This window comes from Spirulina sp. CCNP1310 (assembly GCF_034932185.1).
Taxonomy (GTDB): domain Bacteria; phylum Cyanobacteriota; class Cyanobacteriia; order Cyanobacteriales; family Spirulinaceae; genus Spirulina.
This window is the reverse complement of record NZ_JAYGHW010000089.1, coordinates 115,343-173,013: the sequence shown is the minus strand read 5'-3', so window position 1 is coordinate 173,013 and position 57,671 is coordinate 115,343. Positions and strand designations below refer to the sequence as shown.

General features: G+C 52.4%; 51 protein-coding genes (1 of these 51 cut by a window edge). 29 read left to right on the top strand and 22 right to left on the bottom strand.

What is annotated here, in order from left to right; all coding sequences use genetic code 11:
- From VB712_RS14760 to VB712_RS14735, 6 genes are all read right to left on the bottom strand, one after another.
- Positions 1–2,053, bottom strand: partial view of a helicase-related protein gene (locus VB712_RS14760; protein WP_323256021.1) — the 5' portion only. Its footprint begins 1,277 nt before the window's first position; 2,053 of the gene's 3,330 nt are visible here — the first part of the coding sequence; it begins with the start codon at positions 2,051–2,053; its stop codon lies beyond the left edge, outside the window.
- A gap of 65 nt (positions 2,054–2,118) precedes the next feature.
- Positions 2,119–3,123: a 30S ribosomal protein S1 gene (locus tag VB712_RS14755; RefSeq protein WP_323256019.1), complete on the bottom strand. Its 1,005-nt coding sequence runs from the start codon at positions 3,121–3,123 to the stop codon at positions 2,119–2,121.
- 393 nt (positions 3,124–3,516) lie between these two features.
- On the bottom strand, positions 3,517–4,044 hold the full coding sequence (gene nrdR / locus VB712_RS14750; protein ID WP_323256017.1) for a transcriptional regulator NrdR: 528 nt from the start codon (positions 4,042–4,044) through the stop codon (positions 3,517–3,519).
- Positions 4,045–4,241: 197 nt separating this feature from the next.
- Positions 4,242–4,337, bottom strand: coding sequence for a photosystem II reaction center protein T (locus VB712_RS14745; RefSeq protein ID WP_323256015.1), 96 nt, complete (start codon positions 4,335–4,337; stop codon positions 4,242–4,244).
- A gap of 128 nt (positions 4,338–4,465) precedes the next feature.
- Entirely contained in the window at positions 4,466–5,995 is a 1,530-nt protein-coding gene (gene psbB, locus VB712_RS14740) for a photosystem II chlorophyll-binding protein CP47 (protein ID WP_323256013.1), read from the bottom strand.
- Between the two features lie 190 nt (positions 5,996–6,185).
- On the bottom strand, positions 6,186–6,521 hold the full coding sequence (locus VB712_RS14735; protein ID WP_323256011.1) for a hypothetical protein: 336 nt from the start codon (positions 6,519–6,521) through the stop codon (positions 6,186–6,188).
- 257 nt (positions 6,522–6,778) lie between these two features.
- Between VB712_RS14735 and VB712_RS14730 the strand changes: the two genes are divergently transcribed.
- From VB712_RS14730 to VB712_RS14715, 4 genes are read left to right on the top strand one after another with little or no spacing between them, the layout of a single operon-like run.
- Entirely contained in the window at positions 6,779–8,425 is a 1,647-nt protein-coding gene (locus VB712_RS14730) for a DMT family transporter (RefSeq protein ID WP_323256009.1), read from the top strand.
- Positions 8,422–8,610, top strand: coding sequence for a PCP reductase family protein (locus tag VB712_RS14725; RefSeq protein WP_323256007.1), 189 nt, complete (start codon positions 8,422–8,424; stop codon positions 8,608–8,610). The genes VB712_RS14730 and VB712_RS14725 overlap by 4 nt, the downstream gene beginning before the upstream one ends.
- Positions 8,611–8,635: 25 nt before the next feature.
- Entirely contained in the window at positions 8,636–9,178 is a 543-nt protein-coding gene (locus VB712_RS14720) for a zinc ribbon domain-containing protein (protein WP_323256005.1), read from the top strand.
- 46 nt (positions 9,179–9,224) lie between these two features.
- Positions 9,225–9,986: a proteasome-type protease gene (locus VB712_RS14715; RefSeq protein WP_323256003.1), complete on the top strand. Its 762-nt coding sequence runs from the start codon at positions 9,225–9,227 to the stop codon at positions 9,984–9,986.
- A gap of 73 nt (positions 9,987–10,059) precedes the next feature.
- On the opposite strand, the gene VB712_RS14710 is transcribed toward VB712_RS14715, so the two are convergent.
- The 6 genes from VB712_RS14710 to VB712_RS14685 form a co-directional block, all read right to left on the bottom strand.
- Positions 10,060–10,197, bottom strand: coding sequence for a hypothetical protein (locus tag VB712_RS14710; RefSeq protein ID WP_323256001.1), 138 nt, complete (start codon positions 10,195–10,197; stop codon positions 10,060–10,062).
- A gap of 31 nt (positions 10,198–10,228) precedes the next feature.
- On the bottom strand, positions 10,229–11,476 hold the full coding sequence (locus tag VB712_RS14705; RefSeq protein ID WP_323255999.1) for a dihydroorotase: 1,248 nt from the start codon (positions 11,474–11,476) through the stop codon (positions 10,229–10,231).
- Positions 11,477–11,522: 46 nt separating this feature from the next.
- Entirely contained in the window at positions 11,523–12,149 is a 627-nt protein-coding gene (locus VB712_RS14700) for a type I restriction endonuclease (protein WP_323255997.1), read from the bottom strand.
- A gap of 6 nt (positions 12,150–12,155) precedes the next feature.
- Positions 12,156–12,977 (bottom strand): SDR family oxidoreductase, encoded by an 822-nt coding sequence (locus VB712_RS14695; protein ID WP_323255995.1) that lies wholly within the window; start codon positions 12,975–12,977, stop codon positions 12,156–12,158.
- 31 nt (positions 12,978–13,008) lie between these two features.
- On the bottom strand, positions 13,009–16,059 hold the full coding sequence (locus VB712_RS14690) for an adenylate/guanylate cyclase domain-containing protein (protein ID WP_323255993.1): 3,051 nt from the start codon (positions 16,057–16,059) through the stop codon (positions 13,009–13,011).
- 139 nt (positions 16,060–16,198) lie between these two features.
- Positions 16,199–16,795 carry a Uma2 family endonuclease gene (locus tag VB712_RS14685; protein ID WP_323255991.1) on the bottom strand — a complete coding sequence of 199 codons (597 nt, stop codon included), beginning with the start codon at positions 16,793–16,795 and terminating at the stop codon, positions 16,199–16,201.
- Positions 16,796–16,979: 184 nt separating this feature from the next.
- Between VB712_RS14685 and clpS the strand changes: the two genes are divergently transcribed.
- Both clpS and VB712_RS14675 read left to right on the top strand, forming a co-directional pair.
- Positions 16,980–17,300: an ATP-dependent Clp protease adapter ClpS gene (gene clpS, locus VB712_RS14680; RefSeq protein ID WP_323255989.1), complete on the top strand. Its 321-nt coding sequence runs from the start codon at positions 16,980–16,982 to the stop codon at positions 17,298–17,300.
- Positions 17,300–17,593 carry a DUF2103 domain-containing protein gene (locus tag VB712_RS14675; protein WP_323255987.1) on the top strand — a complete coding sequence of 98 codons (294 nt, stop codon included), beginning with the start codon at positions 17,300–17,302 and terminating at the stop codon, positions 17,591–17,593. The genes clpS and VB712_RS14675 overlap by 1 nt, the downstream gene beginning before the upstream one ends.
- A gap of 198 nt (positions 17,594–17,791) precedes the next feature.
- On the opposite strand, the gene VB712_RS14670 is transcribed toward VB712_RS14675, so the two are convergent.
- The 4 genes from VB712_RS14670 to zds form a co-directional block, all read right to left on the bottom strand.
- Positions 17,792–19,492, bottom strand: a complete 1,701-nt coding sequence (locus VB712_RS14670; protein ID WP_323255985.1) for an FAD-dependent oxidoreductase — start codon at positions 19,490–19,492, stop codon at positions 17,792–17,794.
- 7 nt (positions 19,493–19,499) lie between these two features.
- Positions 19,500–20,066: a manganese efflux pump MntP family protein gene (locus tag VB712_RS14665; RefSeq protein ID WP_323255983.1), complete on the bottom strand. Its 567-nt coding sequence runs from the start codon at positions 20,064–20,066 to the stop codon at positions 19,500–19,502.
- Positions 20,067–20,189: 123 nt separating this feature from the next.
- A complete protein-coding gene (locus VB712_RS14660) occupies positions 20,190–20,624 on the bottom strand; it encodes an SRPBCC family protein (protein WP_323255981.1) in 435 nt (144 codons plus the stop codon).
- A 22-nt stretch (positions 20,625–20,646) separates the two neighbouring features.
- Positions 20,647–22,092, bottom strand: a complete 1,446-nt coding sequence (gene zds, locus VB712_RS14655; protein WP_323255979.1) for a 9,9'-di-cis-zeta-carotene desaturase — start codon at positions 22,090–22,092, stop codon at positions 20,647–20,649.
- Between the two features lie 175 nt (positions 22,093–22,267).
- On the opposite strand from zds, the gene VB712_RS14650 reads away from it, so the two are divergent.
- The 9 genes from VB712_RS14650 (at position 22,268) to VB712_RS14610 (ending at position 34,134) form a co-directional block, all read left to right on the top strand.
- Complete coding sequence (locus tag VB712_RS14650) at positions 22,268–22,729, top strand: DUF393 domain-containing protein (RefSeq protein ID WP_323255977.1); 462 nt, start codon at positions 22,268–22,270, stop codon at positions 22,727–22,729.
- Between the two features lie 63 nt (positions 22,730–22,792).
- A complete protein-coding gene (locus VB712_RS14645) occupies positions 22,793–25,372 on the top strand; it encodes a CHAT domain-containing protein (RefSeq protein WP_323255975.1) in 2,580 nt (859 codons plus the stop codon).
- 324 nt (positions 25,373–25,696) lie between these two features.
- The gene (locus VB712_RS14640; protein ID WP_323255974.1) at positions 25,697–26,320 is read left to right on the top strand and encodes an RNA polymerase sigma factor; all 624 of its coding nucleotides are present in this window, start codon (positions 25,697–25,699) and stop codon (positions 26,318–26,320) included.
- A 287-nt stretch (positions 26,321–26,607) separates the two neighbouring features.
- Positions 26,608–27,123 carry a hypothetical protein gene (locus tag VB712_RS14635; RefSeq protein ID WP_323255972.1) on the top strand — a complete coding sequence of 172 codons (516 nt, stop codon included), beginning with the start codon at positions 26,608–26,610 and terminating at the stop codon, positions 27,121–27,123.
- A gap of 187 nt (positions 27,124–27,310) precedes the next feature.
- Positions 27,311–27,778 (top strand): hypothetical protein, encoded by a 468-nt coding sequence (locus VB712_RS14630; RefSeq protein ID WP_323255970.1) that lies wholly within the window; start codon positions 27,311–27,313, stop codon positions 27,776–27,778.
- Between the two features lie 114 nt (positions 27,779–27,892).
- Complete coding sequence (locus VB712_RS14625; RefSeq protein WP_323255968.1) at positions 27,893–28,711, top strand: hypothetical protein; 819 nt, start codon at positions 27,893–27,895, stop codon at positions 28,709–28,711.
- Positions 28,712–28,719: 8 nt separating this feature from the next.
- Positions 28,720–31,371 (top strand): carboxypeptidase-like regulatory domain-containing protein, encoded by a 2,652-nt coding sequence (locus tag VB712_RS14620; RefSeq protein WP_323255966.1) that lies wholly within the window; start codon positions 28,720–28,722, stop codon positions 31,369–31,371.
- Between the two features lie 314 nt (positions 31,372–31,685).
- Positions 31,686–33,440: a DUF4157 domain-containing protein gene (locus VB712_RS14615; RefSeq protein ID WP_323255964.1), complete on the top strand. Its 1,755-nt coding sequence runs from the start codon at positions 31,686–31,688 to the stop codon at positions 33,438–33,440.
- Positions 33,441–33,594: 154 nt separating this feature from the next.
- On the top strand, positions 33,595–34,134 hold the full coding sequence (locus VB712_RS14610; protein ID WP_323255962.1) for a hypothetical protein: 540 nt from the start codon (positions 33,595–33,597) through the stop codon (positions 34,132–34,134).
- Between the two features lie 16 nt (positions 34,135–34,150).
- Here the strand turns inward: VB712_RS14610 and VB712_RS14605 are convergent, their stop codons facing one another.
- The 5 genes from VB712_RS14605 to VB712_RS14585 all read right to left on the bottom strand — a co-directional run bounded on the left by VB712_RS14605 (position 34,151) and on the right by VB712_RS14585 (position 39,396).
- The gene (locus tag VB712_RS14605) at positions 34,151–36,052 is read right to left on the bottom strand and encodes an ATP-binding protein (RefSeq protein WP_323255960.1); all 1,902 of its coding nucleotides are present in this window, start codon (positions 36,050–36,052) and stop codon (positions 34,151–34,153) included.
- Between the two features lie 175 nt (positions 36,053–36,227).
- Positions 36,228–37,253: an AAA family ATPase gene (locus VB712_RS14600; protein WP_323255958.1), complete on the bottom strand. Its 1,026-nt coding sequence runs from the start codon at positions 37,251–37,253 to the stop codon at positions 36,228–36,230.
- A complete protein-coding gene (gene pnuC, locus VB712_RS14595; RefSeq protein WP_323255956.1) occupies positions 37,238–37,963 on the bottom strand; it encodes a nicotinamide riboside transporter PnuC in 726 nt (241 codons plus the stop codon). The genes VB712_RS14600 and pnuC overlap by 16 nt, the downstream gene beginning before the upstream one ends.
- A 168-nt stretch (positions 37,964–38,131) precedes the next feature.
- A complete protein-coding gene (locus VB712_RS14590) occupies positions 38,132–38,560 on the bottom strand; it encodes a type II toxin-antitoxin system VapC family toxin (protein ID WP_323255954.1) in 429 nt (142 codons plus the stop codon).
- A gap of 2 nt (positions 38,561–38,562) precedes the next feature.
- A complete protein-coding gene (locus tag VB712_RS14585; RefSeq protein WP_323255952.1) occupies positions 38,563–39,396 on the bottom strand; it encodes a hypothetical protein in 834 nt (277 codons plus the stop codon).
- A gap of 205 nt (positions 39,397–39,601) precedes the next feature.
- On the opposite strand from VB712_RS14585, the gene VB712_RS14580 reads away from it, so the two are divergent.
- A complete protein-coding gene (locus VB712_RS14580; RefSeq protein ID WP_323255950.1) occupies positions 39,602–42,268 on the top strand; it encodes a DEAD/DEAH box helicase in 2,667 nt (888 codons plus the stop codon).
- 68 nt (positions 42,269–42,336) lie between these two features.
- On the opposite strand, the gene VB712_RS14575 is transcribed toward VB712_RS14580, so the two are convergent.
- Entirely contained in the window at positions 42,337–46,428 is a 4,092-nt protein-coding gene (locus VB712_RS14575; RefSeq protein ID WP_323255948.1) for a response regulator, read from the bottom strand.
- A gap of 182 nt (positions 46,429–46,610) precedes the next feature.
- Here VB712_RS14575 and VB712_RS14570 point away from each other — a divergent pair, with 182 nt between their 5' ends.
- From VB712_RS14570 to VB712_RS14510, 13 genes are all read left to right on the top strand, one after another.
- Positions 46,611–48,164 carry an NAD(P)H-hydrate dehydratase gene (locus tag VB712_RS14570; protein WP_323255946.1) on the top strand — a complete coding sequence of 518 codons (1,554 nt, stop codon included), beginning with the start codon at positions 46,611–46,613 and terminating at the stop codon, positions 48,162–48,164.
- A 159-nt stretch (positions 48,165–48,323) separates the two neighbouring features.
- Positions 48,324–48,584 carry a photosystem I reaction center subunit PsaK gene (psaK, locus tag VB712_RS14565; RefSeq protein ID WP_323255944.1) on the top strand — a complete coding sequence of 87 codons (261 nt, stop codon included), beginning with the start codon at positions 48,324–48,326 and terminating at the stop codon, positions 48,582–48,584.
- 219 nt (positions 48,585–48,803) lie between these two features.
- Complete coding sequence (locus VB712_RS14560) at positions 48,804–49,784, top strand: SDR family oxidoreductase (protein ID WP_323255942.1); 981 nt, start codon at positions 48,804–48,806, stop codon at positions 49,782–49,784.
- A 160-nt stretch (positions 49,785–49,944) separates the two neighbouring features.
- The gene (locus VB712_RS14555) at positions 49,945–50,862 is read left to right on the top strand and encodes an NAD(+) kinase (RefSeq protein ID WP_323255940.1); all 918 of its coding nucleotides are present in this window, start codon (positions 49,945–49,947) and stop codon (positions 50,860–50,862) included.
- Positions 50,863–50,943: 81 nt separating this feature from the next.
- Positions 50,944–51,630 carry a response regulator transcription factor NblR gene (gene nblR / locus VB712_RS14550; RefSeq protein WP_416236355.1) on the top strand — a complete coding sequence of 229 codons (687 nt, stop codon included), beginning with the start codon at positions 50,944–50,946 and terminating at the stop codon, positions 51,628–51,630.
- 42 nt (positions 51,631–51,672) lie between these two features.
- Entirely contained in the window at positions 51,673–52,221 is a 549-nt protein-coding gene (locus VB712_RS14545; protein ID WP_323255936.1) for a DUF192 domain-containing protein, read from the top strand.
- 457 nt (positions 52,222–52,678) lie between these two features.
- Positions 52,679–52,903, top strand: coding sequence for a DUF2949 domain-containing protein (locus VB712_RS14540; RefSeq protein WP_323255934.1), 225 nt, complete (start codon positions 52,679–52,681; stop codon positions 52,901–52,903).
- A gap of 261 nt (positions 52,904–53,164) precedes the next feature.
- Positions 53,165–54,037, top strand: a complete 873-nt coding sequence (locus VB712_RS14535; protein WP_323255932.1) for a 3'(2'),5'-bisphosphate nucleotidase CysQ family protein — start codon at positions 53,165–53,167, stop codon at positions 54,035–54,037.
- A gap of 183 nt (positions 54,038–54,220) precedes the next feature.
- Positions 54,221–54,589: a ferredoxin-thioredoxin reductase catalytic domain-containing protein gene (locus VB712_RS14530; RefSeq protein ID WP_323255930.1), complete on the top strand. Its 369-nt coding sequence runs from the start codon at positions 54,221–54,223 to the stop codon at positions 54,587–54,589.
- A 221-nt stretch (positions 54,590–54,810) separates the two neighbouring features.
- Positions 54,811–55,197 carry a DUF309 domain-containing protein gene (locus VB712_RS14525; protein ID WP_323255928.1) on the top strand — a complete coding sequence of 129 codons (387 nt, stop codon included), beginning with the start codon at positions 54,811–54,813 and terminating at the stop codon, positions 55,195–55,197.
- 51 nt (positions 55,198–55,248) lie between these two features.
- Entirely contained in the window at positions 55,249–55,737 is a 489-nt protein-coding gene (locus tag VB712_RS14520; protein WP_416236360.1) for an LptA/OstA family protein, read from the top strand.
- 6 nt (positions 55,738–55,743) lie between these two features.
- Positions 55,744–56,472: an LPS export ABC transporter ATP-binding protein gene (lptB, locus tag VB712_RS14515; protein WP_323255924.1), complete on the top strand. Its 729-nt coding sequence runs from the start codon at positions 55,744–55,746 to the stop codon at positions 56,470–56,472.
- Between the two features lie 29 nt (positions 56,473–56,501).
- Positions 56,502–57,653 (top strand): LptF/LptG family permease, encoded by a 1,152-nt coding sequence (locus tag VB712_RS14510; RefSeq protein WP_323255922.1) that lies wholly within the window; start codon positions 56,502–56,504, stop codon positions 57,651–57,653.
- Positions 57,654–57,671: the final 18 nt, after the last annotated feature.

The window sequence follows — 57,671 nt, the reverse complement described above, 5'->3', positions numbered from 1 at the left end:
TATGGGTGATTTCGTAGCGTTTTGCCTCCCGATGGCGGATCGTTCCCCCCAAATATTCAAAGGCAGTTAAGAAAAAGTGGCTGATCACATAGGGTTGCATTTTGCAAACGCCGGCCCGGGCCATGTCTGCCCGGATTGTTGCCACTGCGTCAAGGTTGAGGCGATCGTGAGCGAGGGCTTCCCGGTGGAGGAGATCCTCTAAATACTGGGGATTGAGGCGATCGCCTAACACTTGGTTAAGCCGGGCCTTAACATCGGGGCGCTCTCCATAGCGGATCGCCTCCATCATTAATTCCCGCAATTCCCGACCCGTTACGGCCTTGCCCAACACATCAAACACTTTCCCCCCCAACGCTGCCTGCACCACCGCCAACTTCTCCAACAACCGCCCATACACATCCCCCTCCCGCGTCCCCTGGGCCACCAAATTCCACAGATGGCACACCTCCCGCTGGCCAATGCGGTGAATCCGGCCAAACCGCTGCTCTAAACGGTTGGGATTCCAGGGCAGATCGTAGTTAACCATCAGGTGCGCCCGTTGGAGATTAATCCCCTCTCCCGCCGCATCGGTGGCAATCAACACCTGGACTTGATCCTCCTGCTTAAAACCTTGCTCTGCTTTTCGTCGCTGAGGGCGACCCATCCCGCCATGAATGAGTACCACCGCCTCCGGGCGACCGAGGAGCGTCGTGATCCGCCCGGTGAGGTAGTCGAGGGTGTCCCGATGTTCCGTGAAGATCACCAGTTTGGGCGTGATTGTTTCCGTCCAAAGGGTTTGGATCAGTTGTGAGAGTTGATCCCATTTGCGATCGCGCCCCCCCTGCCGTACCCCAAGGGCTAACCGCTCCAAGGCCTCAAGCTGCTGGATCTCCTTTTGCAGTTCGGCGATCGTTCGGGCCGCTGTCGCCTGCTCCACCACCGCCGCCTCCGTCGCTTCCCGTTCCTCATCCCCCATCTCATCCCCATCCTCCTCCCAATCCTCCAGATCGATGGGGGGGAGTTGCCAGGCTAGGTTTTGGCCTTGGCGGGCTGCGGTGAGGCGAGCTTGGAGGCGATCGCGCCGCCGCCGCAGGGATTGATAAATGGCTTCGGGGGAGGAGGCTAAACGCCGCTGGAGGATCGTCAGGGCAAAGCCGACGGTACTTTTTCGGCCGTTGTGGTTGAGGGCTTCGGCGCGGTCAAATTCCCGCTGCACATAGTTTGTCACCTGGCGATAGAGTTCCGCCTCTGGGGGGGATAACTGGTATTGCACCGTATGGGCGCGGCGTTCGGGGAAAAGGGGCGTACCGTCAAACTTTAATAGGTCTTCTTTGACCAAACGCCGCATCAGATCGGCGGGATCGCAGGTATAGGAGGGATCGCGATATCCCCCGGCAAAGCGATCGCCATCCAACAGGGCGAGAAAAAGCTGAAAATCCTCCTCTTTGCCGTTGTGGGGTGTGGCGGTCATCAGCAGAAAATGGCGGCTCACGGTGGCCAGGAGCTTCCCCAGTTTGTAGCGTTTCGTTTCCCGCCGTTCCCCCCCGAACACCGTCGCCGCTAATTTATGGGCCTCATCGACAACGACCAAATCCCAATCCATTTGCTGCAATTGGTTTTGTAGTTCCTCGCTGCGGCTAAATTGATCGAGGCGGGCAATGGCCAGGGGGGTTTCCCTCAAGGGGCGCTCAGGGAGGGCGATCGCAAAGGGCAGATCGAACTTATCCGCCAACTCCTCCTGCCATTGCGCCGCCAAACTCCCCGGACAAACAATCAAACAGCGCTGCAAATCCCCCCGGATCAGCAACTCCCGCATCAACAACCCCGCCATAATCGTCTTCCCCGCCCCCGGATCATCCGCCAACAAAAACCGCAACGGCTGACGGGGGAGCATTTCCCGATAAACAGCGGTGATTTGATGGGGCAACGGCTCCACCCGGGCCGTATGCACCGCGATGAGGGGATCAAACAAATAGGCATAGCGGATGCGATGGGCCTCCACCACTAAACGCAGTAACGCCCCATCGCCATCAAACCCCCAAGCCTGACCCGCGCTCACCATCTCCACTGCCATCCTTGACCCAATGGCGACAAAAATCCCCTTAAACCCAAGGGCCTAAGGGGATTGAACCTCAACGGTTACTCTTCTACGCCGCTCGCAACGGGTTCGAGTTCTTCCTCAACCGCAGAAATTTCCTCTTCGAGATCCACTTCCACCAGTTCCTCCGGTTCGCCCTGCTGTTGTTGCAGGAGCTTCTGCCGATATTTTTCGGCCATTTCTTCGGCTTTTTCAAACACCAGATCACGGTTTTTGAGCATATCCCCGGCTTCCGGCTCCAGTTGCTTCGTGGAGAGGGAAATCCGACCGCGCTCGGCATCGAGGTCAATGATCATCACCTTCAACTCATCATTGACGGCAAAGACGCTGTGGGGCGTATCGATGTGGTCGTGGGAAATTTCCGAAATGTGGAGCAGACCACTCACGCCGCCAATATCGATAAAGGCCCCGTAGGGTTTGATGCCCCGCACCATGCCGGTAACAACTTCGCCCACCTGCAAACCATTCATCTTCCGCTCCACGAGGGCGCGACGATGGCTGAGGACGAGACGGTTACGGTCTTCATCCACTTCTAAGAATTTCAGGGGCAGATCTTGACCCACCAAATCTTCTTTGGCCTGGCGCGTGCTGATGTGGGAACCAGGGATAAAGCCCCGTAGCCCTTCGATCCGCACCAAGGCCCCGCCTCGGTTCGTGGCGAAAACGTTGGAGCGCACGGTGGCATCTTCCGCTTGCAGTTGGCGCACCCGTTCCCAGGCCCGGAGGTATTCAATGCGGCGAATGGAGAGGGTCAACTGACCATCTTCGTTTTCGTCAGTCAGAATGAAAAACTCCCGTGTCTCATCTGGTTGTAAGACCTCACTGGGATCATCGACACGGTTGATCGACATCTCCTGGATGGGGATGTAGGCGGCGGTTTTTGCACCAATGTCGATTAACGCCCCTCTCGGCTCCATGCTAAACACCGTACCGGGGACGATATCCCCCGGACTAAAGTGATAGTCGTATTGATCCAGGAGCGCAGCAAAATCCTCGTGGGTAAAACCAATGTCTTTGTTACTAACGGTGTTTTTCTGACTGACCATGTGTGTAATGTATTCCTAGCTTTTAACTCCGTAACGCTTCACTGTGTGGGAATCATGGGTAAATTCCTGTGGTAATAGCGAGACTTCTCAGACACAAATAAACAAACTCAACAGGGGCTGTTCTCTCCGGGATGGATTGAAAAGACCCGCCATTGGGTTTTCCGGGGGCGCAATCAAGCAGGTTGAGCCAGGGGCAGAAATGCTACTCGACGGCCACATACTCCGAGTGTATCATTTTTAAACAATGCACAAGATTAATATCTTAGCTTATTGAGGTCGCTTAAGTTTGTCGTGCGGACTTCAGTCTGTTCCCCTCACCTCCTCAATCCCCCTCTCCCAAAAATGGGAGAGGGGGAGGTTAGGTAAGGTAAGGTTTTCCGGCTTCCCTAGCCCCTAAAAGGGAGGCAGGGCGGAGAGACTTGTGACGCGGTTGCTGGGCCAGGGGCGATCGCCCTCTGGGGGTTGGGGCGATTGGATTTGCAGGTGATTGAGGGTATCTATAAAGTCATGAATTCCGGTAAATTGCCGATACACCGAGGCAAAGCGTACATAGGCCACCTCATTTTCCTGGCGCAGGGCTTGGAGGACAAGATCGCCAATTTCGGCGCTGGTGGTTTCCCGGCGGCTGCGCTGCTGAAGTTGACTTTCAATTTCCCCCACCAATAGTTCTAGGCGTTGGTGGGCAATGCCGGTTTTTTCGCAGGCGCGGATAATGCCCCGTAGCAGTTTAGAGCGTTCAAAAAGTTCGCGATGGCCATCCCGTTTAATCACGGTAATGGGGACGAATTCAATGCGCTCGTAGGTGGTGAAGCGGTGTTTACAGTGCAAACATTCCCGCCGTCGCCGGATGCTTTTATCGCCTTCAGTGGAGCGGGATTCGAGGACGCGGCTTTCGGTCTGGTGACAGGCTGGGCATTGCATAGCAGTTATGTCCCTGGGCTGACGTGGAAATAGCCACGACGAGCCTGGGTTTCCCGGCTGGGAACCCAAGCACGATCGCGGCTCACAATCAAGCAATCAAATCTCAAGAAACTTAGATAACCCCGTGGGCTATCAAAACGGAATGTGAAAGGGGAGGTTAAGGGGGTTTGCCCCGTCCCGAATCGGCAAGGAGCCGGTTATTTTTCAATTCTGGGGGGTTCGCGGAAGGCGATCGCAAAGAACAATACACCAATCCCGCAGGCCAGAACAAGGATATAAGCGACACTTTCCATTTTTAAATTCTTAAAAAATACAGCTAGTTGCTAGTTTAACAGGAAAAGGAAAGGTTTTGGCGATAAAAAATTCCCTCCCCCAAATCGGGGGAGGGAAAGGTTTGGGTTAAAAACTGAAGGCGAGAAGTTTAGGCTTCTTTCTTAACGCGGGTGGTTTTATCGCCAACTTTGGCAAATAAACCCCATTCCACTTGTTCTTCGAGGTCGGCCCCAACCCCCGCGAACACGTCGCGGTAAAGGGTACGGGAACCATGCCAAATGTGGCCAAAGAAGAACAAGAGCGCAAACACCGCATGACCGAAGGTGAACCAACCTCGGGTAGAGGTACGGAACACACCATCGGAACCGAGGGTTGCCCGGTCAAAGGTGAAAGGTTGACCCAATTGGGCTTTCCGGGCAAACTGTTTCACTTCTTGGGGATCGGTGAAGGTTTGACCGCTCAAGGCCCCACCATAGAAGCTTACTTGTACGCCAGCTTGCTCGAAGCTGTACTGAGATTCTGCCCGACGGAAGGGAATATCAGCGCGAACCACACCATCGGCATCGGTTAAGACGACGGGGAAGGTTTCAAAGAAGTTAGGCAGACGGCGGACAAACAGTTGACGACCTTCTTTGTCTTTAAACACGGGATGACCGAGCCATTCTTGGGCGATGCCATCGCCATTCACCATGGGGCCAACGCGGAATAAACCGCCTTTGGCGGGGCTGTTGCCCACATAGTCATAGAAGGCTAATTTGTCGGGGATGGTTTCCCAGGCTTCGGTGTAGCTTGCGCCAGCGGCGAGGCTGGTTTCAATGCGACGCTCGATTTCCTGTTGGAAGTAGCCTTGATCCCACTGATAACGGGTGGGGCCAAACAGTTCGATGGGGGTGGTGGCACTGCCATACCACATCGTCCCGGCGACAACGAAGGCCGCGAAGAACACAGCAGCGATACTGCTGGAGAGGACGGTTTCAATGTTCCCCATCCGCAGGGCTTTGTAGAGCCGTTCGGGGGGACGCACAGTCAGATGGAACAGACCGGCGATAATCCCCACTACCCCAGCGGCGATGTGGTGGGCCACCACACCCCCAGCGTTAAAGGGGTTAAATCCGGCGGGGCCCCATTCTGGCGCTACCGCCTGGACATGGCCCGTAATGCCGTAGGGGTCAGAGACCCACATCCCTGGCCCAAAGAGGCCGGTGAGGTGGAAGGCTCCAAACCCGAAGCAGAGTAAGCCAGAGAGGAAAAGGTGGATGCCGAACATTTTCGGCAAATCAAGGGCAGGTTCCCCAGTGCGGGAATCGACGAACAGTTCCAGATCCCAATAAACCCAGTGCCAGCAGGCAGCGAGGAAGAGTAATCCGGAAAGGAGGATGTGGGCGATCGCCACCCCTTCTACAGACCAAAAACCAGGGTCTACATAGGGTTCGCCGGTGACGTTCCAGCCCCCCCAAGAGGAGGTTACGCCTAAGCGAGCTAAGAAGGGCATCACAAACATCCCCTGCCGCCACATTGGGTTCAGCACGGGATCACTGGGATCAAAAATAGCGAGTTCGTAAAGGGTCATGGAACCCGCCCAACCCGCTACGAGGGCGGTGTGCATTAAATGCACAGAAATCAGCCGGCCCGGATCGTTTAAGACGACTGTATGTACTCTGTACCAAGGTAGTCCCATCGACTACGCTCCTCCTAAATTGAAATGTCTATCAGAATTTTGTTCTTAAGTGGGGATTTAAGCAATGGCTGCCCTGGGTGAACCGTTGACTGCGGCTCAAATTTAGGGGGATATCCAGCCTAAACCCTCACTATACTGAAACTTATTTTAAAGAAGTGTAAACGATTGTGAGAAAGAATCGCAAACAAATTTAGGGGCGGGGAGGGGGGCGATCGCCTGGGTAGGGCGATCGCACCACATTTTCCCCCTGGGTGAGGCGCATCAAGGCCTGTTCAGCATCCATCAGCCGCCGCAGCATCACCTGACCGATATTGCTCGCCCCGGTTTGGTTGGGATCAGGTCGCACCTCCAACATCAAAACCGTTTCCTCCACTTGGTACAGCCACAGGGTTTCCCCCTGCTCCACCAACCCCACATTTAACTTCTGAATATAGGGTTTACGCCGCCACACCCCTTCATTCCACAACCCGCCAAACTCCCACACCCGCCCCACTTGCCAACCATCGGAAAGAAAAAAGTAGTGCATGATCATCCTCACATTGAGTTAAAAAGACATTGGCACGAAACCCCTCGGTGCTCCCGTTGATCCGGGAATTGAGCCGGTGCTGAAAACCTAGGCTCACGGCAGCAGCGGATTTTTCTTTGGCCAGACTGTAAAATTTTTCTGCAAAGAATCCCACCTCCCGCCGATCCCCCGTAACTTTAAAGACATAGAATAACGATTAATTCCTTCCTCGGCCCTTGGGGAGGGTGTAGGTGATTGTGAACACAGAGGAAAAGATAATGGGGCAACTGGACAGACCATCGGATCTTAGTTCGGCCACACCGGATACTGCACAGGAAAGCCTCTCGTCCCTGACGCAAGAGCTTGAAGCCCTCAAGCATAGTCTTGTGGCTCAACTCAAGCAGGAAATCAGTCAACTCCAAGACCGTAAAACCACCTTAATGGCGGAAACGGTGGAACTGGAGCGCAACAATCAAGCCCAACGCCAACAACAACAGGAACTGGCCCAACAGCTTGCGCCGATTATTGCCGAGCAACTGCTCCAATATATTCGCAACCAAGCGCCGCAACTGGGGAACAATGGCATGGTCAATGGGGGTGGCTCCCTCAATGACTACAACGCCAATGCCTACCGGTTGATCAGTTCCCTGGATACAACGCTGCGCACGACGTTCCGCACCCTCCAACAGGATCTCAGTAGTTATCAAAGCACCCTCTCCCAACAGTTGGGCCAGATGTATAGCCTGGAGCAACAGGGAGAGGCAATTCTCGATGCTTTGGTGAGTCGGTTGCGGACAGAACTGTCGAGCAATGCCGTGGTGCGGGATGCCATCGAGCTTCAGGCGGTGCAGCCCCCCCGCACCATCGGCCAAGAGCAGCCCCTGGATCGTCAGCCCACCCCCCCAAGCCCACCACCGGCTGCGCCCCCGAAACCCCAAAAAGTTGACGTTTCTAAAATGCAACTGGGGTTCATCCTCGTGATGTGCTCTTCTTTGGCGCTGTCGTTGCAGAACGTGGTGATTTCGATCATCCTCAATCAATCCTCTCTGTTTGGCACTTTTGAAATTGGCGGCTACATTTCCCCCAGTTTTGGTAATTCCTTGGTGATTTTGTTCATGCGGATGGTGGTGGTGGTGCCGTTGATGGCGGTGTTGGCCCAAATGCTCTACCCCGATAGTTGGCCCGCCATTGGCCGGTTTTTGCGATCGCAAGACTGGGTGGCCTTTGCCAATATGATTGGCTGTGGCTTCTTCCTGTTTGCCTCCTCTGCCCTGATCTACATGGCCCTAGGCTCCCTTTCCCCTGGGGTGGCGATCACCTTGTTTTTTATCTTCCCGATTGTCACCGTTCTCTGTTCTTGGCTGTTCTTTGGGGAAAAGCCTTCCGTGATTCGGGCCACCGCCACCACCATCGTCTTTTTAGGCGTGGTGATGATTTCTAACCCCTTCTCCGCCGATGCCAGCACCCTTGCTCCGGCGGGGATTGCAGCGGCCATTGGCGCAGGTGTCACCTTTGCTTTCCATGTTTTGCTGATCCAAGCTTGCACCAAAAAACTGCACCCTGTTCCCTTTAGTGTGGTCAATTTCGGCGTAATTCTGATTTTCTCTGCCCTCAGCCTCTTCTTCCCCTATGCCCAAAGCACGATTATGGTCGAGCCAGCCATGTGGCCCAACTTAATTGTTTCCGGCTTAGTGTTGGGGGCGTTAACGCTGTTGAGCTACTTGGCCAACAATATTGGGATTAGCTACATTGGGGCGGCAAAGGCTTCGATTTTTGGAGCCTCTGGCCCAGCGTTGACCTCTCTGTTAGCCTGGATCATGATTGGTCGCAATATGATGGCGTTGCAGTTAGTGGGGATGGTGATTGTTTCCCTCGGTGTCTTGGGGCAAAATTTAGAGCGTTTAATTGGGAAAAAGGCAAAATGATCACAGAGGGTGATTGGGGTGGCCCGATCCGCTGGACTCCGGAGGCGCGGGCCAAGTTGAATAATATTCCGTTTTTTGTGCGATCGCAGGCGCGGCAACGCATTGAGGAATTGACGCGGGAGACTGAATCCGGGATTGTCACCGTTGAAATTGTTGAGCAAGCCCGCCTGGAGTTCGGCCAATAACAACACCCATCTACCCCCAAAACCCATGGCTTATCACGGACAACTCTCCCCCCACCAGCAGATCAAACTGGTGAACACCCATACTCACACCCATATCACGGTGCAAAGTTCCCAAGGGGGGCAACAACAGGCCCAACGCTCTAGCTACACCACTGGCCCTTGGCACACGCCTCCTACCCTGTGGCGTACCGAGGCGGGCCACATCCTTCGCATTGAAGCCCAATCCTCGATTGTTTTACAAATTCAAAGCGGGGGGAGCGTTGCCCTGCTGCGGGAACTGCCCCCCCTAGGAGATGCCACAGTCATTGGCCTTGACCGTATCCCCGATGCCGAAACCCTCGAACCCATGACCCCGATGGCTCCCATGGCTCCCATGGAGCCGATGCCTCCCATGGAAATGCGCATGGGCAATATGGCGATGAAAATGGGGGATATGTCCCTCCAACCCATGGGCATCAATCCCCCTCCCCCGCAACCCAGTAGCACCCATTTTTGCCCCCAATGCGGTTCCCCCGTGCAACCGAGCGATCGCTTCTGTCGCACCTGCGGCCACAATCTCAACCCTTAACTTCCCACGGGCTTTAAAATCAACTCAGCCCTATCTTGAACCGACAATGACCTACTGTTTAGGTGTAATTAACCGCGCTGGCCTCGTGATTGCGGCGGATTCCCGCACCAATGCCGGTGTTGATTATATTTCCGCCTATCGGAAACTTTTTGATTTTTCGATTCCCGGTGAGCGTGCTCTATTGCTCTGTACTTCGGGAAATCTCGCTGTCACCCAAAGTATTTTGACGCTGATTGAGCGAGAAATTCAAGACCAGGCCAAGGTAAATCTCCACAGTCAAAAAACCCTCTACGATACCGCCTGTTATGTGGGGGATAAAATTCGCCAAGTGCAGGAGCGCGATCGCCCCTGGCTAGAGCGGGATGGCATTGATTTTCAATGTAACTTTTTGGTGGGGGGACAACTGCAAGGGGAAGATCCGAAGTTGTTTCTCGTGTATGCCCAGGGGAATTGCATTCAAGCCACGCCGGAAACGCCCTTTTTACAAATTGGGGAAACCAAGTATGGTAAGCCAATTTTAGACCGCACGATTACGTTTAACACGGATCTTAATGCGGTGGCCAAATGTGCGCTCCTCTCCATTGATTCAACGATGAAGTCGAATCTTTCCGTGGGGCCGCCGATTAATTTGATCATGTACGAACGGGATAGTTTCCAAGTTTGCCACCGTCTGCAATTACGCCTCGGTGCGCCCTACTTGGCGAAAATTCGCAATCTTTGGGAAGATTCCGTCCGCCATGCCTTTGACCGGATGCCCGATATTGATTGGCAACCGGAGGATGATGCGGAGGATATTTTGATTGATTAGTGGGGATGAGTTTGCCGAATCCTGATCCGCCAAGAACTAAAGTTCTTGGCTCATAGCGAAAGTGGGCTAGAGCTTACTCCGGAACCGTTTTAACGGGTTTTCGCTCTGAGGCGGGGATTTCAATCCCCGACGGACTGGGGGGAACCGCTGCACAGCCCAGGGGTAATTCCATGGAGCCGTAGGGGCGTTGGCGTAAGCCTGCCGGAGGCACAAAAATCTTTCGCCCCTCTCCACATTAACGCCTAGCTCTTTCCCCAAAAAGGGATGACCCGCCCCGTGATGGTTTGACCCAACCAAGGGGTGTTTCTACTGGGCGATCGCAAGCTTTCTCCCGTGACTTCCCAGGATGCGGCGGGATCAAAGAGGGTTAATTCTGCCGTTGCCCCTGGTTGACAGCGGGGGGGATCTTGACCCAAACAGCGGGCGGGGCCGGTGCTGAGGGCCTGCCACAGTTCCAACGCTGTCCAAATTCCCGGAGCGACTAAGCCTTCCCAGAGGAGGGGCAATGCTAAGGGCAATCCCAAGGTTCCGGGGGGGGATTCGGCAAAGCTGACGGTTTTCTCCTCGTAGGTGAGGGGGGTGTGGTCAATGGCGATCGCCCCCAATACCCCCGCTTTTACGCCATCGCGCAGGGCGAGGCAATCGCCATGATTGCCGAGGGGGGCTTGTAAATGGAGGTTGGGGTCATAGCTGGCGATCGCCCCGGTATCCAAGAGCAAATGTAACCAGGTGGTGCTGGCGGTAATCGGCAACCCTTGGGCTTGGGCATTGGCAATTAGTTCCACACTGCGGGCGGTGGCAATGCGCAACAAATGCACCGGAGTGCGAAAATGGGCCACCAATTCCAAGACAGCCGCCACGGCAGCGGATTCTGAATAGCTGGGATCGCCCGGTAGCCCCAACTCCACCGCATCATCCCCATCCCGGATCACCCCCTTCCCCTGTAAATCCCCAAACACCGGCATGATCGCAACGGACTTACCTAGGGGTTGCCCATATTCCAAAATCCGCCGCAACATTCCCAACTTCGGCATTGCCCCCCCATCGCTAAACCCCACCACATGGGGGGCCAATTCTGCTAATTCCGTCATCTGCTCGCCCTTTAACCCCAAGGTCATCGCCCCCCACCATTGGCAACGCACCGGCAAGTTTTGGCAACGGTGTTGTTGCGCGATGAGGGCGGGGGCATGGTCGAGGGGGGGCAAGGTATCAGGAAAGAGGGTAAGGCGAGTGAACCCCCCCGCTTGGGCAGCGGCGGTTAGATCCGCCAAAGTTTCCCGGTCTTCATGGCCCGGCTCACTGCTGTAGCTGTGGAGATCCACCAACCCCGGCCCGAGAATTTTGCCTGTCCCGGCTTGGATCTGGGCGGTGGGGTGGTCGAGGTGGGGGGCGATCGCCTCAATGTGGCCCGCGACGAGCAGCACATCGGCGATCGCATCTGTTCCCGTTTCCGGGTCAAGCACCCGCACCTGTTTGAGCAATTGGGTCATAGTTGATTGTGAATGGGGCCTCACCTATTTTAGGGGCTGATCTTCCCTAGAGGAGAGCCTTGAGCCGCAAGAGAATCATGGCAATGGCATAAAGGCGATTGTGATGGGATAACAAGCTAAAGGGATCGGAAAAATCATAGGTTTGACCGGCTAACTTGCAAAAAATGAAATCACTACCATTGGTGACAAGGCCAAAGGCGGGAAACTGCGGTGCAGCACCCAAATAGGCCAAACATTGCGGCAAGGCAACATCCGCAGCAAATTTAGACCGCTTGGCCTCTAATGTCAAAATCCAGAGGCGATCGCGCACAATCAAAACATCCATGCGCCCCCGATACACCTCATCACGCTCTACCACTTCAATCGTCACCCCCACTTCAGAGCGGACAAAATAGGGGGGTTCATGGAATCCTAAACAATCCAACAAGGGGCCAAGGATCGAAAGCAAAACTGTCCCTTCCGTAAGTAACCCGGCTTTGTAGTAGTTCAAGAAGCGTTCCCGAAGATGATCAAGGACTTTGCGGGTGGAATCATCCAGGGTTATGGGGTCAACCCCTGTCGCATCTTGCCATTCTGGGAAAAAACTCCCATCGCTGGCCCGTTGGATTTGAAAACGGGTTTCTAATTCTTGCAATGTTGTGATCGTCGTCTCGATAGCAAAACTTGCAGTCATGGCTGTTCAGGGTGCTGGCCAAAATTGGGGATGCTTGAAAGTGTAGCCCGCTGCTTTTAATTTTTGGTTGCGACAGCGGACATTAGTTTTACGATCACTCCCTTGGCTGCTATCCCATTGGACGGGGGCGAGGTGGTGGCGATCGCACACCTGCGCAATCAAATCCCGTAGGGGCAAAATTTCATCCTGAATGACATTATAAATCCCCCCCAATTGGTGAACTTGGGCAAAGGCGATCGCCCCGACAATATCCGTTAAATGAATCCAATTGCTCCATTCCAACCCCGACCCCGGTCGGGTTTGCCCCGCCGCCCGGCTAAAAATCCGCTCCAGTTCCCGCCCTGGGCCATAGATGCCCCCCAACCGCAGTACACAAACCTTCGGCACGGGGAGCTTGAGGAAAATTTCCTCGGTTGCTGCCAAGATCTCCGTATTCGCCGTTCCCGGCTGTACCGGCGTGGCCTCATCCACCCATTGCCCCCCCTGATCCCCATAGACGGAATAGCTGCTGGTGTAGATCACCTGTTGGAGTTGGGGAAATGCGGGGATGACTTGGGCGAGGGTTTGGGCGGTAGCGAGATAGCTGCTGCGGTAGTCCTTGCCTTGGGCGGCAACGCTGACGAGGAGGGTGGTTTGCCCGGTGAGGAGCAGGCTTAAACCAGCGGGATCATTGCCCTGAATCTGGAGGGGGCGATCGCTCACCCTTGCTAATTCGGGAAGGCGTTCGGCGCGGGTGGTGGTGGTGGTCATCGAGTAGCCAGAAGCGTGCAAGGATTGAGCAAGGGCTGTCCCGACGTAGCCACAACCTAAAATTGCCAGGGTGTTCATTGTTTAAATAGGGTGATTGTATCTCTTCTGTTCATAACATCGGCTCGCTGGGGAGGGGTGGCGGTTGCCAGGGTTGACCCTGATCCCCCGTGAGCCAATAGGTCAGCATTTCCCCCTTCCCTTTGACTGTCACTGTGCCACGGGGGATAAACGTAAAGCGATCGCGCAATCGTTGATAGACCGTTTCCGTCACTTGAATTTTCCCCGGTTCCCCCAACGCCTCCATGCGAGAGGCTACATTCACCGCATCCCCCCAGAGGTCATAGATAAACTTCTTAATGCCAATCACCCCCGCCACCACCGAGCCGCTATGGATACCAATGCGAATCTGGAGGGGTTTGCCGCTGGAGCGCACTAATTGATCAATGGCCCGCTGCATTTCCAAAGCCATGGCGGCGATCGCTGCTGTATGTTCCGGATAGGGACTGGGTAAGCCCCCCACCACCATATAGGCATCCCCAATGGTTTTAATTTTTTCTAAACGAAACCGTTCCGTTAACTGATCAAACGTGGAAAAGATTTCATTGAGAAACTCTACTAATTCAATCGCCCCCATTTCGGCGGAAAGGGGCGTAAATCCAACAATATCTGCAAACAAAATTGTTGCATCCTCAAACTGTTCCGCTAAGGATCTGGGCCTGTGCTTTAACTGTTCAGCAATGGCCTTGGGCAAGACGTTCAATAATAATTGCTCCGCTCGTTGCCGTTCAATCTGTAACCTGGCTTCCGTGCGTTTGCGCTCGGTAATATCGCGAATAATCATCAACACTTCATCTTGACCACTGACCACCGTGCGAATTTCCTGCTGATAAAATTGCCCATCACTGAAAAATTCCACCTCATCAATTTGCATTTTCCCTGTGGATAGGACTTGGGCGATCGCCCTCATTAAAATCGTTGTACTTTCCGACGGCAATACCTCTGCAATATTACGGCCAATGCGATTTTCATCGGTAGCCAAACGAGCGGGGAAATCTGGAGAGGCAAGATAGTCTAAATACACCCCTTCACGGTTTAAACGAATCATCAAGTCAGGAATAGCCGTGAGAATGGCGCGATTTTTAGCCTCACTTTCCCGGAGAGCAGCCTGGGCTTTTTCCCGTTCCCGTAATGCGGCTTTCTGTTCGGTAATATTGCGAATCATAAACAACACTTCATCCTCTCCGTAGGGAACGACGCGCACCTCTTCTTCTTGCAATTGACCTGTTAAAAAAACCTGTTGCTCATAAATTTGTACCTGACCACTGGCTAACGCCTTCGTGATGTGGGCCAGATGGCGCTGGGCGACATCGGCGGGTAAAAAGTTGGTGATGTGCTGACCAATGGGATCAAATTCATCCGGCAACAAGTTCACAACCCCATAACTTTTGATAAATCCTAAATAAACCCCTTGGCGATTAACCCGAAACATCATATCGGGAATGGCGGTCAAAATGGCGCGATTTTGCATCTCACTTTGTTGTAGAGATGCTTCTGAATTTTTATAATCACTAATATCGCGGGCAACCCAGACCACCGTACTTTCAGAAATACGAGAAATACTCCCTAAACACCACACTGGCTCAGGACGGTTTTGAATTTCCAGTTGATATTCAAAACTAATGGGTTTTCCAGTCTTGAGCACGGTTTGAATGTAGGCTAAAAACTGATCCGCTTGCTCACGGGGGAGAATATCATGGATTCTCCGCCCTAACACTTCTGTTTTATCTCGCACCAACAGATCGACATTATTGGACAGAATTTGTTTATATTCTCCCTCTCGATCAAACACCATCACCAATTCCGTCATTGCTTCAAACAGTCCCCGCAACTCTGCTTCACGGATGGCAAGGGTGGCGGTGCGTTCGGCAACTCGTTCTTCTAAAGCGCGGTTGCTGCGCTCCAAAACGGCAAAGGAGGATTGCAACTGTTTGGCCATGGTTTGGAAGGCGATCGCCAATTCCCCCAATTCATCCCCCCGTTCAATGGGGGGAGCTTGAGTCCAGTTCCCTTGGGCCAACTGTTTGGCGGATTGGCTGAGGCGAAGAATGGGAGCCGTGACCCAATGGGCCGTGAGGATCCCTACCCCCGTGGCAACACCGAGGGCAATGACACAGAGCAGAATGGTAATTTGGGTGTTGCGATGAATTTGCGCCGTAAATTCCTCCTCCGGCACAATAATCACCACTAACCAATCCAATCCGTAGTCATCCCGCAGGGGTTGGACTTTTACAAAAAACTTTTCCCCCGCAATGGCAAATTGCAACTGCTCCGGGCGGTCAATGTTGCGTAGGCTGCCAAACTCACGGATCAAGTGACGCGCTGACCCTTGAATTTCAGGGATCGTGCTGGCCATGGCTAACCGCTGCTGATCGGAATCGGTTAAAAAGGGGGATTCTTCCGTGGAGGAGGCAATCATTTTGCCCGATCGCTCCATGATCAAGACTTTCCGCTGTTGGCCAATGGTGAGTTCATTTAAAAATTGATTGATCTGATTGAGGGCTAAATCCACCCCCAGGATGCCTAAGAGTTCCCCCTGTTGATCGTAGACGGGTTGACTGGCGGTAATGCCGGGGGTTTGGCTGGAGACAAACAGGTAAATATCACTCCAGGTGGGGCGGCGATCGGTTTGGGCGGCGATATACCAAGGGCGTTGGGTGGCATCGTAGGTGGTGGTTTCGAGGAGTTCGAGGCGATCGCCCCGTTCATCGGTGCTGTAGCGGTAGTAATCCCCTTTGGTAAAGTTGGCGGTGATCCGCAGAAAGGGAAGACCGCGATCGCTGCGGCCCGCCAGGACAATGCCCCCCTGGGGAGTCCCAAAATAACTGGCGGTGACGGAATCAAAAATTTGTACCTGATGCCAAAATTGTCGCTCTAGATCAACGGTTTGGCGATAATCCAAGAGGCCCAGCCGGATTGATTCAGCATTGGTGCGATTGATTTGATGGGGAATTTCCATCGTCGTGGAGACTTCCTGAACAATGCGATCGCCCAATTCCCCCATCAATTGGCTGGCGAGGTTTTCCACCGCCTGCTGACCATTGCGATAGGACAAATACCCAATGATGCCCACGGCAGCGAACAATTGTACTATGAAAGGCACAACTAACACAACCCTGAGGGGCAGTTGTTTCAAGGGACTAGAGCTAATACGGAGCAGCATCTGAATCATGCCAGGAAGGCGGGTAGTTCTTTCCCATGTTTACATTTAGTTTCCCCGATAGTCCGCAAATCCACAGAATTTAATCGAGTGAGAGTTTTATCGATGATGCCGTGGGGAATTCCACTTCTTCGTAGAGCACATCGATGGGGAGGGTGAAGTCAAGGCTGGTGAGATGGATGTCATCCCCGATCCCATAGGGGTGAAGTTCCCAAGTTTGAGCCGCATTCAACCGAAACAGATCAACGCTGATCTGTTGGGAACTGATCAATAGATATTCCCGCAAACTGGGTAAGCGGCGGTATTGCTGGAACTTCGCACCGCGATCGTAGGCTTCGGTGGTGGGGGAAAGCACCTCAACGACGAGACAGGGAGCTTGGAGAAATTGCACCGCTTGGCGATCGCCACCATCACAACTCACCACTACATCGGGGTAAAAAAAAGGCCCCTGCTCACTAATCCTCACCTTCGCATCCGACCCAAACACCCGACAGGGGCCACCGCGTAACTGCCCCCGCAGGGTAGCAATCAGATTAATGGCGATCGCATTGTGGGTTAGCGTCCCGCCACTCATGGCATAGGCGTAGCCATCAAGGTATTCATGGCGGATCTCCTGGTGAGCTTCCCAGTCTAAATAAGCCTGGGGACTCATGGCGTGATGGTCAAAGGATGCAATCATGGTTTAGCCTCCGAGAATCCAGACAGCCCGCCCCCATCCGCACTAAAATGGGGAAGCGTAGAGCGCGATCGCCTGTGATTCCCCATTGCTCCCCTGTGGGGGGATAGTTTCGGGTTAGACCGATGGCGCAAGAATGCTGGTTAGTCTTTGTTCCCTGTTGCTGCAATCTAAATTCAATATGATTATGGTCGCTTCTGTTGCCCTTGGGGCTACAGCTTCTAGTCCCCTTCAAGCCCCGGTGCGGGCCCAGGAAACGGTTCGCAAGCCCTATCCTAACTTTAAGGTCATCGTCCTTAACGATGATTTTAATACCTTTGAACACGTTGCGAATTGTTTATTAAAGTATATCCCCAGCATGACGGGCGATCGCGCTTGGCAGTTGACGGAACAGATCCATTTTGAGGGCCAGGCGATCGTTTGGGTCGGCCCCCAGGAACCGGCTGAACTTTATCATCAACAATTGAGCCGGGAAGGGTTAACGATGGCCCCCCTGGAGGCGGCCTAATGGCCAAACCCGACCCCGGTCGTCTCGTTTGGAACCATTCCACCCATCTACCGGGACTGATCCCGGTGTTAGAGCGGTTGATCACCCATGAGGGGATTCAAACCGTCACCCCTGGGGTGATTGGCCGGGTCAAGGGCCACACCCCAAAGCTGACGGTGCGAATTTCTGTACCGATTCGGGGGGGATTTAAGGCGATCGCCCGCTCTGGCAAGACGGTGCAGGAGGTGTTTATTGTTACGCCTTTGAATCAGGGGGAATTGGAGGGGTTGTTGGCGGTTTGTCTGCGGAAGTGAGGGAATGGGGAATGGGGAACGGGGAACGGGGAATGGGCAATAGGGAACGGGCAATAGGGAAACGTGGGGGCGTAATGGGTTTGGGGGCGCAAGCATTGCGCCCCTACAGACCCCCTGTAGGGGCGCAACGCTTGCGTCCGATCATTTTCGCCTGATCGCTTGCGCTGATTATTGATCCCCGATCGCCTATGCCACCCATTAACCGATTTTTTCCACCACAATCCAGCGGCCCGCAGGGTTAAACCGGCCCCAAAGGGTTAGGGTTTTGCCGCCCAAATCGGGCAACTTGGCCGCCACCTCCGGCCGGGTCGTGATCACCTGCCAAGATTCCCCTTGATATTCGATGCGGTAGCGGTGCGGTTCTTCAGAAGTCAGCAATCCTGTGATTTTCACCCCGCGCTCAATTTCGCTGGAAAAATCCCCCGTTAAGGGGCAACAACCATCGGCGGGATAGGCTTCGGGATGATCGAGATAGTATTGCTGCCAATGGAGCCATTGGGGATGATGGGGGGGGAGGTTGAATAAAGGCACGACGGCGGCGGGGGCGATCGCATCCGTTAACAGAGCATTTTGGAGCGATCGCACCTCCAATTCTGCCGGTTCACAACCCTGCTCAAGACACAACGCCGCCGCCATCCCTGCCGCCTGGCCAATGCCCATCACCACCGGCTGCAACCTTGTGGCCCCATTGGCAATGTGGGAAACGCTGATATTTTTCTCACAAACCATCAACCCCAAAGTCTCGCGGGGAACCAACGCCCCATAGGGAATCGTGAAGGGGGTTCCCGTCCAGCGGCCCCCCCATTGAATGGATTTGGGTTTGAGGGGAAAGTCTACGCCGGGATAATGGTGATCATTGGCATAGTTGCCAAGGGCAATGGCCCCCACTTCACCCCCCTGAATGGGCAACGGTGCAACGGTTCCCTGGGGGAGAATATCTAACTCGGTGATCGTGGCTTGACCCTGAAGGCGACGGCTTTCGCGGTAATAGGCTTGGAGGGCGAGGGGGCCGGTGGGGAAGGTATGGGCAGCTAAACCGTAGCGATCGCCCAATTGCCGCTGAATATACCGAGCAAAACTGAGGCTATAGTCCTGAGCCTCCCGCTCAAATTCTCCCCGTTCTCCCTGAATGATGCGATCCAAACCCACGGCGTAATCATTGCCCGCAATGGGCCAATTGAGCATAAACTGATCCCCCGGCAGGCGGCCATAGTTGAGGAAATGTTCCCCGCCATAATCTGCCCAAGCCCCCGTAAAATCCCCATCAGGAGCATCAATCTTGGGGGCTTTTACCCCAACGCCATAATCCTGCAACAGTGCAACCCAAGTCGGCGACTGGACGGGATAACGTTGGGTGAGATCATTAAATTTCGGGGGCGCACTGGGTTCGTTAAATTCCCCCTGCAATTCCCAGCCCCAACGGTGAGGCACATCCCCCAAGGCGAGTAAATCCCCCAATTCTGTGCCATCGAGAATCAGTTTTGCTTGGATGCAATAATCGGGAAATTTTACAGCGGTGAGGCGATCGCCCTTCTTGACCACCCCTACCGGCTCCTGGCCCGCAATCCAATGCAACGATGGCAACGCCTTGACCCAATCGGCAAAGATCTGCGCTCCGGTTCGGGGCTGATAACTAAACAAACTCACCCAACTGTGATCTAGGCCTGTGGGTTCTCGTTCAGCTAAGGCCCGCAAATAAGCCCCCCATAGCCCCGTTTGCCAAGGGGTCAACTCATTGCCATCGGGAACCGCCACCCCTGCCGCTGTCAGCATTCCCCCCAACCAAGGGCCAGCACTGACTAAAACCGTTTTTACCCCCCGCCGGGCCGCTTGAATGGCGGCGCAGGTTCCCCCCACGCCGCCGCCAACGATGAGCAAATCGGTTTGAAGCGTTTCCATGGTTAACCTAGATTAAAAAATGTTCCCACAACGTCCGTAGTCCGAGCGCAATCAAAACGAAACCGCCGATGATTTCGGCTTTGAAATCCAGATGGCGGCCAATCAGATTGCCTAGCAGCACACCACAGGCAGACAGTGCGAAGGTTACAGCCCCGATCACGATCGCCGAGAAAAGGAGTGAATCATCAAGGGAAATTAGCCCTAAGCCAGCGGCGAGGGCATCGATACTGGTGGCGATCGCCAACCCCAACAGCGTATAAATTTCCGTTGGGTTAAAGGATGTTTCGTTTTCTTCGTCCTCGGTCTTGAAGGATTCATAAATCATTTTGCCCCCGATCGCACTCAGCAGGATAAAGGCAATCCAATGCTGTACACCGCCGATCCAGGGTCGCACCGTAAACCCCATAAACCCACCGAGGAAAAACATCAAGGTTTGGAAAATGCCAAAGGCGAGGGCAATGATCAGCACCTTATGGATTTTGATGCGTTGAATGAGGAGGCCGCTGGTGACGGAAACAGAAAAGGCATCGGCGGCTAGACCGATGGAAAGGAGGGAGAGACTGAGGATATCCATAAACAAAAAAAGGGGGGATTTAAGCCAGTTGGCCGCATTATAGCGGGGGGGGTTGGCAGGTTTGGGTGTTGGGGATTACAGAGGGGAGGGGCGAAAATGGCAGGGGCGAAAACTGTTTCGCCCCTACAGGAGGCTGAGGATATGGGTGCGGAAGCGTTCGAGGTCGGCTTGAATGGTATCCTCGACGGCTTTGCCTAAAAAGAGGCTATCGAGGAATTTTAAAATGCTGGGGATGGCATAGGAGACGGAGAGGCGGACAACGCTGTGATCATGGCGATCATAAAAACGGATCGCCCCTTTATTGGGTAAGCCATCGACGGATTCCCAGCGAATGATTTGATGCTCCACCACATTTAACATCCTGGCTCGCCAAGAGAATTCTAGGCCCCCTGTGTTCAATGTCCAGCGGGACAGATCCGGCTGGTCAGGGCGGACTTCTACGGATTTAATCCATTTCATCCAGAGGGGCATTTTTTCAAAACTCGACCATTCATTCCAGATCAAATCCATGGGGGCGTTGATCTCGACTTGGACACTATGCTCTAACCAATCGGACATATATCTAGGGGGGATGAGGGGGTTAGACGGCGATCGCCGCCGGTTGTTCAGCCAGAGCCGCCAGCACCGCCGCTGCGGCCTGTCGTCCGGAAAGGGTTGCCCCTTCCATGCTATCAATGTAGTCTTGCTGAGTATAACTACCCGCCAGGAAGAAGTTAGGGATGGGGGTTTTTTGAGCGGGGCGGTAGGGATCCATGCCGGGGGCTTCTCGGTAGAGGGATTGGGCCAGTTTGACGACGCTATACCAGGTCATATTTAGCTCTCGTGCGGAAGGGAAGAGTTCCTGAACTTGGCTTAAAACATGGTGGGCGATCGCCTCGTTGCTTTGTTTAATAAAGGGATCTCCGGGGGTGAGGACTAATTGCAGCAGGGAGCCTTCACCGGGACGGTAGTAATCCTTAGGACTGGTGAGGGCGAGATCGGCAAAGCAGGAGAAATCGGCATCGGCGGTATAAAGCAGATTATCTAACCCCGCCGCCTCGGCCTGTTTGCGTTTGGCGGGATCATTGAGTTCTGTCACCCAACCATCAAAGCGCAGTTGCACCGTCGCCACAGGGACAGCGGTGAGCTTATAGATATTATCGAACTGGGGCCATTTGCGCCATTCTGCCGGTAGAAGCCGTTGAATGCCGGGGATATCGCAGGCGGCCACATAGGCATCGGCGGTGAGGGTGCGATCGCCCTCCCCATCGGCCAAAATTAACCCCGTAACGCAATCATGCTCGTGCTGCACTTCCCGAACCCGGCAATTGGTGGTGATCGTCACGCCGCGATCGCTCAAATACTTCACAATCGGGTTATGGAGATATTCTTGAGGGGAACCCGCCAACATCCGCAACACGGAGGCTTCAGTTTTCACCGCAAAGAATTGAAAAATGGTGAGCATACAGCGGGCGGAAATATTTTCCGTATCGATGAAGCCCAAAGCGTAGGCAATCGGGTTCCACATTTTTTTCAAGCTGCCATCATTCCCCCCATGGCTGCGGAACCAATCCGCAAAACTAATCCCATCCAAATCGCGGATCGTCTGCATCGCCCCCTCAAAATCCACCAAACCCCGTACAATCGGGCTAGTCCCCAAGGCCAGGGAGTTGGTGAGTTTATCGACAAGATTCAACTGAGAAGTGGTGAAAAAAGCCTTCAATCCGTTGAAGGGTGCGCCGGTAATGAAGCGAAAATCCAGTTCTCCAATGCGGCCGCCGGTATTAACGAACGTATGGGTATGGTCTTTAACCAGCAGATGGTCAAAGGCTCCCACTTTGCGCATCAGGGCGAAAAGGTTGTAGTAGCAGCCAAAGAAGACATGGAGGCCCATTTCGAGATGGTTGCCGTCTTTATCCACCCAACTGCCGACTTTGCCGCCGACGAAGTTGCGGGCTTCGTAGATGTCCACTTGATGGCCCGCGTCTACTAATTCAATGGCGGTGGAAAGTCCGGCTAGGCCCGCCCCAATGATCGCTACTCGCATTTTTGGTCAATGTTTGATGATTCACTTGAAGAATTGTAAACGATTGGGGGGGAATGGGGAACGGGGAACAGGGAACGGGGAACAGAGGGAGGGGCGAGGGGAGGGCGAGGGGAGGGCGAAAAATTTTTCGCCCCTACAATGGAGGTGTTTACATTTCTTTACTAATTTTTGACCAATGGCTGATCAGACTTGGGAAATTAAGCTGCTCTATGATGGCGATTGTGGGATTTGTCGCCATGAGGTGGAGTTTTTGCAGAAACGGGATGGCGATCGCCATCGTCTTGCTTTCGTCAATATCATGGAGCCGGACTATGATCCCGCCGAACATGGGGGGGTGAGCTTTGAAGCGGCGATGGAACGAATTCATGCGGTGCGCTCCGATGGGACGGTGCTAAAAAATGTGGAGGTGTTTCGCCAGATTTATGCCCTGATTGGGTTGGGGTGGATCTATGCGGCTACGGGTTGGCCGGTGATTGGGCCGGTGGTGGATTGGCTCTATGGGGTTTGGGCGGCGTTACGGTTGCCGATTACGGGGCGGCCCAGTTTGGCGGCCATTGCGGCGGCGCGGGGGGGTTCCCGTTGTGCTGTGGGGGGATGCGAGGGGGGAAGAGGGAACGGGGAATTGGTGGGAGAGTGATCCTAGGGGAGGGCGAAAGATTTTTCGCCCCTACAATGGATTTTGATCTGGGTTGAGGGTGGGATGATGAAAATTTCGCGGGTGGGCTGGTGGATTGTGGGGTTTTGTCTGGTTTTCCTGTTGGGTTGGGGACGGGGAGCCTGGGGGCAATGGGGGGGCGATATGTCTGCCAACGCCGATCGCTGCTCTACGGTTTTAGCCGATTGTGTCACCCTCAGTAACCAAGCCCATCAGTCCCAAAGTTTGGGGGATTTGCCCCAGGCCCGCGCTCTGATTAATCGCAGTCTTGCGGGGTTGAATCAGCACCCCACGACAGAACATCAACAGCAGATCCTCGCCCAAAGTTTGGATATTTTCGGGGCGATCGCCCTCCATCAGGGGGAATTCCAAATTGCTTTGGAGGCTTGGCAACAGGCGGCGGCGATCTATGACCAATTTCCCCCCCTAGCTGACCGTCTTCAGCAAAACCGGATTCATCAAAGCCTCGCTCAACAAAAACTCGGCCTATCTCTGCAAAGTTGCGCCACGCTCCTAGAGGGGTTGGGGTTGAATGTAGGCTGTGAGCCGGAGCAGTGGAAAGAACAGGATTGGCGGGGGATGGGTGAAGCGGGGAATTTTGCGGTGGCGATCGCCCTTGGGGATTTGTGGCGGCAAGGGGGCTATTTTGCGGCGGCGCGGCAACTTTTGGAGGGGTTGGGCATACAGCAGGATCGCCAGCGGGAGGGGTTGCGGTTGTTGACGTTGGGGGATGTGGCGCGATCGCAGGGGGATCAAGAACGGGCTGAAGCTCAGGCGGAAATCCAATTTCATTATCAGGCCTGTCCAGGGAAAGCTTCAGGGTTAGCAGTGAGTTCCTATGATCAAGCGTTGGTTTATTACCAAGAGGTTATGGCATTAAAGCTTGAGGATTTGGGGTTAACATTGCCAGCTTTAATCCAGCAAATTAGTCTCCATCAGCGTTTAGGGCAAAGGGAAGCGGCGACAGCCCTCTTGGGGCAAATTCCACCCCCTACGCTTGCTGATTCTCGTTTAATTCAACCCCATTTACAAAGCAGTTTGTTGCAATATGCTCAGATGTTGCATTGTTTGGGGGAGGAAGCGATGGCGAGGGCTTGGGGGGAGGCGATCGCCACCACTGCCGAGGCTCAAGGCAATAGTGAAATAGCAGCCTATGGTTATGGTTATCAGGGGGAATGGTACGAGGCGGCGGGGCAGTTGACTGAGGCGGAAGCGACGACGGCCAAGGCGATCGCCTTCAGTAGCGGCCAAGCCCATTTGGCCTATCCTTGGCGTTGGCAGATGGGGCGAATTTTAGCCAAGGGGGGCGATCGCCCCCAAAGTTTGCGCGAGTATCAACAGGCTTATCAATTGCTGCAAAGTCTGCGGAATAATCTCGTCGCTTTTAATACAACGATGCAATACGATTTTCGCGATCGCGTTGAACCTTTTTACCGAGAATATGCCGATCTATTGCTCCAACCCGATAGCCCAACAGGGGAAATTTCTCAATCCCATCTCCGCACCGCCCGTGATGTGATTGAATCCTTGCAATTGGCAGAGTTAGATAACTTTTTTCAAGATGACTGTACCCAATTTGCTGATACATCGGTAGAAATAGCGGATCCCTATGCGTCATTTTTATTTACGATTTTGTTAGAAAATCGCCTAGAGGTGATTGCGGCATTTCCCAATGCCGATTTACAAGAGCATCGCGTCTTGGAAGATGTTGTTGGAACAGTAGTTAATTTGATGACGAATTTAAGAACGAAAGGGGGCATTAGTGGGGATCGCATTTTGAGCAACGGTAGCCAGCTTTATCATTGGTTAATTGCTCCTTTTGAAGCAAGCTTTAAGGTCTATCAAATTAAAACATTGGTGTTTGCCTTTGATACGATGTTACAAGGGATGCCAGTGGCGGTTTTGTATGATCAAGAACATCAAGAATATATGATTGAAAAGGGTTTTGGTTTAGTAACAGTTCCCAGTTCTAAGCTGTTTAGCCCGCGCAAAATTGAACAGGTACGGCTACGGGTTTTGGGGGGTGCAAGGGATAACTTTGAAGAGTTTAAAGGGACTGAGCAATTTTCAAATTTACCCTATACGATTTCTGAACTGGAAAGAATTGAAAAGATTGTGCCGACGGCACTGCTGCTCAATGAAGAATTTACGCGGGAACAGTTGCGGGTACAGGTAAGGTCGGGGCAGTTTCCCATTGTGCATATTGCCACCCATGGCAAATTTAGTTCTCAACAGGAGAATACGTTTTTGGTGATTGGAGATGGCAAGTTAAATGTGGTGGATTTTGCGGCGGGTTTGGATTTACGAGATTTGCCGAAAAGTCAGGCGTTGGAGCTTTTGGTGTTGAGTGCTTGTGAGACGGCGGAGGGGGATAAGCGGGCGGCGTTGGGGATGGCGGGGGTGGCGTTGCGATCGGGGGCGCGGAGTACGATCGCCACGCTCTGGCGGGTGGGCGATGGCTCTACTGCTGAGTTGATGGTGAAGTTTTACGAGATTTTACGGGCAACGCCGGAGGTGGGGAAGGCGGAGGCATTGCGGCAGGCGCAGGTGATGTTACTCAAGGATGAGCAGTTTAAAGATCCGAAGGTTTGGGCTCCGTTTGTGTTAATTGGCAATTGGCTGTAGGGGTCAAACCCCTAGGGGAGGAGATTTTGAGAAAAATCTTAAGTTTTCCGGAAAATCTCGCTATGGTTTTGAGGGTGAACAATATAATCAGAGGGTCAGCTTAATGTCATGTTGATAAACCCAGTTATGATCGAAATTCAGTTGCGGGCCTGCGTTCGGAAGCAGTGGTTATACAGGGGCAAGGTTGGTTTGTCGCTCTATGACGACTCAGGATTAATACTCAGGAGATCGAAATTGTTAAGGCTTGTGGCAGAGTCTTTACAATTCTAAATATTCTTGACAGCAAGGTAATTCCATTAATTACCTTTACATTCCTTCAAAAAAATGACTGTATTCACTTTTGAGGTTGGTTTTATTATGGCTACGCCGTTGGATGATGGCGATGGTGGCGATCGCGCTTCTGGTTCAGGGGATGATCCTGATGATGCCGGTTTTTGGTCACTGTGGTTGCGCTATGAGGATGAGCTTTACCGTTGTTGTTTGCGGTGGATGGAGGATGTGATGGATGCGGAGGATGCGCTATCAGCGGCGATGCTGAAGGCGAAGGTGAAGCTGAGGGAGCAGGGGGCTGTCCGCAATGAGCGGGCTTGGTTGCGGCAGTTGGCGAAGAATTTATGTATGGATCTCCACCGGCAGCGGGGGCGGCGGGCAGTGGGTTGTGAGAATTTGGAGGAGGTTGCACCGGATTGGAGACAGGAGGGGCTGGTGGATTGGCTCTTACAGGAGGAGTTTTTGGCGTTTTGTGGGGAGGCGATCGCCTCCTTACCGCCGAAGTTGCGGGAGGTGATGGTGTTATGGGTGGAGGAGGATTGTTCCTATGGGGAGATTGGGGAGCGCTTGGGTTTGTCGGGGGCAAATGTGCGTAAGCGGGTTTCCCAAGCGCGGGTGATTTTGCGTCGTCGGTTGGCGGAGTATGAGCGGGGGGTGGAGCGTCGAGATATGGGTTAGTTTTTGGGTGTTTTATAGTACAAGCTAGCAACTTTTTTGTTGTTTAAATGGTTTAACCCTTTGCTGTTAGTGGAGGGTGTTTTCTATGGGTTTTTGTTGATGACAAAAATCTAAAATAAAGCTTAAAGTTTAATTTTTATCTTGACAAAAGTAAATTCTGTGATATCGAATGCAAGCCATTAGGAATGTTGCTGGGTTGTGGTTGACTCATCGCCAGATTTTTTTTCACAAATGGCTGCCTTAAAACGTCTCCTAAGCAGAAAAGAAAAACCCCTGGAGGTTTTATCATGGTTCCTAAAGTTCTGAATCGTCGTTTTGCGATCGTTACTGGTCTTGCTATTTTGGGTGCAGTTGCCTTTATGCCGAAAGCTTCCGCCCAAACTACAAATCAAAATGTTCTGTTTGATATTACAACTTATGCAGCCTGTACGTTTGCTAGCCCGTTGCCCGGTACGTTGGTTTGGAATAGTGGCACTCCTGCTGTTGTAACTTCAACTGGGGGAACACCCGCCACGGTTAACCTAACTTGTACTGATCCTAATGCTGTTTTGTCAGTTGGCTTACCATCTAATACTGTGGGTACACTTACTCCGGCTGTCACAGGTCTTTTAAGTTCGGTTGCATGGACTGCCGGTACTCCTGGCACCGCAACTAATACAGATGGTGTTGTAACTGGCGCTAACACGATTGGCGTTGCTGTTACTAATGCGCCTTTAACAGTTAATATGAACTATACTGCTAACGGTTCAATTCCTTCTGGTACTTACGAATTTACAGTTACGGTAACTGCCACTGCAAACTAATCGCTGTATTAAGAAGCTGGATTATATTGATCTAGCTTCTCTTACCATTACTTGCTCACTACTGGGCAACTTCATGATGACTACTCATGTCTCCAATCATCGCCTTACAGTCATCAGTAGTCGGCTCTATCTCCATCAACAACATAACTGTCGAAATATGTAATAGATGAAGCTTTGCAACTATGCTATGAACATACCATTCCAACAGATCTTCATCACCCCCCTGAGTAGCATTGTCCTCGCCGGTTTATGCCTCAGTGGGGGCAATGCCTTGGCCAGTTGCACCTTTGCAAACCCCAGTCCTGGTCAATTAGTTTGGGATAGTGGCACACCTGCTGTTGTAACTTCAACTGGGGGAACGGCTGCTACAGTTGATCTGACTTGTACTGATTCTAATGCTGTTTTGTCAGTTGGCTTACCATCTAATACTTTGGGTGGACTTACCCCAGCAGGTACAGGTCTTTTTAGTTCAGTTGCATGGGCTGCTAATGGTGGTGGCACTGCAACTAATACGGATGGTACTACAGTTAATGACTCAATTGGTATTGCTGTTACTAATGAGGAATTAACAATTAACATGACATACACGGCTAATGGTGCAATTGCTCCTGGTACTTACCAATTTAAAGTTATCGTAACCGCTACATATAACTAAGTTGCTGTATTGAGAGGCTGGATTATATTCTCCCTCATTATTCGGCTTCGCTGATAACCGCGTCCTCCCCGTCGGTAACTACAGCTATACTGTCACTCTCATCGCCACATCACCATGATCAACCCCTTGCGCCCCCTCACCACCGGCCTCATCCTGGCCAGCCTCCTCCTGTTCGGCAACACCGCTAAAGCCAATGTGGGCATTTCCCCGATGGTGATCGAAACCGAACTGAATCGCGGCCAGGCCCAAGGCACGATCACGATTAGAAACACAGGTGAAAACGACTTTCGCGCCCGCGTCTATACCAGCCCCTTCACCTACGACCCCGAAACCGGGATTCAATTCCTCGAATCCAGCGCCAACGACCTCACCCCCTACCTGCAATTTTCCCCCCGTGAACTCCAAGTTCCCGGCTCTAATGAACGACGCATCCGCTTCATTGCCCGCATTCCCCCCAGCGCCCCCGATGGCGAATACCGCGCCATGATCTTCACCGAAAATCTTGAGGCTACATTCCAAGAAACAGAACAAAGCCAGGGCGACGTGACGATTGGCACAACGATCATCCCCCGCATCGGCGTAGCCGTTTACGTCCGCAAAGGCAACATCTCCCACCAACTCAGCACCCCCGAAGCCCGTTTTAACCCCGAAACCCAAACCTTGCAGCTATTGGTGGAAAATACCGGCCTGGCCAGCGTCATCGCCCAAGGCAATTGGACGTTACGCAAAGACGGCCAAACCCTCTATACCGGCCTTGGTATTCCCACAACCATCATTGCCAACGGGTCACGGTATCTCACCGTCAACTACAACACCCCAGAAAACCCCCTCACCCTCACCCCCGGCAACTACGAATTATCAGGGCATCTCGGTTCCGGCGTGAACTACAACAGCAGCCGCACCCCCTTCCGCGTCACCTTCACCATCCCCTGATCCCAATCGTGAAACCCCATCACCATCCCAAACCCTGGTTCAGCATCAGCATCCTCACCCTGTTCTTGCTGAACCCCTTTGGCATGGCGATCGCCCAAACCCCCCCAACCTCCCCAACCCCCGACGAACTCCCCATCATTGGCTTAAACCTGGGGAATCGCAACGTCAACCCCGGCGTATTTGTGCGCGGCCAAATCGATGAACTCACCGCCATCGACTTCGACAACTGGCTGATCCCCTACGAAGCCGCCCTCCAAGCCCTCCGCTTCACCACCACCGTCATTGATGAAAATACGATCGAACTGCGATCGCCCTACAAAATCCTGCGCCTCAACCCCAACGAATTACGCCAAGATCCGGAATTGGGCTTAGTTCTTTCCGTGCAGGAGATTCGCACCCTTTTTGAGATCGGCGTAGAATTTGACCCCCTCGAATATGCGATCGTCTTTGATGTCCCCGATATTGGCCGCATCCAGCCCGGCCGCCGCCAAAACCTCCCCATCATCCTCGACGGCCTCCCCCGGATCAACGCCCCCGCCTTCACCTTCAGCGTCGCTGAACAACAAATCACCCTCAATAAAACCAAAAACACCGATTGGCAAAATCGCGGCCAACTCTCCGCCGTCGGAACCATCTTTGGGAGTAGTTGGTTTGCCCGGATTACCCAAGGGGATATCTTGGAGAGCGATCGCTGGCAACTCTCCGAATTCCAAATCCTCAAACAAACCGACCAAGCCGATTACTTTATCGGCTCCCAACCCACCTTTTGGCGCGATCAAACCCCCGGCGATTTTTGGGGCTTCACCACGATCCAACGCCAAGGTTACGCCCCCTTTCCACAACGCAGCTTTACCGGCGGCGCAAACCCCGATCTCCGTCGCCAACCGGAACAAGTCACCGCCACCATCACCGGCCGCGCCCAACCCGGAACCCTCGTACAACTCGTCACCGACCTCAGAGGCCGCGAAGTTTTAGGGGAAGAACTCGTCGATGGCTCCGGCATCTATCGCTTCAACAGCGTCCCCATCGGCCGCGGCCTCCAACGGGACTACTACCTCCTCCTCTTCCCCAACGGCTCCCTCGCCGCCGAACCCACCATCGAAGCCGCCCGCTTCACCCTCCTCCCCGAACAACTCCCCAGCGGCACATCGGCACTCATCGCCTCCGGCGGCTGGCGACGGCAAACCAAACCCTATAAATTCTTTGGCGAACTTCAAGACTTTGGCGGCGGCATTTCCTACCGCTATGGCATCAGTAACGACCTCACCCTGGGCGTAGGCGGCATCTATGACGGCGGCCTCCAGGGCCTCGTTGAAGCCTTCTATCAACCCAAACGCACCCCCCTGCGTTTAGCTGTCTCCGGTTTGATTAGTAACGACGTAGACGTAGAAGCCGAAATGGTTTGGGATCAACGGGATTTGTATATCACTGTCAATACCGATCTAGACCGCACCCGCTACAGCCTCAATTGGCGCATCTTCCCCAGCTTGAGCTTCTCCAGCCGAGGCACTTTCGATGATTTCGCCCGCTTTGGCCTGCAATATTCCCAATCCCAACGGCAATCTTCAACGATTATCGGTGTCAATTGGCAAACCAATGAGCAATGGGATTGGCGGATTTATCAACGGTGGTTAGATTTCACCCTCACCCATCAAGGGGACGATCGCCCCGACCTGTTTAGCACCACCACCGAACTCAGCTACCGCCTCAACGCCGCTGAATACTTACTGCTCCAACTCGATACGGAAACCGCCCGTACTAAAAACCATCTCGTTACCGCTGGCTGGCAATACCGCTCCGATGCCCGGAACAGTATCGGCCAATCCCTCTGGCAGGCGGAATTGGGCTATGGTGTGGGTTCCCAAGGCCATGGCCCCTATGTTTTGCTGGGAACCACCGCTATCCCCGGCACACTCCTGGAAGCCCGCTATGATACCGTGGCGCTCCGGGCCAATCAAGACCGCTTTAGCCTGCAACTGCGCTCTAGTTTGGGGCTACAGGGGGGAATTGGGGGGGGCGATCGCCGCCCCGAACGCCTCCGCACCCAAGGGGGCCTCTGGCTCCAACCCTTTTATGATTTCAATGGCGATGGGCAACGCGATCCTGATGAACGCATTTATCGCGAAAGTAACGACTTCTTGATCGTCAATAACGAAGTGGTGCGGGGCAGTCAAATTGAACAGGAGGGCGATCGCCTCCTCCTTCCCCTTGCCCCCGGTCGTCATCGCATCGATCTCGAAGAAGCGGGATTCCCCCCCGACTTTCAACCCTTGTTTAACAGCTTTGCCGTCGAAGTCGTCGAAGGCAGTTATACCCCCGTCTTGATTCCGCTCCAAGCCGCCTATACCCTCATGGGCGTTGTCACCAATGCCGCTGGCGAACCCGTGGCCGGTGCAAGGGTGGAAGCGGTGGATGAGAATGGGAGCGTGATCAGCTTTTCCATTACCAACAGCGCCGGAGTTTATTACCTCGAACAGTTACGCCTTGGCCGCTACCAAATCAAAATCAACGGCCAAACCGCCAGCGGCCCCAATGAAGTGATCTTTGACCCCGATTCTGAAACCCTCGAAGAACTCGATCTGCAATCGCGCAACCGTCAGAGCGAAACCTATACCGGCATTCTGAAGCGCCAAAAAATCCCCTGGATCGCCAGGGATTAGGGCGATCTAGGATCAGCAGCAGCAGATTAGATCCTGCGATATTGCTCCGGGGCGATCTTCGACCTTTAGCTAATCGCCAAGTCCGTCACTTTATGCCATGCTAAAATCAGAAAAACCTCATTTTAAGGGCTAAGATTATGGGCCGCCAAAATACAGCAGTTGCCAAAAGTTCCAGCCCACCGGCTCAAACTCGCACGGAAATTGCGCCCCATGCGCGGCCCTTCCCCAAAGCCCAAACCCTATCTATCTCGGATGTTCCCCAGTCCACCGCCCTGAGCCAAAATCCTGAGCTATCCCCAACCGCTACGCCGATCATGCCCAAGCTCACCATCGGGGCAGCAGGCGATCAATATGAAAAAGAAGCCGATGCCGTCGCCTCCCAAGTCGTGCAGCAATTGAACTCATCCGCCTCAGTGCAGCGGGTTTTTGGGGATGGTAGTGAGGAGGAAGCCGAAACTGTGCAGATGAAGCCCATCGTGCAACGCCAAGGAGCCAGCGCCGGGGGGGCAGCATCACCGGAGTTAGAGCGATCAATTCAACGGGAACGGGGGAAGGGGCAAACCCTCAGCGAAAGTCTACGGAATCCCTTAGAAAATGCCTTTGGTGCGGATTTTAGCGGGGTGCGCATCCATACAGACAACACTGCCGATCAACTGAATCAATCCATCCAAGCCAAAGCCTTCACCACCGGCCAGGATGTATTTTTTCGCCAGGGAGCCTATGCGCCGGAAAGCAAGAGCGGCCAAGCACTCCTCGCCCATGAACTCACCCACACGATCCAACAGGGGAGTAGCCCCACGGTGCAGCGAACGATAGACGCGCTGACGCAAATCAATATCATTCAGAGAAACGGAGACGACTTTAATTCGGGAATGGAACGTCGCAGCGTTGCAGATGCATCGTTACCGCATATGAGTCCTGTGCTTAAAGAATCAATTTCTCCAAAAGTTTTTACCGATATTATTAATTGGTTGAAGGGTAAAGCTAATCGCCAAAACAAAGCAGCACTTTTCCAAGAATATTTTTTGAAGCAGCCCTTAGATGTTCAAGAAAAAACAATTCTCAAAATCATTCAACCGGCTCTCCCTGATTTAACCGTCAAACAAAAAAAACTTGCTCGATCACCTCAGGAACCCTATTATTACGTCTGTCAATTTACAAGTGATGTCAAAAAATCGTTCAGGGAGTTTTCTATAAAAGGAAATGCAATTGATTGGGATAAATTTGCAGGGGTAGTTCGTGCCTCCGGAGGTCAATCACCATTGTTACAAAGTGACAAAGGGGATAGTTCTAGCCTTGAGACCTTCAAGAATATTGCTTTAGAAGTGAGTGGAACTTCTGCACTAGATTCTGATTTGCAAACGGGCGATCGCGCCGCAGGTGGGGCAACCTTAGCCAGTAATGTCGCCCTGGCAACATCCCAAATTACCACACTCATTAGCAAAGAAGCGGGTAAAGCCGTGATGGCTCCGTTAGGGATTGTCTCTGGCATTGGAGATGCGGCAACTGGTGCAGTCAATGCCTACGAAGCTCACCAGCGGGCGCAACAATCGCGAGACCTGCAAAATAGTCAAGATCAAAACATTGCCTTGGGCGCACAGGTCAATAAACGGAATCAACAGGCACTCCGCACGGATAACATCGGATTAGCAGTCCAAGGGGTAGCAGCAGTGGCACTCACCGCTGTTGGTTTAGCAACGATGACCTTCCCTATTGTTACAGTGGTTGGTTTGGGGATATTAGCAGGACGGAAAATCTACCAATACTTTAAAACAAAATTGAACAAAAAGAAATTTGTGGATCAATTACTGGGTTTAGAAGAAATGAAAGACGGCAAACCGAAGGATCAGAAACGGGAAGAAATGATGCAAAAGAACGGTTACACCAATATAGATTCTATGTACAGTGATTTTGTGAAGATGTTGTCATCTGACTTGTATTTACGCGGGGTGCTAGGTGGAGATCCCGAGGCAGTACAGTTAATTAATGCCTTAGGTTTGAAGATTGATCGAACAAAACAACCACCCACACCGATGGAAAAAGTGATCGCGAGTAAATATGGGGTTTAATCCAGATCTAGCGTTTTCAGTATATTGTTGAGATTCCATCCTTTAACAAAGTATCGCGTAGGGTGGGCAATGCCCACCAGAAGCGGGTTTCGGATTTGTAGAACATCCTAACTGTACTGACTGCTGCTATAAATTTCATTGATTAACCAAAGTTATGAACAAAATGCAAGCTGATCAAAAGCGTTTTCTCGAAAATGTTCAATCGGTGTTTGAAGAGTTAGACCATCAAACGCTATTATCTCATCCCAGTGATAATCCAGAATTGGATTTACTGGCGATTCGGTTTGAGAATATTGGTGAGGAAAAATTGTTTTTGGATTTGAATTTGAATTTCATCCCTTTAGATGAAATGTCTATTTTTGAGCTATTGCAGTTTTTCATGATTGTTAGTGAGGATATTCCCCCAGAAGCGGCAACGGAATTATCACTCTTGATCGATATGTTGAATGAAAAAATTCCCATCGGGGCATTTATTTATCAACGCGATCGCGCTCTCTGTTATTTCAAATACAATTACATTATCCCAGCTAATTTTGATGAAATGCCCGGTTTATATCTCCGGATGGTGAATCAATGTTGCAATTTATTGGTGGGGATTCTCAACAATTTTGTGGATGGCTTGATTGCTGTTTCACGACAGGAAAAAACGGCGATCGCAGCGGCGCGATCGGGCGCAATGGCGCAATTTTTCTAACGGGTAGAGTTATGGTTCACCAGTCTTCAAGGTCAACTCCGGTTAAGACTGTGCCATTTTTCAAGTATTCCCCTTGGGCGGCAATGGAGAGGTGTGTCATTTGGATCGGTTCCCCGGCTTCGGCGGCGATGAAGGCGGCATTCATGGCGATGCTTTTGATATTGCCGCCCGGAATTTCGAGTTTGGCGAGTTGGTCATAGTTGAGGTTGTGGGTGGGGGTTTGGGGGGGAAAGGCCCGTCGCCAAATTTCGGCCCGTTGGGGGGCTTTGGGAAAGGGGAAGTTGATCAAAAAGCGGATGCGACGGAGGAAGGCTTGATCAAGGGAGTCTTTGAGGTTGGTGGTGAGGATGGCGAGGCCTTGGAAGGATTCGATGCGTTGGAGGAGATAGGCGACTTCAACGTTGGCATGGCGATCATGACTGTCTTTGACTTCGCTGCGTTTGCCAAAGAGGGCATCGGCTTCATCAAAGAGCAATATAACCCCGCCGCCTTCCGCTGCATCGAAGAGTTTCCGTAAATTCTTTTCGGTTTCGCCGATGTATTTGCTGACGATCGCACTCAGATCAATGCGATAGAGGTCAAGGTTGAGGGTGGCAGCGATCGCCTCTGCGGCCATGGTTTTTCCCGTACCACTCGCCCCGGCAAACAGGGCAGTGATCCCTAAGCCCCGCTGTTGAGAGCCACCAAATCCCCATTTTTGATAAACCTGCATCCGTTGCCGAACTTGGGCGGTAATCATCTGAAGGATCTGGCGCTCCCGCTCAGGGAGAACCAAGTCATCCCAGCCGGCCCGCGCTTTGATCCGTTGGGCGAGTTCATCTAAACGGGGGCGGCTTTGACGGCGACAAACTTCCCAAAGCTGCTCAAAGTTGGCGGGTTCTTTCGTTGCCCAGGCGATCGCCGCCGTGCGGATTTGGCCGGAGGTGAGGTTAAAATTTGACACCAATTGATCCAGTTGATGGGGGGCGATTGGCGATCGCTCCTCCCTTGCTTCCGCCATTAACGTATTGAGCCACAGGTTTTCCTGTTCTGAGTGGGTGGGGGCATTCACCTCGAAGGTGATGAGGGTGCGATGGCGTTGGGGATGACGGCTGATTGTGCTGAACAGGACAGGAACTTGGAGGCTATCCATGAGCCTGAGGATTCCCGGCGCGGGACGCTCCTCTTCGTCTAATTCCACCATAATCATGGCGCGATTTAACTGCCATTCTCGTTCTAGGAGACATTGCAGCAGGGTTAAATCTTCCCCCTGTTTGGGAAGGAGTTCAGCACCAACAATTAATAGGGTGGATTGAAAGTGGTGGGCAATCTGTTGGGCGATCGCCCGTTTGGTTTCGTCATTCGTGCCGCAAAGTTGAATAATCGGCAGTTGACCCTGAGCCTGTTCCCAAAGTTGGATGATTTGATGGGCGATCGCTTCATGGGATGGCACAAGCTCACCCTGTAGGACGAAAACAGACTCCACCACCGCAGCCAGCCGCCGGTCTAAATACTGCGCCCCCATTAAATAGTGCAAAATCCGCTCATCTAACCGCAATGGGGCATGAACCAAGGAATGACTTTCCCCCATTTCGATCAATCGCCAGCGTCGCAGTGGGGATTCCGGCGTGAAGGCCTGCCAATCCGCTGTGGGAAAAATCGCCAAGGCCAAACTAAATGTTGGATAATTGCGCTGCAAATTCCCCTGGGCCTGACCACACAAGCCATCCCAATCCTGGATCAACTCCAACCCCGCACAAAGCAAAATAATATCCCGTTCAAATGCCGAAAGATCAAAAATGTGACACAATCGGTTGAGGAATGGATGGGATTGATCAGGGGGAAATTCCAGATCAGGGGCGATCGCTGCTTGTGAAGATTCCCCACGAATGGCGCAATTTAAGTACCGAAAAACTCGTTCGATCTCTTGGTCAAGCACTGGTTAATTGAATTGAAGTGTTTAGTCTAGTCAGATCATAGCATTGATGGGTCTTGAAAATTCAAGGTGATCAGCTAAATTTATGATTTATTCAACATTGAAACCCTTGATCTAGGGGCGAAAAATTTTTCGCCCCTACGCCAATTCGGTATCCAATTAAGCCATTGAGTGAGGATCAGTGATGAATTTTAAAGGTAGACGGTTGGACATCCAGCACATTGCCAAACTTGCGGTACTGTCGGAGAACTTCGTTCACTTGCAAAACTCGCTCCTCCAGCGTTCCCCTCACGCTAAAAAATGGCAATCGTCTTTCAGCGAGATCACCTCGGATCTGATCCTGAAACCATTGCCGTTTCTGATCACCACTGCGATCCCAAGTATCCGCGTAGGGGATATCTGGATCACAGAGGAAAAACAAGTCGTATCGTTTTTCCGCTTTCAGCGCCAATGCCGTTAAAACCGGGCCAGCCTTGCCGTGATAATCCTTTGCAAAGATATAGGTTGTGATCGCATTTGTATCACAAAAGAGGTACTGACGGGCCTGCTGGGTGAGCGTATCTTCCCTGCGGTTATGCTCTGGGGCGATCGCCTCAAACTGATCCAACGTAATCCGCCGATTAACCTGGTGCTTCAGCCAATATTCTGCACCGTATTCCGGCATCCACAGCGTATTGTGCCGTTGGGCCAGAGTGCGAGCGAGGGTTGTTTTGCCCGTTGAAGGTGCGCCGAGGAAGCAAACTTTAGTGATCAGATCAGCATAGACCAGAGGATCGAGGTATTGCCGCCCGGCAAAGTAATCCTTGCGGAGAGCCGTGCCGCTAATGGGGACAGCGGTACGGGCTTCATCAACCCTGCGATCTATAGCCCCTAGCGCCTTGCTCACATGATCGCCATAAAATTCGCTGGAATAAAAATGGGTAATCTCTAAACCGTTCAGCTTTTTAAGAATGTAGTTTTCCTGCTCACGACAGATCTCCGGCGTATCACCATAGCCTGTTGGGCCGTCCCATGCCTCGATGATCTGGATCATTGGGTAGAGTTTCTGTATCCAGCCAGCGCGAACCTGAATCGGTACATCAATCACATCCGTGGCATAAACCATCACCACCAATTCATCCACCTCAGCCAAGGCAGTTTCCACCACCATTTGATGCCCCCGATGGAACGGCGCAAATTTACCCAATGTTAAACCCCGTCGCATTTTTTTGCCTCAATATTTACAGAAGGATTTGCTCCCTTAGATCGCTGTACGCCGAGATGCCAACGCCAATAGCCAAACAAAGCATTAAGCAAAAACAACAACCACATTAAAACCATTAAATCCCCCGCCGCGCCCCCAGCTTGGAAGCGCAGCAACCACATCACAATTGTCACGATGTTAAGGAGAATGTAGAAGAGCCACTGCTCCTTGTACCGCCCCATCATCAAGAATGTGGCGACGATGGACAATACATTGGTAGTGGCATCGATGAAAGGCGTATTCTGGTGAGGATTGAGGGCGAGGAGAAACCCCAGTCCCACGGTGCAAAGGATGCAAAGGGAGGCGATCGCCCCCCGCTGCCGCCCATTCAGTTGCCGCATCGCCACGGTCTGATCCTGCTGAGTGTGGCGAGACCACAGGACATAACCGATCAGGCTGGTGGGAATGAAAAAAAGCAGGTTGAGATAGACCTCTCCAAAGAGTCCGTTATTGTAGGCAAGAACTGAGTAGGCAAGGCTGTTATAGAGGCCGATCAGGTATCCGGCGCGGCGACCAATGGCAATCAGGCCAACGCAGAGAACGCCAGACAGGAGGACTGTGGCATCGAAAATACTCGTTGCCAGATAGGCGCTGATGACTCCCCCAGCCATCAACAATAAAACCAGCCAGAGGCGATCAATTTTACCAATTTTGCATGTTTGGGTGTTCATGGATCAGCTTGATGGCGAAAAGGGCGATCGCACTTCTCAGCGGGGTGGTCTACCTTCGATAGTATCCCAAGGGGGGCGATCGCGCTTCTGCGTTGATGATGATCTGATTGGGGACAGAGAAAAAAAGATAGCTTGTGAGGGATCGGCTCCAACATTAGACTATCTACTCTACACTGTCCAATCTTCAATGATTAAGTTCGGAACTTTGCTAAAGTCTCCACTGTTGCGAGTTAATAAAACCAAGTTATTTGCAATAGCGATCGCCGCAATCCTTAAATCCATTGTAGCCACACGAACTTTTTGGCTTCGCACCTCATCAAATATGGTGATCGCTTTAGCATCGAATGGTAAAATAGGAGCTTGTGAAAAACTCTTTTGAATTTCTAGTAACAACATATATCCACGCGCCAACTCAGTATTGTTTTTGGCGCGATTAATGAAATCGTGAGCACCTCTGACTTGCTCATGAAAACTAATAATGGATAAAGCAAAATCAGAAATTGGATGTTTAGACATCCTGGACTTTAATTGACTAAACTCCGAACCAGCACCACGCTGTAAAAAACTGATGTGGTCTGTATCTAACAAATATTTCACAATTACTCAATATCAGCATCAATAAGTTGATCAGACTGCCGGAAACTGCGTCCATATTCCAAAGCTTTAACAAACGCAGACTCATCGGAAATTGACCCAATCAGATTTGTCAGCCAGTTATCAGAATATAGCCATTCAGAATCATTCTTTAGATTGGAAGCTTGCCCATCTTTAAAAGATTCAGAAACTACATTGACGCTAGATTCAATCACGTTGAGTTTCTGTGTTAATTTATCACAAAGATAATCAAAACTATCAGCAATAATGTAGCTATTTTCATGGCCAACTATACAACTTGTAGCTTCTTGCATGGCTCTGATAAATTTTACTGTTGTATCTATCGAAATATTCAGGACTGTATATATTTCTGTGACCCCGTCGAGCACTGGATCATCTAGAAGGGAAATGTCATCAGCTAGGATGGCATAGTTCAAATATTGCAGGAAAAAACTCAAGTCACGCATACAAGCAGCGTATTGACGAGTTGTATGATTTTTACTAAAACAATTGGCAAGAGAAGATTGCTTTGCCATTGTCTCTTTAATTATTGCTGTCACATTAGAACTGATGGCTACTACGACAGTTATTCTTTGTGCTTTAGCTTGAAAATATTCTTTTAATTTTTCTAGATCCGCATTGTCAACATAAACTCCTTTAGCATCAGAAGAATTGATGATTTCTAAAATATTGTTCCGATTTGAGTTTTTAATCATGGCCGTATTAATATTGCTCCGTAACCCATGAATTGCCCTAAAAGGCACGTTATTGATAAAGCATAACACAGCCAACAAGATCGCTAATCGCTGATCAACGCCCCCGTCTTTGGGCCAAATCACCGAGGTTCTGGCTCTGGAACCATTGCTGCTGCTGATCTCCGACTCACCCTTTGATCCTTGATGGGGTTTAGCATCTGTTGGGGAGTGAAGGGGGAGCGATCGCCCCCCGTTCGTCGATTATGATAGCATTGGCGTTAAACTGTAGGCTCACGGCAATCCGCCCTAGGGCAGGCTTGTATCCCATTACTTTGATAATCATCTTTTAGTGAATAGCTCGAAACCCCATCGCCTTGACCCCAGCCACCTCTTTCCCTTTGACCTCGATGCCTTCCAAATCGCTGCCATTGAGGCCCTCGATACCGGGGAATCTGTCGTGGTTTGTGTGCCGACGGGATCAGGGAAAACTCTGGTGGGGGAATATGCGATCCATCGGGCCATGGCCCAGCAAAAACGGGTTTTCTATACCACACCCCTCAAAGCCCTCTCCAACCAGAAGTATCGGGATTTTTGTGAACAGTTCGGCCCCGATCAGGTGGGGATTTTAACGGGGGATATCTCGATTAATCGGGATGCTAGCGTTTTGGTGATGACGACGGAAATTTTCCGCAATATGCTCTACGGCACGCCCATTGGTCAGGTGGGAACATCCCTTGCGGATGTGGAAACGGTGGTGCTGGATGAATGCCACTATATGAACGATAGCCAGCGGGGGACGGTGTGGGAAGAATCGATTATCTATTGTCCCCATGCGGTGCAGATTGTGGCGCTCTCTGCGACGGTGGCTAATGCTGCGGAGTTGACGGATTGGATTAGTCAAGTCCATGGCCCCACTCGTTTGATCCATTCTGAATTTCGCCCCGTTCCCCTTGAGTTCCATTTCAGTACCGTGAAAGGTCTGTTTCCCCTGCTCAATCCGGAAAAAACCGGCTTGAACCCCCGCCTGAAACCCAAGGGGAAGGCGCAACGGTTGCGGCGGGAGGATTGCCCGACGATTCGTCAAACCGTGGCCCAGATGCGCGATCGCGAGATGCTCCCGGCGATTTTCTTCATCTTCAGCCGTCGGGGGTGCGATCGCGCCATTGAGCAAATCCTCGACTATACGTTGCTCACACCGGAGGAATCGGCAACTCTCCGGGCGAAAGTGGGGGCCTTTGTGGCGGAAAACCCCAGTGCTGCCCGGAGCAACCAAGTTGCGCCCCTGATGCGGGGGATTGCTTCCCACCATGCGGGGGTGTTACCGGCTTGGAAGTCCCTCGTTGAGGAGTTATTCCAAGAGGGGTTAGTGAAGGTGGTGTTTGCGACGGAAACCCTTGCTGCTGGGATTAATATGCCCGCCCGGACGACGGTAATTTCTGCCATTTCTAAGCGCACCGATGACGGTCATCGGATGTTGCGGGCTTCGGAATTTTTGCAGATGGCGGGGCGGGCCGGTCGGCGGGGGATGGATGAGCAGGGTTATGTGGTGACGGTACAATCGCGGTTTGAGGGGCCGCAGGATGCGGCGGCCCTGGCAATTAAACCCGCTGATCCGTTAATTAGCCGCTTCACCCCTACCTATGGCATGGTGTTGAACCTGTTGCAAACCCATCGGGTGGATGAGGTGAAAAGCTTGTTAGAACGGAGCTTTGCTCAGTATGCTTCGGGGTTGAAATTGGCTCCGGAAAAGCAGGCGATCGCCGAACTCACCACCGATCTCGCTAAACTGGATGTGGAACTGGCCCCCATTGCCGTTGAATGCCTAGAAGATTACGAAAAACTCAACCAACGGGCTAAGGCAGAACGCCATCTGCTCAAAATCCTGAAAGACCAGGCCCAAGAAGTTCACCATGGGGCGATCGCCCAACAACTCCCCCAATGCCCCCCCGGCACAGTCCTTTACCTCAAGGGCAAACATATCAACGTCCGCATTCCCCTGATCGCCTTCCTCGTTGCCCAACTCCCCCGCCGCAGCAAAATCCCCTATTACCTCTGTTTAACGGAGGATAACCGCTGGACAGTGGTAGCTCATCAGGATGTGGTGGAGATTGCCACGGTCAACATCGATCGCGATCAGTTAGCCGCCCTCGAAGCCCTCGAACCCCCCGATCTGCCCCACAAACTGGGGCAATATTACCCCGGCAACGACAGCACCGCCGCCGTCGTGGAAGCAATGCCGCTACTGCCCTATGAGGAGGTAACAGCCCCAGAGGTGACGGCCCAAACCGAACGCCTCCATCAGGTGTTACAAACCCTAGAGACACATCCCCTCAATCAATGGGGCCAGCCGGGGCAATTGGTGAAACGTCACAACCACCGCAGCCAATTGCGTCGCCGGTTGCGCGATCGCCAAGCCAGCTACAAAGAACACCAAACCCACCACTGGCGGGAATTTTCCAATTTGGTGAAAGTGCTGCGGGAATTTGATGCCCTCGATGAATATAATCCCCTGCCCATTGGCCAAGCCGCCGCTGCGATCCGGGGGGATAACGAACTGTGGCTAGGGTTGGTGTTGATGTCGGGCCATTTAGATCCCCTCGATCCCCAAGACCTGGCCGCCGCCGCCTATGTATTGATCAGCGAGCCGCCCCGTCCCGACAGTTGGAGCCACTATGCCCCGCCGGAATCAGTATTGATTGCCCTTGCCCAGTTAATCCCCCTGCGTAAGGAATTAATCAAAGTCCAACACCGCCATAAAGTGATGCTGCCGGTATGGTTGGAGGATGAAACCTTAGAAGTGATTGGCCTGATTGAGCAGTGGGTTTTAGGGGTGTCCTGGGAAGCTTTGTGTGAAAATACCAGTTTTGATGAGGGGGACTTAGTGCGGATGTTGCGCCGCACCGCCGATTTATTATCGCAAATCCCCCATGTACCAGGGCTATCGGTGAGTTTGTGCCAAAATGCCCGCCGTGCTTTGGATTTGATGCGTCGCTTTCCCATTGATAGCGATCTTTAGGTTAGGAAAGAGGATAGAGAAGAGAGCAGTGGGGGCGAAAAAATTTTGCGCCCCCACGTCTTCCTATTTCAACCAACGTATTTTTGCCGCTCCTGAACCATGGCCAATAAAACCCGCTCGTATTCGGCACGGGTGCGCGTCCAGAGGTCGGGAATGCTGTTGAGGTTTTGGGAGCGCCCGCCATGCTCTAGCCCCTGGCATAGTTCTGCTAAATAGTTCGCCCCGAGGGAGGCACTGCTAGATTTTAAGGAATGGGCCGCTCGCGCAAATAACTCATAATTTTCTTGCTCAATGCCGATCTGAATGTCCGTCAGTAATTGCGGTGCTAATTCCACATAGGAATCAATTAAGTCCACCATTAATTCAGCGGCACTGTCGCCTCCCATGGCAACCAAATCATCTAAAACCGTCGGATCGAGGGGATCAACCTGTGCAGTGTTGGGAATTTCGAGGGCATGGTGGCGATAGGCGATGGTGTTTTCGAGGGCTTGAATCAAAGCTGGTAAACGAATGGGCTTGCTTACATAGTCATTCATGCCAGCGGCAAGACAATCAGCGCGATCGCCCTCCATGGCATTGGCGGTCATGGCAATGATATAGGGACGATGGCGATCGCTCCATTCGGCGCAAATATGCCGGGTCGCTTCCAAGCCATCCATCTGGGGCATTTGCACATCCATCAGCACCACATCATAGGATTGCCGCGCTAAAGATTCCAACACTTCTAAACCATTGGCTGCCACATCGGCCCGATAGCCCAATTTTTGGAGAATATTTAACGCCACCTTTTGATTGACAACATTATCCTCTGCCAACAAAATGCGGAGGGGCAGCGATTCGGCGAGAGGGCGATTCGGCGTGGAACTCATGGGCGCAGGAACGGTGGGAACGTGTTGATCATGGAGAACTTGTACAAAGGCATTATACAGTTGGGATTGTTTAATGGGCTTCGAGAGATAGCCAGCCACCCCTACCTTGCCTTTGAACGTTAAGTCTAGAATGGGATGACCCAAACTCATTAAAATAATTAAGGGCAGATCATGATGGATCTGGTGAAATTTTGTCAATTGCCTTGGTTCAGTCTCGATCAGCAGATCGCCATTAATCATCACGACATCGGGAGCAATGGCCTGTTGACAAATGTGAATGGCTGCCTCAAGAGAATTGACGGTTTGGGGGTACATCCCAAAGGCTTTGATTTGGAGACGGAGGGCTTCGCAGTTGGTGGGGTGGTCATCGACAATCAGCACCTGTTTATGGTGGAGGCAGTCGAAGAATAGTGTGTTTGAGGGTAGGGGTACGGTACTGAAGGTTTCCACCTCGATTGTGAAATGAAAGATGGAGCCTTGATTAATCTCACTTTCCACCCACATTTCCCCCCCCATCATCCGGGCGAGCCGCTCACTGATCACCAAGCCGAGGCCCGTGCCGCCATAGTTGCGGGTGGTGGAGGCATCCACTTGGCTAAAGGCTTGGAAAAGGCGGTGGTGGCGATCGCCCGGAATGCCAATGCCCGTATCCCGGACTTGAAAATGTAACTTCACTTTCATCATTGTTTCCGGTTCCGGAATGCTCTTAGGCCAGGTCACATCGGCCTCCACCACCACCTCACCGGACTCGGTAAACTTCACGCCATTACTGAGCAAATTCACTAAGATTTGCCGTAACCTTGTCACATCCCCTTGAATCACTGGGGGCATATCGGGGGCAATTAAATAGGCTAGCTCAATATTTTTTTGGGCTGCCCTTGCTGCCAATAAATCTAAGGATTCTTCAATACAGGTGCGTAATTGAAAGGGTTGCGCCTCTAAATCCAACTTCCCAGATTCAATCTTAGAAAAATCCAAAATATCATTAATCAATGTTAATAAAGCCTCACCACTGGAGCGAATGACCTCGACAAAATCCTGCTGTTTAGCATCGAGATGCGTATCTAACAATAGCCCGGTCATGCCAATGACCGCATTCATCGGCGTGCGGATTTCATGGCTCATCGTTGCCAAAAACTCACTTTTCGCTTGGTTCGCTAATTCTGCTTCATGCTTGGCTAAATATAATGCTTCTTCCGCTTCCTTTTTTGCAGTAATATCGGTAATAGTACCCACTAAACGACAGGGCTTCCCCTCGCTATCTCGCAAACATTTGCCCTTGGCTTCAATCCAACGATAATCACCGCTACTATGGCGCATCCGGAAGGTGGCCGCATAAACCGGACTTTCCTGGTTGAGATGGGCTTGAATGCGGGCCATGACCCTAGGCAAATCCTCAGGATGGACATTATCAGACCAAGCGTCGATGTTGGGGGGCAGGGGTTCACGGCCATAACCTAAAATACGCATCCAAGCGGGGGAATAATAAACGGCATCGGTTTCTAAATTCCAGTCCCAAATGCCATCATTTGTGCCAGAAATTGCTAAAGCATAGCGTTCTTCTTGTTCCCTTAAACGGGTTTCAATTTTTTGCCGCTCAATAATTTGCGCCTTCAGGTCTTGATTGAGTTGGAGGAGTTCACTGGTGCGCTCTTGAACGCGGAGTTCAAGGTTCTTTTTGGTGTGTTGTAATTCGGTGAATTTTTGTTGAAGGGCGCTGGCCATGGCGTTAAAGTTGGCCTTGAGGGTGTTGATTTCTAAAATACCTGTGGTTTCAAGCACCGGCAGATTGTCCTGGGCCTCTAGCCTGAAAATTTTATGGGGTAAATTGGTGGTGAGGGTGGTTAGGGTGAGGAGGGGTTGACTAAGGCGACGGCTGAGAAGATGGGCAACGGCAAGGGCCAAGAGGGCGATCGCCAACACCGTTGCCAACGCACGAATATACATCTGCTCTAGGGTATTAATATAGGCTCGGGTGGAAATTTGCACCCGCAACGTCCAAGGGATCGGTTCCTTAAGGGATAAATCGAGGCTGTAAAAGGATTGCCGCCACCGGCTCATAATCGGGGTATTGGGGGGAACCTTGGGCAACCAATGGAAAATTCGCTCATTGACAATCCGTACCTCGCCATTTTGCTCGCTCATCGCGGCGGCGGCATCGGAGTTTTGGCTGGTGGCGATCACCTTCCCTTCGGGGGATAACAGGGTGGCTTGAAGATCATCGATATCGGTATTATCTTGAAGGAGCCGAATCACCGAGTTCAGATTGAGGCTGGCATGGAGGATCGTGAGGCGATTCTCCCGCACTAAGGGCCAATAAAAATGCAATTCTGGTGTGGGGGAATCCTGGGGAAATTCCAGCAGCATTTCAGTCTTTTTGTGATCCGAATGGAGCCAAGGTTGCACTTCAGTGATTAACTGAGCAATCTCGATATTTCCGGTTTTTGCAATGACTGCTTTATCTTCATTAATGATCACTAAATGGGTTAAGGCCGGTAAACTTTCGGTAATCAGATCTAGGGCATTTTGTAAATTTTCTGGGGGGGCATTTTCGGCAAATTCTGCCAAGGTTGCCATCGCACGCTTATGCTGGTCATACCAAAAGTTTAAGCTGGTCACTAAGGGGCGTGAAGCGATGAGAATTTCCATTTCAATATCCGCTTCTAGGTTCGTCAGCATTTGCTGTGAATTTAAAACAGTCACCAATAAAGTTGGAAAAAAGACGAAGGAAATAAATAGGCTAAACAGGATATGTTGAAGGGGGACATTGGGTTGATGATTGCTTGTGGCTTTCCCATAGCCAAAAACATATTGGATGAGGAGAATGGCAATCAGGGCATTGGCGATCGCATTCACCGCCTGTTTGAGGGCGATCAAAATTGTGCCACCCACCGGCACGGATAAAACCCCCCCATAAAATACACCCACCAAGGGCATCCCTAGGGTGAGCCAATAGATCAGGACGAGTGAGGGTAAATTTAAGCGGGTGCGTTGCAGTCCGAGGCCGACGAAAATTGCTTCTACGGTAAAGATAATAATCGCGTAGGGATGATTCCATAAAAAATAGGTGCAACTTCCGGCAACTAAACCCGCCACCGTTCCCCAAAATAAGCCATAACGGGAAATCACAATAAATACTGCGATTTCTCCAAAGATAAAATCAACCCCAAAAAACAAAGGAAATTTAAAATAGTTCCCTAAAAATCCCAAAATGACCAACCCAATTAGTAACACTAATTTGATGAAACGATTTGCCCAACTGGGAACTTTCAAATTAGAAGGTACAATCATGGTCACCTAAGCATTTAAGGTTAGCAATTGACAAATCATCTCATGCATTAACGGGTTGTTTGAGATCCAGGGGTTGACGGTTACACATGAATGCTGACAAGCCTGAAGGGAAAAAATTCAAAAAAGAACTACTGTATGCTCATGATACAACTAATTGAGAACTCGCTTTGGGATGGAAGAGGATGGATTCACAGAACTTTATTATTACCACTGCCCAAATGATGGCGCTTGAGGCGCAGGTCTTTGCGGCCGGAATGCCCGTGGCGGCGTTGATGGAAAAAGCGGCGATGACCCTCACTAATGCTATTTTAGCGCTAGAGATTACGCCTGCTGTGAAAACGGTGGGGGTTTTGGTGGGGCCGGGTCATAATGGCGGCGATGCGCTGGTGGTGGCGCGGGAATTTGCCCTGCGGGGGCGGGAGGTTTGGCTCTATGTGCCGGTGGAGCCTTCTAAGCCCTTGACGCAAAACCACCTAGACTATGCGGATTATTTGGGGTTGCCGAGGGTGGAGTCGGTGGCGGGGTTGGCGGATTGTGATTTGATCGTTGATGGTTTGTTTGGCTTTGGGCTAACCCGGCCGATTACGGGGGCCTTGGCGGAGGCGATCGCCACCCTCAACCGCATGACCCAAACGGTGATCAGCATTGATATTCCCTCCGGGATTGATACGGATACGGGGGCAGTGTTGGGGGCGGCAATTCGGGCGGACTATACCTTTTGTTTGGGGCTGTGGAAACGGGCCTTTTTTCAGGAGCAGGCGTTGCCCTTTCTCGGCCAGGTGGCTTGCTTGGATCTCGGCTTCCCCGAAGGAGCGATCGCCACGGTTCTCAATAATCCCCCCGTCCATCAACGCTTTACAGCGGCGGAGTTTCGGGCGGTGTTGCCTTTACCCCGTGCCGTTGTCACCCATAAATATCAACAGGGCCATGCTTTATTGATTTGTGGTTCTCAGCAGTATGCCGGTAGTGCGATCCTCACGGGGTTGGGGGCGCGGGCTTCAGGGGTGGGGATGTTGACGATCGCCGTCCCCGCTTCCCTAAAACCCTTGGTGGTGGCGCAGTTGCCGGAGGCCCTGGTGGTGGGTTGTCCGGAAACACCGGAGGGGGCGATCGCCGCCTTACCCCTAGATTTGAGTCGCTATGATGTGATTGCCTGCGGCCCAGGATTAACCTTGGGGGTGGGGGATATTTTAGCCTCGGTGTTGGCGGCCCCTGTGCCGTTGGTTTTGGATGCCGATGGTTTGAATCTGTTGGGAACGGGGGGGCAGGGTTTGCAAGACCGGCCCGCGCCGACGATCCTCACGCCCCATGTGGGGGAATTGCGGCGGTTGTTTCCGGAGTTGGATCCGAGCGATCGCTTTGTGGCCACCTTAACGGCGGCGGTTGCAACGGGGGCGATTGTTTTATTAAAAGGGGCGAGGACGGCGATCGCTGCCCCTGATGGCAATTTTTGGGTGATTCCAGAGAGTACGCCAGGTTTAGCGCGGGGGGGCAGTGGAGATGTACTAACGGGGTTATTGGCGGGGCTATGGGCGGGGTCAACTGCGCCAGGGGTGGATGTGGCGGCGGCGGCGGCCTTTTGGCACGCGGCGGCGGGGCAACGGGCGGCGGCGAGTCACACGGAGTTAGGGGTGGATCCGCTGCGGTTGGTGGCGACGTTAGGGGCTTGTTTGGGTGAATGGATGGCCGTGGGGGCGAAAAATTTTTCGCCCCCACATTACGGGAGAATGGACTGAAGTTCGCAATAAGAACGGAGCCTCTGGTGCTAACTCTACATTTCTTTACAAAACTTGAGGGATTTGATGAACAATTGCAACGTTATGCAACGGAGTTCGCGGTTTCGGGCTAAAACTTGGAGATTAACAAAGCCCATTTAGCGTTTTTAAAATTCCACCATGACCTTAACCCTTTTGGCTGCTGCTGCCCCTGCGACGATCTCCTGGAGTCCGACGGTGGCGATTATTATGATTGTTTGCAATGTGGTGGCGATCGCCATTGGCAAGTTCAAGATTGATCAGCCCAGTGCTGGCCCTGGCTTGCCAATGCCACAAATGTTCGGCGGCATGGGTTTACCCGCTGTGTTGGCAACCACCGCCTTCGGCCATATTTTGGGCGCTGGCGTGATTTTGGGGTTTGCCAACATGGGTGTAATCTAGCCCTTTGCCCTCCTAAGCTTTTCAGAGATCTTCAAGAGATGGTTGCCGATGCAATCATCTTTTTTTTGGGGTTTTGCGGATTGATGGTCATGGCGTAATCGAGGGCGCAAGCATTGCGCCCCTACAGACGAACAGGGGATGGGATCATTTGGTGGAATTGTCCCTTTCTGATAGAATCGTGTAGAAATATTACAAACTCTTTAAGAATCTTAAAATCCTATGGAGCTACTGGTTGTTGGGGGAACGGGAACCTTGGGGCGGCAGATTGTGCGGCGGGCCATTGATAGCGGCCACTCCGTCCGCTGCTTGGTGCGCAATCCCCGCAAGGCTTCCTTTTTACAGGAATGGGGGGCGAAATTAATCGAGGGGGATCTCTGTGATCCCGAAACCCTAGCGCCCGCCCTAGAGGGCGTGGAAGGGGTGATCGATGCGGCCACGACCCGCGCCACCGACTCCCTGCGGATTCGTGAGGTGGATTGGGAGGGCAAAGTCGCCCTGATCCAAGGGGCGAAGGCGGCGAATGTGCAACGCTACCTGTTTTTTTCGATCCTCGATGCGGAAAAATTCCCCAATGTGCCTCTGATGGACATTAAGCATTGTACGGAATTGTTTTTAGCAGAAGCGGGGATCCCCTACACGATTTTACGGCCCTGTGGGTTTATGCAGGGGTTGATCGGTCAGTATGCTGTGCCAATTTTAGATAATCAATTGGTGTGGATTACCGGCGCGGGGGCGGCGATCGCCTACATGGACACCATTGATATTGCCAAAATTGCCGTCCGCGCCCTCGAAACCCCAGAGGCGGCAAACCAAACCTATCCCGTCGTTGGCCCCAGAGCTTGGGGAGCCTATGAAATCATCCGCCTCTGTGAACGGCTAGCGGGGCAGACCGCCAAAACCGCCCGGTTAGAACTCCCGATCCTGCGGCTGATCCGACGCATCACCCGCTTTTTCCAATGGGGGCAAAACGTCGCCGATCGCCTCAGTTTTGCGGAAGTGTTAGCGAGCGATCGCCCCCTCAATGCCCCCATGGAGCCGGTCTATCAAGCCCTCGATCTTGATCCCAGCGAAACCACGACCCTTGAAGACTATTTGCAAGAATACTTCACCCGGATCATGGCCAAGCTCAAGGAAATCGGCTACGAAAAAGAAAAGGAGAAAAAGCGCCGCAAACAAAAGGTCAAGGGCGGGAAAAAGTGATCACCCCACGCGACTGGGGGGCGATCGCCTTAGTTGTCATTGGCCCCCCAAGCCTGCCCTGCGCAGGTTGAGGATTCCCTAGATCCTGAGATGATCTTGAGAACGCCCAAAACCCGATACATTGATTAAATTGCAACACCCCTATTTTCCGAAGACCACCGTGCCTAAAATTGGCGTTTTATTTAACGATATCAAGCCCGTTGCCTGCCGCATGGCCCAAGAGTTAGAGGAAACCCTCTCTCAGGAAGGCTACGAAGTCTGTGTCCGTTCGAGCCAGAGCGGGTTATTGGGTTATTCACAAAGTGACCAATTGCCCAACCCCACCCCCATGGATGCCCTCATTCCTGAAGGCTTTGATCAATCCATGGCCTTTTGTATTGTTTTAGGCGGCGATGGCACGGTGTTGGCGGCCTGCCGACAGATTGCGGCATTAGAAATGCCGATTTTGACCGTTAATACTGGCCACATGGGTTTTTTAACCGAAACCTATGTGAATCAGTTGCCCCATGCCATTGCTGAAGTTCAGGCCGGCAACTGCATGATTGAGGAGCGATCAATGCTGTCGGTGCAGGTGTACCGTCAGGAAACGCTACTGTGGCAAGCCCTCTGTTTAAACGAGATGGTGTTGCACCGGGAACCGCTGACGAGTATGTGCCATTTTGAAATTAAAATTGGCCACCATGCCCCCGTTGACATTGCCGCCGATGGTGTGATTTTGTCCACGCCAACGGGATCAACGGCCTATTCCCTCAGTGCAGGGGGGCCGGTGCTGACCCCCGATGTGCCGGTGTTACAACTGATGCCCATTTGCCCCCATTCCCTCGCCTCCCGCGCTTTGGTTTTCTCCGAAACTGACCCGGTGCAAATTTTCCCCGCTACCCCGAACCCGATGGTGATGGTGGTGGATGGCAATGGCGGTTGCCCGGTGTTGCCCCAGGATCGGGTTTGGGTGGAGCGATCGCCCTATTCCGCCCGCTTTATCCGCCTCCAATCCCCGGAATTTTTCCGCATCCTCCGGGAAAAACTGGGCTGGGGTCTGCCCCACATCGCCAAGCCCACCTCGGTAGAATTGCCCTAGGGTATTTGGCAATGGCGGCTCATTTTAGCTACTGTGGAACAGGCCCATGGCTGCTCAAATTCAGGGTTCAAGGGAAGGGATGTGATGATCAACGAATTGCCCTGTGTGTTGGTGGTGACGACCGATAGCCGCTTTGGTCAACAGATCGAACAGGATCTCTTGGCGGCGGGTTATGACCCGGTGGTGAGTGAGAGCTTGAACCGGGTGGCCCAGCAGTTCACGGCCTTGAAACCAGCGTTGGTGGTCATTGATCACATCCAACTGGGGGAAGCGGCCTTGCATCTCTGTCGCCAATGGCGCAGGCAGGGCCAAACCTTGCCGATTTTGTTTTTCATGGCGATGGAGCGGGTTGAAGACCGGGTAGCCTGTTTGGAGGCGGGGGGGGATGACTATTTGGTGCAACCTTACCGGAGCGATCGCGTCCTTTCGCAAATTCAGTTCTACCTCCAACCCCCTCAGGAAAATGAGGAGCAGTTACGCTTTGGGGATTTGGTGCTGGATCTCACCACCCGACGGGCGATCCGCAATCATCGGGAATTTGATCTAACGATGAAGGAGTTTGAACTCCTGAAATATCTGATGCTCCATCCCCGTGATGTGGTCACTCGCGAGCAAATTTTAGAAAATGTTTGGGGCTATGATTTTGTCGGGGAATCTAATGTCATTGAGGTGTATATCCGCTATCTCCGTCTCAAAATTGAAGATGAGGGAGAAAAACGTCTGATTCAAACCGTGCGGGGTGTAGGGTATGTTCTGCGAGATGCTTAACCTTCCCCGGCCCGGCGATCGCCATTCCATTTCCATAAGCCGATGCGTGAACAAAACAAGCAAAAACAAATTGTGGTGTTGATGGTGGGATTAAGCCTGAGTTTTTTCGGCTGCTCACCCCTAGAGGTGGAGTCTGTCCCCACCCCCAGCCCCACGGTGGCCAAAGAATTTGTCATTGAACCCTATACAACTCCGCAATTGTTACCGATTGGGGCGATCGCCCGTTTTGAAGCGGTGGATCTTGCCATTGAGCTAGAAGTGGCCACCACACCAGAGGAGCAAGCAAGGGGCTTAATGTTTCGGCAAGCAGAATCCTTACCGGACAATCGCGGCATGATTTTTCCCTTTGACCCCCCCCGTCAGGTTTCCTTTTGGATGAAAAATGTGCCGATTGGTTTAGATATGGTCTTTATCTATCAGGGGGAAATTATTGAGATTGCTCAAAATGTTCCCGGCTGTAGCGGTGAACCCTGCCCCACCTATGGCCCGGATCAATTGGTGGATCATGTCATTGAATTGCGGGGGGGCCGGGCGGAAGCGATGGGGTTGGCGGTGGGTGATGGGGTTGAATTAGAATTTTTATCGCCTTAGGGGTTGCAAAAGATCCCGCATAGTGTAAAATCGGCTACACTATCTGATTAAGATCCCCCATCGCTTCGGTTTGATTCCCCCGGTTTATTGGGGTTGCCGGTGCTTTTTAGCCCCACTTTCCCCGGTGAGCGTGGCTCAAGCCCAGCCAGTTTTCAAGCCGCCACACGCAATTCAGATCGATAGAGCCGCCTGCAACGGTGTGCCGTCTATCGGGCTTGACCCTTTGGCTCCCCTGCTGATTTTCAGATTGGGGGCGATGAGGGTAAATTGATCCATGGATTCGACGGCTTCATCCTGAGCAGGGGGGATCTAGCCAGACCAGATCAGGATTGATCTGTTTTCAGGCTTTGTTTGCGATCCGCTGATAGTGGACAGATCAGACAGTGGCCGAGTTGCCCATCGGCTTTTAACCCTACCATCCACAATCAACAACAGTCATCAGGAGGTGATATTAACAATGCAAACTGGAACCTATCCGCGTTTAATCAAGTTCTTACACGATGAATTAGCCCTTTCCAAAGATTCAATTGCCATCGCCCAGCGGTCTTTTGAGAAGCATCCTGGCTCGTTCCCCATGATTCTTTGGCAATACGGCTTAATCACGCTCGAGCAGTTGGATCGCATTTTTGATTGGCTCGACAATACTTCTAGTTCTAACAATTTCAATGATGGCTCTCTCTAGAACAGCAATCTACCAATGTTTGATCTTGGATTTACCAAGTTTCAAAACGCAAAGGGGAAGGGAAACCTTCCCCTTTGTTTTAAAACGGAATTTGGCGGGAGCATTGAGAGGTATGGGGGCGTTGGCGTAGGCCTGCCGGAGGCACAAAATTTTTCGCCCCTACGCATTAAGGGTATTTTTAAGGGTATTTGAGCACATCTCCCAGATCGACACACCAAGGGTGGTAATAGAATGGGAACTGAGTTTTTATCGGTAGTTGTGATGATTGAGAATCGACTGGCTGAGATTGGGGCGATCGCCTGTGATGTGGCTTGGGGTGCGGCGGATGTGCTGCGGGCCTATTACCGGGGCGAGGGGGATCTCAACATCCAGGATAAAACCGGCGATCCGGTGACAGCGGCGGATCTGGCCGCCAATCATTATATTCTCGAACATCTCCAAGCCCAATTAACAGATGAACCTTTTGGCTACCTCAGTGAGGAAACCTATGATTTGGTGAAGATGGAAGCCAAACCGGAGGATTGGGTTTGGATTATCGATCCCTTGGATGGGACGCGGGATTTTATTGAAAAAACTGGCGAATATGCCATTCACCTCGCCCTCACCTACCAAGGCCGGCCCCAAATTGGCATTGTCGTCATCCCGGAAACGGAAAAGCTCTATTTTGCGATTAAGGGTCAAGGGACAACGGCAGAGGGGCGCGATCGCCACCGTACCCCCATCCGTCCCTCCAGCCATAGCCGCATTGAGGATCTGGTGTTGGTGGCCAGTCGCAGCCATCGCGATCTACGGCTGAATAAAATGTTAGAGCGGATGCCCTTTGGCGATCGCCAATATGTCGGCAGTGTGGGCTGTAAAATTTCGACGATTCTCGAACAACGCACCGATGTTTACATTTCCCTCTCTGGGAAATCCGCCCCCAAGGATTGGGATTTTGCCGCGCCGGAATTGATTCTCACGGAAGCGGGGGGCCAGTTCACCAGTTTTACAGGGGCAGAACTGCGCTACAACCAAGGGGATGTCAATCAATGGGGGGGCTTAATGGCCAGTAATGGCCCCTGCCACCGGGAGCTTTACACCCTCGCCTCGCAGTTATTAGTGGAGATTGATGCAGAACTGGCTGAGGAAGCCTAAATATTGCCTCTCGTGCGGCCTGACGAATGGAGGCAGAGCCTCCATGAGGGCATTCCTTGGCAGAGCCAAGGAACGAGGCAAGATTGCAATTTTTTGCCCCTCCCCCTCTTGTGCTGCCCCGGAGCCAACCCCGAAAATGGTACAATCCTTAGGGAACATCCAGTATTAACCCTATAGAATCCTATGACTTCTGCCAACGGTTCGTCTTCCAACACCGAGAAGACCCTCGAAGCGATGAAAAGCTTTTCTGAAACCTACGCTAAACGGACAGATACCTATTTTTGTATTGATCCCTCCGTGACGGCTGTGGTGATTGAAGGATTAGCCCGCCATAAGGATGAATTGGGTTCGCCCCTTTGTCCTTGCCGTCACTACGAGGACAAAGAAGCGGAAGTCAAAGCTGCCTATTGGAATTGCCCCTGTGTGCCGATGCGGGAGCGCAAGGAATGCCACTGTATGCTGTTTATTACCCCTGATAATGATTTTGCTGGGGATAAGCAGGATATCACGATGGAAGAAATCATCAAGGTTCGGGAAAGTTTGGCGGGTTAAACCCACTTCGTTTAGATGCTCACGATCCCCCCGGCTACGCCGACCCCCTTCATAAGGGGGTTGAATATTCAGAACCCCCCTTTTTAAGGGGGGCAGGGGGGATCCCGCTTTGCCTTAATGCTCACGATCCCCCCGGCTACGCCGACCCCCTTCATCAGGGGGTTGAATATTCAGAACCCCCCTTTTTAAGGGGGGCAGGGGGGATCCTCACCATTACCCCCATGCTGCCCACTGCCTTTGAAGATGCGATCGCCCAATTCAATCGAGGGGAATTTTACGCCTGCCACGATACCCTCGAAGCCCTCTGGTTTGAGGCCCTAGAACCAGAAAAAACCTTTTATCAGGGTATTCTCCAAGTGGCCGTCGCCTGCTACCACCTGGAAAACGAGAACCGACGGGGAGCGGTGATGCTCTTGGGGGAAGGGGTGCGACGACTGCGGGATTATCAACCGGATTATGGGGGCATTGATGTGGCCCAATTGATGACCGCAGGGCTAAATTTACTACACCATCTCCAACAGTCCTCCGATAGGATAGAACTAGGGCCTACCCCTCTCCCTCAGATCATCCCTTGCCATTCTCCACCGGATGGGGAACTGGAAAGCTGAAAAGCAGATCTAGAAGCCTTGGGAGATTTTTATCGGGTTGAAATTATGCTCATGCTCAAACACCAGACCAGTCAATTATTGGCTACCCTTTTTGCCATTGGCACAGGGGGGGCGATCGCCCTCTCAACGATGATGCCAGGGGCGATCGCCCAGGATGGCCGGGCGATCACCGTCCGCTCTGACCGCCAAGAAGCCGACCAAATCACCGGGATTATCACCGCCACCGGCAATGTCCGCGTTGATTATCCCGCCCGCCAAATTCAAGCCACTTCTGCCCAGGCCCAATACTTCAGCCGCGAGCAGCGCATTGTCATGACGGGGAATGTTTACGTCCTCCAGGAGGGCAACAGCATTCGGGGGGAAACGATTACCTATCTCATCGATGAAGGGCGGTTTGTGGCCACGCCCCAAGCCAATCGGCAAGTGGAATCGATCTATATCATCTCCGACCCCGAAGCCCCCGCTACCCCCCCCGCTGGCCCCCCAACCCCCACATTCAACCCCAAACCGGCCTTAAAACAACCGGAGAGCGGCCAATAGCAGCCCATGACCATCTACCTCAAAAATGTTAAAAAGTCCTACGGTAAGCGGGTTGTGGTCAATCAGGTCAGCGTCCAGGTTTCTTTAGGGGAAATTGTCGGACTTTTGGGGCCCAATGGCGCAGGGAAAACCACCACTTTCTACATGGCCACCGGGTTGATCCGGCCCAATGATGGCTCCGTTTGGCTGAACAATCGGGAAATCACCAAACTCTCCTTAAACGAGCGATCGCACCTGGGCATCGGCTACCTCACCCAACAGGCCAGTATTTTTCGCAACCTAACGGTACAGGAAAATATTGAACTGGTGCTCCAACAGGGGCCCCTTTCCCCCAAGGAACGCCATCGTCGCCTCCATACACTCCTGGGGGAATTTCGCCTCGAACAAGTAGCGAGAACGAAAAGTCGCCACATTTCTGGGGGGGAGCGGCGGCGGACAGAATTGGCCCGCGCCCTGGCCACTGGCAGCGATGGCCCGGAATTCCTCTTACTGGATGAACCCTTTGCCGGGGTTGACCCCATTGCGGTTTCGGAAATTCAAAAAATGGTGGCCCAACTGCGCGATCGCCCCATGGGGATTTTAATCACCGATCACAACGTCCGGGAAACCCTCGCCATTACCGACCGCGCCTATATCATGCGGGAGGGCGAAATTCTTGCCGCTGGCACGGGGGATGAACTCTACAATAATGCCCTCGTGCGTCAATATTATTTAGGTGAGGATTTTCGCATTTAGTTCACCTCTTTCTCTGTACCGCTGACCCTATGGCTTTCGGATTTCCCCGCTTTACTTTCCCCGGTTCCGTCCTCGATCGCTACATCATCAGCGAAATTATGGCCCCCTTTCTGTTTGGGGTGGGGTTGTTTTCTTCCCTGGGGTTTGCGGTGGGGGTGTTGTTTGACTTGGTGCGGCGGGTGACGGAGTTTGGTTTGCCGCTATCGGTGGCGATGCAGGTGGCGCTGTTGAGTGCGCCCCAGTTCATTGCCTATGCTTTCCCGATGTCGATCCTCTTGGCCACATTGATGGCCTATAGCCGTTTGGCGGCGGATAGTGAATTGATTGCCCTGCGGAGTGTGGGAACCAGTGTCTATCGCATTGTTTTCCCGGCGGTGATCATTAGTTTGGCGGTCACGATCCTGACGTTTTTATTCAATGATGTGGTGGTTCCCCGGGCTAATTATTACGCCGCCCTCACCTTGGAACAGGCTTTAACGGGCGATCGCCCCAATTTCCAAGAAAACAATATTTTTTACCCGGAATATGGGGAAATCGTCGATGACCAAGGACGACATCGCCAGGTTTTAAAACGGCTCTTCTATGCCGAACAGTATGATGGCAATGCGATGCACAACCTGACGGTGATCGATCGCAGTGAAGGCACAGTCAGCCAGATCATCACCTCGGAATCGGCTCAATGGGATCCCGGCCGGAACCGCTGGGATTTTTTCAATGGTGTGATTTATCTCCTCTCTAACGATGGTTCCTTTCGCAATATCCTCCGGTTTGAACGGGAACAGTTGCAACTGCCCAGCACCCCCTTTGATCTGGCCCAACGGGTGCGGGATAATACGGAAATGACGATCGCCGAAGCCCGGGAATACTTAAAAATTCTCGATCAAGGGGGCGATCCCCAGGAGCGGCGCAAAATCATGGTGCGGCTCCATCAAAAGGTTTCCTTTCCCTTTGCCTGTTTGATTTTTGGCTTGGTGGGGGCGGCGTTAGGGACGCGATCGCAAGGGGGAAAGGCCACCAGTTTTGCGATTAGTGTGGTGATGATTTTCTGCTATTACACGCTCTTCACCACCACCGGAGCCTTAGGGGTGGCAGGCGTGCTAGACCCCATTCCCGCCGCTTGGTTAACCAATGTTTTGGGCTTAGTTTTAGGGGGCGGTATTCTGTTACAAGTGGCCCGGTAGGGGCCGATTCGAGAGGGA

Bases quoted from the DNA above. Each gene is read 5' to 3' on its own strand.
- VB712_RS14755 (WP_323256019.1), bottom strand. From the start codon at position 3,123: ATGGTCAGTCAGAAAAACACCGTTAGTAACAAAGACATTGGTTTTACC.
- nrdR (WP_323256017.1), bottom strand. From the start codon at position 4,044: ATGCAATGCCCAGCCTGTCACCAGACCGAAAGCCGCGTCCTCGAATCC.
- VB712_RS14745 (WP_323256015.1), bottom strand. From the start codon at position 4,337: ATGGAAAGTGTCGCTTATATCCTTGTTCTGGCCTGCGGGATTGGTGTA.
- psbB (WP_323256013.1), bottom strand. From the start codon at position 5,995: ATGGGACTACCTTGGTACAGAGTACATACAGTCGTCTTAAACGATCCG.
- VB712_RS14735 (WP_323256011.1), bottom strand. From the start codon at position 6,521: ATGCACTACTTTTTTCTTTCCGATGGTTGGCAAGTGGGGCGGGTGTGG.
- VB712_RS14730 (WP_323256009.1), top strand. From the start codon at position 6,779: ATGGGGCAACTGGACAGACCATCGGATCTTAGTTCGGCCACACCGGAT.
- VB712_RS14725 (WP_323256007.1), top strand. From the start codon at position 8,422: ATGATCACAGAGGGTGATTGGGGTGGCCCGATCCGCTGGACTCCGGAG.
- VB712_RS14720 (WP_323256005.1), top strand. From the start codon at position 8,636: ATGGCTTATCACGGACAACTCTCCCCCCACCAGCAGATCAAACTGGTG.
- VB712_RS14715 (WP_323256003.1), top strand. From the start codon at position 9,225: ATGACCTACTGTTTAGGTGTAATTAACCGCGCTGGCCTCGTGATTGCG.
- VB712_RS14705 (WP_323255999.1), bottom strand. From the start codon at position 11,476: ATGACCCAATTGCTCAAACAGGTGCGGGTGCTTGACCCGGAAACGGGA.
- VB712_RS14700 (WP_323255997.1), bottom strand. From the start codon at position 12,149: ATGACTGCAAGTTTTGCTATCGAGACGACGATCACAACATTGCAAGAA.
- VB712_RS14695 (WP_323255995.1), bottom strand. From the start codon at position 12,977: ATGAACACCCTGGCAATTTTAGGTTGTGGCTACGTCGGGACAGCCCTT.
- VB712_RS14685 (WP_323255991.1), bottom strand. From the start codon at position 16,795: ATGATTGCATCCTTTGACCATCACGCCATGAGTCCCCAGGCTTATTTA.
- clpS (WP_323255989.1), top strand. From the start codon at position 16,980: ATGGTCGCTTCTGTTGCCCTTGGGGCTACAGCTTCTAGTCCCCTTCAA.
- VB712_RS14675 (WP_323255987.1), top strand. From the start codon at position 17,300: ATGGCCAAACCCGACCCCGGTCGTCTCGTTTGGAACCATTCCACCCAT.
- VB712_RS14670 (WP_323255985.1), bottom strand. From the start codon at position 19,492: ATGGAAACGCTTCAAACCGATTTGCTCATCGTTGGCGGCGGCGTGGGG.
- VB712_RS14665 (WP_323255983.1), bottom strand. From the start codon at position 20,066: ATGGATATCCTCAGTCTCTCCCTCCTTTCCATCGGTCTAGCCGCCGAT.
- VB712_RS14660 (WP_323255981.1), bottom strand. From the start codon at position 20,624: ATGTCCGATTGGTTAGAGCATAGTGTCCAAGTCGAGATCAACGCCCCC.
- zds (WP_323255979.1), bottom strand. From the start codon at position 22,092: ATGCGAGTAGCGATCATTGGGGCGGGCCTAGCCGGACTTTCCACCGCC.
- VB712_RS14650 (WP_323255977.1), top strand. From the start codon at position 22,268: ATGGCTGATCAGACTTGGGAAATTAAGCTGCTCTATGATGGCGATTGT.
- VB712_RS14645 (WP_323255975.1), top strand. From the start codon at position 22,793: ATGATGAAAATTTCGCGGGTGGGCTGGTGGATTGTGGGGTTTTGTCTG.
- VB712_RS14640 (WP_323255974.1), top strand. From the start codon at position 25,697: ATGACTGTATTCACTTTTGAGGTTGGTTTTATTATGGCTACGCCGTTG.
- VB712_RS14635 (WP_323255972.1), top strand. From the start codon at position 26,608: ATGGTTCCTAAAGTTCTGAATCGTCGTTTTGCGATCGTTACTGGTCTT.
- VB712_RS14630 (WP_323255970.1), top strand. From the start codon at position 27,311: ATGAACATACCATTCCAACAGATCTTCATCACCCCCCTGAGTAGCATT.
- VB712_RS14625 (WP_323255968.1), top strand. From the start codon at position 27,893: ATGATCAACCCCTTGCGCCCCCTCACCACCGGCCTCATCCTGGCCAGC.
- VB712_RS14615 (WP_323255964.1), top strand. From the start codon at position 31,686: ATGCCCAAGCTCACCATCGGGGCAGCAGGCGATCAATATGAAAAAGAA.
- VB712_RS14610 (WP_323255962.1), top strand. From the start codon at position 33,595: ATGAACAAAATGCAAGCTGATCAAAAGCGTTTTCTCGAAAATGTTCAA.
- VB712_RS14600 (WP_323255958.1), bottom strand. From the start codon at position 37,253: ATGCGACGGGGTTTAACATTGGGTAAATTTGCGCCGTTCCATCGGGGG.
- pnuC (WP_323255956.1), bottom strand. From the start codon at position 37,963: ATGAACACCCAAACATGCAAAATTGGTAAAATTGATCGCCTCTGGCTG.
- VB712_RS14575 (WP_323255948.1), bottom strand. From the start codon at position 46,428: ATGATTGTACCTTCTAATTTGAAAGTTCCCAGTTGGGCAAATCGTTTC.
- VB712_RS14570 (WP_323255946.1), top strand. From the start codon at position 46,611: ATGGATTCACAGAACTTTATTATTACCACTGCCCAAATGATGGCGCTT.
- psaK (WP_323255944.1), top strand. From the start codon at position 48,324: ATGACCTTAACCCTTTTGGCTGCTGCTGCCCCTGCGACGATCTCCTGG.
- VB712_RS14560 (WP_323255942.1), top strand. From the start codon at position 48,804: ATGGAGCTACTGGTTGTTGGGGGAACGGGAACCTTGGGGCGGCAGATT.
- VB712_RS14545 (WP_323255936.1), top strand. From the start codon at position 51,673: ATGCGTGAACAAAACAAGCAAAAACAAATTGTGGTGTTGATGGTGGGA.
- VB712_RS14540 (WP_323255934.1), top strand. From the start codon at position 52,679: ATGCAAACTGGAACCTATCCGCGTTTAATCAAGTTCTTACACGATGAA.
- VB712_RS14535 (WP_323255932.1), top strand. From the start codon at position 53,165: ATGATTGAGAATCGACTGGCTGAGATTGGGGCGATCGCCTGTGATGTG.
- VB712_RS14530 (WP_323255930.1), top strand. From the start codon at position 54,221: ATGACTTCTGCCAACGGTTCGTCTTCCAACACCGAGAAGACCCTCGAA.
- VB712_RS14525 (WP_323255928.1), top strand. From the start codon at position 54,811: ATGCTGCCCACTGCCTTTGAAGATGCGATCGCCCAATTCAATCGAGGG.
- VB712_RS14520 (WP_416236360.1), top strand. From the start codon at position 55,249: ATGCTCAAACACCAGACCAGTCAATTATTGGCTACCCTTTTTGCCATT.
- lptB (WP_323255924.1), top strand. From the start codon at position 55,744: ATGACCATCTACCTCAAAAATGTTAAAAAGTCCTACGGTAAGCGGGTT.
- VB712_RS14510 (WP_323255922.1), top strand. From the start codon at position 56,502: ATGGCTTTCGGATTTCCCCGCTTTACTTTCCCCGGTTCCGTCCTCGAT.